Source organism: Actinoplanes utahensis, from assembly GCF_016862455.1.
GTDB lineage: Bacteria > Actinomycetota > Actinomycetes > Mycobacteriales > Micromonosporaceae > Actinoplanes > Actinoplanes utahensis.
This window is the reverse complement of record NZ_BOMZ01000054.1, coordinates 1-44,957: the sequence shown is the minus strand read 5'-3', so window position 1 is coordinate 44,957 and position 44,957 is coordinate 1. Positions and strand designations below refer to the sequence as shown.

Here is a 44,957-nt window from a genome sequence, read left to right as displayed (position 1 = left end):
AGCAGAAACGGGAGCCGCGGGAGCAGAAACGGGACCGGAAACGGGCGCGCCGGCAGGCCGCCGGGACGTGCGCCGACCAGCGAGCCGCGTAGCGGAACCGGTGTGTGGATTCCGGGCGTGACGGTGGTCCCGAAATCCACACACCGCTCGTTTTCCGGGGAAACGCACCGCCGACGGCGGCTCGGCGGCGAGGCTGGTTCGACGCGGGCGTGCGGGCAGGAGTAAGTTCGATTGCCCCCTTCGCGCGAGCGTCCTGCGCGTTTGGTGGTGCGCCAGATGAGGAGAACAACGGACTTGAGCGACACCACCGTCCTGCAGCAGGAGATCGCGGTCGAGCAGGAGCACGTCGACCGGGTCTACACACGTCTCGCCGAGCTGCGCCGGGACGCGTCCCGGGCCGAGAAGGAGGGCTATCAGCTGGCCGGTGTCGGCACCTTCGGCGCCCTGGTGGAGCGGGATGCCATGGTCTTCCACGCGGCCCGCCGCCGGCACGCCCTCGACACGGAGTACGAGGGCCTCGTCTTCGGCCGGCTGGACCTGAGGACCGGGGCCACCCACTACGTCGGCCGGATGGGCATCCGCGACGACGCCTCGAAGCCGCTGGTGGTGGACTGGCGGGCGCCGGCCGCGGCCGCGTTCTACCGGGCCACCCCGGCGGATCCGCTGGGCGTGGTCCGGCGCCGGATGATCCAGTCGAGCCGGGAGAAGGTCACCGGCATCGAGGACGACCTGCTCGACCCCGAGGCGGCGCCCGAGGGCATGCGGGTGGTCGGCGACGGCGCGCTGCTGGCCAGCCTGTCCAAGGCGACCGGCCGGGGCATGCGCGACATCGTGGCGACCATCCAGCGGGAGCAGGACGACGCGATCCGCTCCCCCGCCGGCGGCGTGACGATCGTCACCGGCGGGCCCGGCACCGGCAAGACGGCGGTGGCGCTGCACCGGGCGGCCTACCTGCTCTATTCGGATCGCAGCCGGTTCGCCGGCGGCGGGGTCCTGGTGATCGGCCCGTCCGGCGTCTTCGTGGAGTACATCGCGACAGTCCTGCCGTCGCTCGGCGAGGAGACGGCGACGCTGCGTTCGCTCGGCTCGCTGGTGCCGGGGTGGGACGCGACCCGGGTCGACTCCGGCGAGGTCGCCGCGATCAAGGGCTCGCTGCGGATGCGCCGGGTCCTGGAGCGGGCGTCGCACGACGCGGTGCCGGGCGCGCCGACCGAGCTGCGCCTGCTCTACCGGGGCGCGCTGCTGCGGCTGGACGCGCCGGCCCTGGACGCGATCCGGCGCAAGGTGCTGCAGCGCGGCGCCCGGCGCAACGAGGTGCGCGGGCAGGGCTTCGACCGGGTCTTCGACGCGCTCTGGGCGCAGGCCCGCGAGGCGAAGGTGACCGGGCTGCCGGAGAAGCGGGAGTTCGAGTCGGAGCTGGCCGACCGCACCGACTTCCGGGAGTTCCTGAAGGCGTGGTGGCCGCGGTTCACCCCGATGCGGGTGCTGCGCTGGCTGGCCGATCCGCGACGGCTCCGGGCGTACGCGAACGGTCTGCTCTCCCGCGACGAGATCGCCACGCTGCAGGACTCGTTCGCCGCGCTGGACACCGAGGGACCGACGATCGCCGACGTGGCCCTCCTGGACGAGCTGGACGAGCTGCTGGGCCGTCCCCGCCGGCCGCAGAAGAAGTCGAAGAACCCGTTCCACGTCCGGGACGGGGTCCAGGAGGTCAGCACGTTCGCCGACCGGCAGGCGGCGGCCCGCGTCCAGCACGGGCAGCGCGAGGAGGACTACCGGGACTTCGCGCACGTGGTGGTCGACGAGTCGCAGGACGTGTCGCCGATGCAGTGGCGGATGATCGGCCGGCGGGGGCAGTACGCGTCCTGGACGATCGTCGGCGACCCGGCGCAGACCGCCTGGTCCGGTGACCTCGACGAGCTGGACCGGGCCCGGGACCGGGCGCTGGGCAGTCGCAAGCGCAACGCGTACGCGCTGACCACGAACTACCGGAACTCGGCGGAGATCTTCGAGGTGGCGGCGCGGGTGATCCGTACGATCATGCCCGATCTGCCGTTGCCCTCGGCGGTGCGCAGCACCGGTGTCGTGCCCGCCGATGTGGTGGCCGCCGCCCCGGCCCTGCCGGAGACCGTCCGCGAGCTGACCGAGAAGCAGCTCGCCGAGGTGGACGGCACGATCGGCGTGATCATGCCGGTGCCCCGGCGGGACGAGGTGGCGGGCTGGGTGGCCGGGCTGCCGGAGCGGGTCCAGGTGGTCACCGCGCTGGAGGCCAAGGGCATGGAGTACGACGCCGTGGTCCTGGTCGAGCCGTCGCAGATCGCGATCGACCCGGCCGGGGTCCGCACCCTGTACGTGGCCCTGTCCCGCGCGACGCAGCGACTGACCACGGTGGGCACGGTCCCCGGCTGGCTGCCCTAGACGCTCCCGGGCGCGGGAAGCGCCCGGGAGCGACGGGTCAGGGGATCGGCACGGCGACCGCGTCGTACGTGGTCGCCGGCGTCGGCGGCGTGGTGAAGCGGGCATTGGGCAGGTAGAACCGCTTGTGGTACTCGGCGATCGTGGTCGGCACGTCGAACGCCGGGTTCCCGGTCCGGGAGATCACCTCGCCGGTGGTGCCGCGCCGGTTCAGCTCGATCTTCGTGATCACGTTGAGCCGGTTCTGCACCACGTAGAGGTCCCGGCCGCGCCGCCACAGGCCGTCGCCGTTGACCACGGTCTCGTCGCCGATGTCGATCCGGGACGTGACGCCGGACGGCGAGACCCGGAACAGGTAGCCGGTGTTGGACTGGACGATGATCAGGCCGCGACCGTCCGGCGTGGTGGTGATGCCGTTGGCGTTGTTGCCGGTCTGGAGTGCGATGTCGCCGGTCAGCGGCACCGCCACGGCCGCCGCCGGCAGCCTGCCGTGCCGGCCGAGCGGCAGTTTGAACAGGGTCAGGCTGCGGGAGTCGGTGAACCACGCCGCGTCCCGGGTGACGATCACGTCGTTGATGAACGGGCCGTCCGCCGGCGGCCGCAGCGGGTAGGACTTCAGCACGGCGCCGGTGCGCAGGTCGATGATCCGGGCGTCGCCGCCGGCGCCACCGGCCACGAACAGCCGGCCGTCGTCGACCTTGAGGCCGAGGGAGGCGGTGCCGGGTCCCTCGCTGAAGGTGGCGCCCGCGCCGGTGCGCAGGTCCACACGGTAGATGTCGCCGTCGGCCCGGGAGCCGAAGTAGGCGTACGGCTTCGCGCCGATGGCGATGCCCTCCGGCTGGAAGCCGCTCGGCAGGGTGATTGTGCGGGGCAGAGCCGTGGACGGGCCCGCGACGGCGGGCGCGGCGGTTACGGTCACCGCCAGGGCGGTGAGGCAGAAAGCGTTCGCAAGGGTACGCCGAAGCACGAAACTTCCTTTCCGATGCGTAACGAGACATCAGGATTCTCGGGGCGCGAGACGGCACACACAACCGATTGCACATATAGCAATGTGCGCATACATTGGCGGCGGCCTGCTGGACGACGGAAGGTGGACGACATGGGAGCCGGCCATGATCACGGGACTCGCGCCCTGCTCGGCAGCGGCACGGAGCATCGGCGGCGCCTCTGGTGGGCCGCCGGGCTGCTGACCGCCTTCATGCTGGTCGAGGCGGTCGCGGCGGTGGTCACCGGATCGCTCGCGCTGCTCTCCGACGCCGGCCACATGTTCACCGACGTGCTGGCGATCGGGATGACCCTGGCCGCGATCACCGCCGCCCACAAGGCCGGCACCGACTCCGGCCGCACCTACGGGCTCTACCGCCTGGAGGTGCTCGCCGCCCTCGCCAACGCCGCCCTGCTGACGTGCGTCGCCGGGTTCGTGCTGGTGCAGGCGGTGCGCCGGTTCACCGATCCGCCACACGTCCCGGCCGGGTGGATGCTGCTGGTCGCCGTCGGCGGCCTGGCGGCGAACCTGGTGGCCTTCGCGCTGCTGCGTTCCGGGGCGAAGGAGAACATCGGGGTGCGCGGTGCGTACCTGGAGGTCCTCGGGGATCTGCTCGGGTCGGCGGGGGTGATCGTGGCGGCCCTGGTGATCTGGGGCACCGGGTGGGCGTACGCGGACCCGATCGTCGCCGTCCTGGTCGCCCTGATGATCCTGCCGCGCACCTTCGCCCTGGGACGGTCCGCGATCCGGATCCTGGTCCAGGCCGCGCCGGAGCACCTCGACGTCGCCGCGGTCCGCGACCGGCTGGCCACCGTGCCGGGTGTCTGCGACGTGCACGACCTGCACGTCTGGACCCTCACCGAGGGGATGGACGTGGCCTCCGCGCACCTGCGGCTGGACCCGGCGGCCGAGCTCGGCGCGGTGCTGACCGTGGCCCGGGAGCGGCTGCACGAGGACTTCCACATCGACCACGCCACCCTGCAGGTGGAGCCGGCCGGCGCCAGCCGGGCCTGCACCGGGATCAGCTGGTGACGGTCGCCCTCGGCCGGCTGTCAGTGCTGTCTCGGCCCTGCTGAGACGGCACTGACGACCAGCTGTCATCTGTACTTTTTGCGAACCGCCACGCCGGATGCGCAAAAAGGTAAAGATGCGAGACATGAGTGACGGGCGGGTCATGGTCTTCGCACCGGCCCCACAGCTGACGGTGACCATCGAGCAACACCACGACGAGCCGGAACTGCATGTTCATCCGGGTGGCCAGGGCATCTGGCAGACCCGGATGATCACGGTGCTGGGCGCGAAGGTGACGCTCTGCACGTCCGCCGGGGGCGAGGTGGGGCGGGTGCTGAGCCCGCTGCTCGACGAGTTGCCCGGCGTGACGCTGCGCCTGGTGTACCGCGAGCACGGCAGCGGCTGGTACGTGCACGATCGCCGGGGCGGCAGCCGGCAGGAGATCGCCGAGCGGCCGGGCAGCCCGCTCTCCCGGCACGAGCTCGACGAGCTCTACAACCTGACGCTCGCCGAGGGGCTGCGCGCCGGCATCGCGATCCTGAGCGGCCCGGCCCACCCCTCGGTGATCAAGCCCGAGGTGTACGGCCGGCTCGCCGCCGACCTGCGCGCCAACGGCTGCCAGGTGATCGCCGACCTGTGCAGCAACCACCTGTCCGCGGTCCTGGAGGCCGGCATCACGGTCCTGAAGATCAGCCACGAGGAGCTGATCGCCGACGGGATGGCCGCGGACGGCAGTGACCTGGCACTCACCCGGGCGCTGGTCAAACTGCACGAGGCCGGGGCCGAGTCGGTCCTGGTGTCGCGGGCCGACCTGGGCGCCCTGGCCCTGTTCAACGAGGAGATCTACTCGGTGGCGCTGCCCCGGCTCACGCCGGCCGAGCATCGCGGCGCCGGCGACTCGATGACCGCCGGGGTCGCCGCCACCCTGGCCAACGGTGGGCCGATGGACGAGGCGGTACGCACCGGCGCCGCCGCCGGAGCACTGAACGTCACCCGCCACGGACTGGGCACCGGGCACGTCGACGCGGTCCGGGTCCTCACCGAACGGGTGCGGTTGACCCCGATCGAGAAGGCATCATGACCTCTGCAACGGGCAATCATCCCCGAATGCGCATCCTCATCACCAATGACGACGGCATCGAATCCCCCGGCATCCGCTGGCTGGCCCGGACCGTGGCGCACGCCGGGTACGACGTGGTGGTGGCCGCTCCGCTGAGCGAGTCGAGCGGCGCCAGCGCGTCGATGACCGCGGTCGTCCAGGACGGCAAGATCGTCTCGGAGCCGCGGGAGCTCGCCGGCTGCCGCGGCATCCCGACCTTCGGCGTGGCCGCCTCCCCCGCCTACATCGTCCTGCTCGCGCTGCGCGACGCGTTCGGCCCGGGGCCGGACGTGGTGCTCTCCGGCATCAACCGGGGTGCCAACGCGGGCGCCGCCGTGGTGCACTCCGGCACCGTCGGGGCCTGCCTGACCGCGGCGCACGCCGGCCTGCACGGCCTGGCGGTCTCGCTCGACGTGCTCACCCCGGCCGCGGCCAGCGCGGCCAGCGGGGGCGCCGCCATCGCGGCCCTCGACAAGATCGACGACGAGCAGCATCACTGGATCAGCGGGGCCGAGCTCGCGGTCCGGCTGCTGCCCTCGTTGATGCACACCCCGCCCGGGACGGTCCTCAACTTGAACGTGCCGGACCTGCACGTGGACGGCATCCGGGGGCTGCGCCAGGCGTCCCTGGCCCGGTTCGGCCAGGTGCAGATGAGCATCGCCGAGGCCGGTGACGGATATGTCCGGACCGCCGTGCAGGCGGCCGAGGAGACCCTGGAGCCGGAGACCGACCTGGCCGCGCTCGCCGAGAACTTCGCCGTGGTCACACCGATCCGCGCACCGCACGAGGACACGGCGGTCCGGATCAACGTGGAAGCGGTGCGGGTGCAGACCCCCTCGTTCTAAAAGACGAGGGGATGACGGTCAGGCGGTGACGGACTCCTCGAACGGCTGTGGGTTGCCGAAGAGGCCGAGCAGACCGGTGACCCAGAGCTGACGGTGGGCGAACCGGCTGGGCCGGGTGACGACCAGTTTGACACCGCTCACCCCGGCCAACTGGAAGGCCGCCACCAGGGCGCTGATGCCGACCGAGTCGATGAAGGTCACGTGTCGCATGTTGAGCTCGATCCGGACGGGGCAGCCGGCCGACAGCTGCGCCGCCACGGCCTCACGGATCTCGTACGCGTTCTCGACATCGATCTCGCCGCGCGGTGAGACCTCCACCGCTCCGTCGGCCAGCGTCGACGTCGTTATCGACAGCGTCACGCCTCTTCCCTCCACCCACCCGGCAGGTCCGGGCGCTGTTGCTTCTCACGAGAGCGGCCAGCCTGCCGGACTCGGACTGAGCGGCAGCGACTACCCTGGAAAGGTTCGGTGAAACTGGCCGAAAGGTTAGGCCCCGAACCTGTTAGGCACCTGAGTGGCTCGTGTGAGCCGGGTCAACACTACTGCGTGGGGTCAAATCGTTTTGGAACCGTGATGACGTCCACACCGGACGTTTTGTGATCGCCCGCTCCGGGCACTGTGCCCGGAACGACCGCTGGAGGTGCAGACGATGTTCGCGAACAGGAACCGGGCCGCCGAGGAGGCATGGGAGCAGCTCTCTCACGCCTGGGCCACGGCCGGCGACAGCGCCGGGAAGGCCGCCGGAAAGGCCGGGCGCACGAGCCGGAAGCTGGCCGGCACCGCCGGAGATCGGGTGACCTCCGTCACGCACGAGGCCCGCTCGCGCGCCAACGCGGCCGCCGACGCGCTGGCCGGACGGCGTCCGCGCCGCCCCTGGGGATTGATCCTCGTCGTCGGCCTGGCCGGTGTCGCCGCGGGCTGGGCAGCGGCGAGCAGCGCTCGCGCGGCGCTCGAACGGCAGGCGGAGAACGAGGAGATCGAACTGGCCGAGACGGCGGTCGTGGTCACCCCCACGTACGACGGTCACTGACCCACCGGGGTCGGCCCGGCACCGATTGCTGGCTCCCGCTGCGCCCGGACGATCTGTACAGTTGAGCGGCATTCGCAGAAGATTCAGCCTCGACAGATAAGGTCCGCTGGTGCTCAGTGCGGGGAACGTCCTGGACAACCGCTACCGGTTGGACGAGCGCGTCGCCACCGGCGGGATGGGTGACGTCTGGCGCGGCACCGACGTCGTGCTCGGCCGCACCGTCGCCGTGAAGGTCCTGCGGACCGCGATGCTGGAGGACCCCGAGTTCGCCGCGCGGTTCTACGGTGAGGCCCGGATGATGGCCGCCTTCCGGCACCCGGGCGTCGTCGAGGTCTACGACTACGCCAGCGACGGCGACTACGAGGGCCCGGAGAAGGTCGCCTATCTGGTGATGGCCTTCGTGGAGGGCGACCCGCTCTCCAGCCGGGTCAAGGAGGGCCCGCTCGGCGTCCCGGAGACGATGGCGATCGTCGCGCAGGCCGCCGACGCGCTGCACGCCGCCCACGAGAACGGGATCGTCCACCGCGACGTCAAGCCCGGCAACCTGATCGTCAAGCCGACCGGCGCGGTGATCCTGGTCGACTTCGGGGTGGCCCGGTCCACCGCGATGACGAGCGTCACCGGCCTCAACGCGATCGTCGGCACCGCCCTCTACATGGCCCCCGAGCAGGTCGCCAAGGGCAACCTGACGCCGGCCACCGACATCTACGCGCTCGGCGCGGTGGCCTACCACTGCATCGCCGGCCGCCCGCCCTTCGACGGGGACAACGCACTCCAGGTGGCGCTGCGTCACCTGGAGGACGAGCCGGACCCGCTGCCCGCCCACGTGCCCTACGAGGTGCGCGAGCTGATCGCCCGGGCGATGGCGAAACAGCCGTCCGACCGGTTCCAGAGCGCCGAGGAGTTCGCCCAGGCCGCGTTCGCGGTGGCCGGCCCGATCGACTGGAAACGGCTGACCGGCACGTCCCTGGTCGCCCCGGTCAGCCCGGCCCGCCCCACCACCGGGCAGTACCCGACGACCCAGTACCCGAGTGGGCAGTACCCGCTGAGCCAGAGCGCGACCGCGCCGATCAGCCCGGCGGTCCCCCGCCCGATGCCGATGCCGGCGCCGATGCCGGCCCCGCGCGGTGCGGTCGCGTCGAAGCCGGGCCAGTCGCCGGGCCAGCGCGTCCTGATGTTCGCGATCCTGGGGCTCTTCCTGCTGGCCGGCGGTCTCGGTGTGGCCTTCGCCCTGCAGAAAGAGGACGAACCGGCCGAGGCCAACCCGGGCAAGATCACGCCGACCCAGTCGGTCGCCCCAGCCCCGGCCGAGACGCCCAGCGTGGGCTCCTCCCCGAGCGAGGAGGAGACCACCGCCGAGACGACCGCCCCCGTCCGGACGACGAAGCCGTCGGCGAGACCGTCGGCCACGTCGAAGTCGCCGTCGGCGACCCCGTCGTCGGCCACCCCGTCCACGTCGAGCGCCTCGCCGACGCCGTCGGAGACGGACGACGAGCCGGAGCCGCCGAAGGAGCCGACGCCCACGACGACCCCGCCGACCACCCCCACGACCGATCCGGGTCAGGGTGGCACCGGGGCCGGCACCTGAAATACAACTAATCCTCAACTCGGCCGCGGCGCGGCCGATGGTCCCGGCGGCACGGAGCGAGCAGCCGGGAAGAGGGTCGCACCACGATGACAGTCCAGACTCCGCAGGAGCCGGGGCACTACCCGACGGCGCCGCCATGGGCGAGCACGGTGGACACCGGCCCACCGCCGGTTCCGCAGACCGCCGCCCCGCTGTTCGGCGGGACGGTGCCGGCGTACGGCTCCCCCGACTACAAGCACGGCCAGCTGCTCGTCCGGTTCCCGGGCGAGGTGCACGCGGCCGGCCGGCCGGAGGCGCCGTCCTGGCGCCCGGTGGTGGTCTGGACGTTCTTCCTCAGCGCGCTCGGGGTGATCTCCGCGTTGCGGCGGGCCGCGCTCGCCAGGCATTACGGCAGGCGGCGGGAGCCGTACTGGACCGCTTTCGGGGCGACCCTGCTGGCCGGGGCGGCGTTCTGGTCGATCCTGACCTTCAACGTCGTGATCCCGCTGTACCAGGATCGCCAGGAGGACAAGATCACCGCGGCGTTGCAGGACACTCTGCTCGGCGACGCCCGGATCACGAAGTCGCTCGGCGCGGTGACGAGCGTCTCCTGTCAGGCCGAGGACGACCGGAACGCCGACGGGCTGCGCACCTACCTGTGCACCTTCCAGCGGGCCACCGGCACGAGCAGTGGCAAGTACGTGGAGGCCGACGGCGAGGGCAACTGGCAGGAGCGGAACTGAGAACGGGCCGGTTCCACCGAACCGGCCCGTCACCTGTCAGAAGACCGGCACGCCCGCGCGGACGAGCCGCCAGTTCGGCACCGCGAAGTCGGCCGGATCGATCCGGCCCTTGGCCTGCGCCCAGTCGATCAGGAGCTGGCGGATCTCCTGCTGGGCGTTGTAGACCTGGGTCTTCACGATGCCGGGGAAGCTGCCACCGCCGGACCGCCGGTAGTTGTTCACCGCCACCACGAAGCGGGCGTCGGCGGCCACGTCGGCCCCGTCGATCTGCAGGCGGGTGATCCGGCTGCCGACCGGCTTGCTGATGTCGATGTCGTAGTCGACGCCGGAGAACACGTCGTAGTTGTAGTCCGGCACCGCCGGGTCGCTGATCGTCTCCGGGTCGACCGGGGCGCCGGCGGCGTGCGTGACGAAATACCGCGCCGAGTGCTCCAGGTACGCCTTCACCTCGGCGCCGGTCAGCACGACCGCTTCCAGGGTGTTGTCGTAGATGTAGAGCCCCGCGACGTCCTTGATCTTCACGTCGCCTCGCGGGAACACCGCGGTCCGGCTGAACGGCGCCGCGATCGACAGGACGGGCAGGGCGGCGTACTCCGAGCCGGCCAGCGCCGCCGTGACGGTGTCGGTCTGCACCTTGTTGATGTAGTCCAGGATCGGGGTGTCCCGGTAGCGGCTGGCTGCGGCGGACAGCTCCACGGTCGAGGCGGCGACGACCTGATTGACGTACGCCACGGTCTTCTCGTGCTGCTTGCGCACCACCGCGAGGACCTTGGGGTCGGCCTCGACCGTGTTGGTGTTCAGCGAGGCCGCCGCCTTGCCGGTGATCTTCCACCGGCCCTTGACGCGGGTGATGTCGAAGTCCATCCTCGTGAGCCGCTGGCCCCACTTCGACGGCTCGGAGAGCAGCACCTGCTCGCCGGTGGCCTGGTTGGTGACGAACCGCTGCGGCACCTCGCGGTGGGCATGGCCGAACAGGATCGCGTCGATGCCGGGCACCTGCTCGGCGATCAGGGCGGTCGGGTTCTCGTTCGGCAGCTCCGGGCCGTAACTGGAGGTGCCGCTGTCACCGCCGTGCGCGGAGATCAGCACGATGTCGGCGCCGCGGGCCCGCATGATCGGCACCCACTTCGCGGCGGCGGCGATCATGTCGGTGAACTCGATCCGCCCTTCGACGTTCGCCTTGTCCCAGATCGCCGAGCCCGGGTTGGTGAGGCCCAGGATGCCGACGCGCAGCGCGGGCGCGTGGCGGCCCACCGACACCTTCTTGATCACGTACGGGGTGAACGCCGGCTTCCCCGTCTTGACGCTGATCGCGTTCGCGGCGAGGGCCGGGAAGCCGAGCTGGCGGATCCACAGGTTCAGCAGCGGGAGCCCGTAGTTGAACTCGTGGTTGCCGAGGGTGACGGCGTCGTAGTGGAGCACGTTCATCGCGCGGGCCATCGGGTGCTTCTCACCGGTCGAGGTGATCGGCTCCTGCTTGGCGTAGTACGTCGCGAGCGGGGTGCCCTGGATCGTGTCGCCGGCGTCCAGCACCAGCACCGGCCCGGTCGCCTCGGCGCGCAGCCTGTTCACCAGCGCGGCCAGCTTGGCCACGCCGATGTCGTTGTGGGCGCTGTCGTCGTACTCGGCGTCCTTGTAGTAGTCCCAGTTGTAGACGTTGCCGTGGGTGTCGGACGTGCCCAGCACGGTGAGCCGGTAGGTCTTCTCCGGGGCGCGACCGCCGGCCTGCGCCGTCTCGGAGACGACGAACGGCGCGGCGGCGCCGGCCGCGGAGGCGGCGAGGACGCTGCGCCGCGATACGCCGGTGGGAAGGGTCATTGCGGACCTCTCAGCATCAGATCAGGAAGCGCTGCAACCAGCACCCTAACGGCCGATAAGGGAACGGTCGATCGATGGCGTGTTGCGCGATGATCAAATCTGTTCGGGCGCCTCGATACCCAGCAGAAACAATCCGGTGTGGAGGGTCCGCCCGGTGAGCGCGGTCAGCCGCAGCCGGCTCGCCCGCACCTCGTCGCCCGGTGCCCGGTGCACCGGGCACCGCTCGTAGAACGCGGAGAACGCCGACGCCAGGCCGTACAGATGACCGGCCAGCCGGTGCGGTTCGGCGGCCCCGGCGGCGGCCCGGACGGCGGGCTCGAAGCCGAGCAGCGCGAGGGCGAGGGCCCGCTCGGCCGGTTCGGTGAGGAGCACCGGGCCGGGCCCACCGGTGGCCTTCCGGGCGATCGAGCAGGTCCGGGCGTACGTCATCTGCAGGTAGGGTCCGGTGTTGCCGGTGGTCGCGAGCATCCGGTCGGCGTCGAAGACGTAATCGCCCCGCCGATCGCCGGAGAGATCCGCGTACTTGACCGCGCCGATGCCGATCTCCGGCGCCGACGCCCGGGCGACCGCCTCGTCCAGCAGCCCGGCCAGTTTGACCGAGTCGCCGGCCCGGGACCTCAGCATCTTCCCGTCGGCGCCCAGGATCGACCCGAACCCGATGTGCTCGGCGCTCACCCGCTCCGGCAGCCAGCCGGCTGCCCGGGCGACCGCGAAGACCTGCGCGAAATGGGTCCGCTGCGGTGCGCCGACGACATAGAGCAGCCGGTCCGCGCCGAGGTTCCCGGCCCGGTGCCGGAGGGCGGCGAGATCGGTCGCGGCATAACCGAAACCCCCATCCGCCTTCCGTACGATCAACGGCAGCGCGCCACCGTCCCGCCCGGTGAACCCCTCCGGGAACGCGCAGAGCGCCCCGTCGCTCTCGGCCAGCAGCCCCTTCTCCGCGAGCTCGGTCACGATGCCGTCGAGCTCGTCCCGGTACCGGCTCTCCCCCGCGAAGTCCCGCGCCCCCAGGGTGATCCCGAGCCTGGCGTAGACGTCGAGGAAGTACCGCTCGGACAGCGCGACGAGTTTCCGCCACATCGCCCGGGACATCGGGTCGCCGGACTGCAGCGCCACCACCCGCAGCCGGGCCCGGGTCCGGAAGTCGTCGTCGCCGTCGAACTTGGCCCGCGCGGCCTGATAGAAGGCGGTCAGGTCGGCGAGTGAATGATCGCCCTCGCCGCCCTCCTCGATCAGGTGCTCCACCAGCATCCCGAACGGGGTGCCCCAGTCGCCGAGGTGATTCACCCGGACCACGTCGTGCCCGAGCCACTCCAGCATCCGGGCCAGCGCGTCCCCGATGATCGTCGACCGCAGGTGGCCGACATGCATCTCCTTGGCGACGTTCGGCCCGGAGTAGTCGATGACGATCCGCGCCGGATCGGCGACCGGGTCGACCCCGAGCCGGCCGTCACCGGCGAGCCGGTCCAGGGTTCCGGTGATCAGGCCGTCGGAGACGGTGAGGTTGAGGAATCCCGGACCGGAGACGGCGATCTCCGCGATCCCGGACAGGTCCGCCGTCGCGGCCACGCCGGCGGCGATCTCCCGTGGCGGCCGGCCCAGCTCCCGGGCCAGGGCGAGCGGCGCACCGGACTGGAAGTCGGCGTGCGGGGAGGCCCGGACGGCCGGGTCGGCGGGCCGGCCGGCGACCGCTTCCAGGGCGGGCGCGAGCCGGTCGTGCAGCAGATTCTCAAGATTCATGATCGACCCCATCGATGCGTGACGATGACGGGTCGGCCGGTTCGGCTCAGCCGGCTCCGGCGGGTGTCGACCCGCCGGAGGAGAGCACAAGCTTCAGCGGCGGCCTGACGGACGCCGGCGTCGCACGCTGAAGCAAGACATGCGGGCGACTATAGCGGTTGTCCGGCTGATTCTCACGGCTGTCTCAGGACAGCCGAGACAGCCGTGACAACCAGCCGGGGTTCACGCCTGGCACGATCGAGCGCGTGACGGGGTGGGATGAGGGTGGGGACGGGGTGCTGCGGCTGCCGTCCGGGCGGCTGGTGCGCGGCCGGGGGCTGCGCCGCGAGATGCCGACCGGGCACCCGCCGCGGTTCGGGGTCTACCTGCAGGGGGTGGCGCCGCCGGAGTTCGGGTGGGAGAGCCGGTGGGTGCGGTGGCGGGATTTCTGGTTGCCGGCCGATGCGTCGTACGCCGCGGAGGTCTTGACGGAGGCCTGGAGACGCGCGGACGGTGAGCGGGTCGAGATCGCCTGCACCGGCGGGGTGGGCCGGACCGGGACCGCGCTGGCCTGCCTCGCCGTCCTCGACGGGGTTCCGGCGGGTGAGGCGGTGGCCTACGTCCGGCGGCACTATCACCGGCACGCGGTGGAGACGCCCTGGCAGCGCCGTTTCGTGGAGCGTTTCCCGGCATGACGTTCGTGGAGCGTTTCCCGGCATGACGGAAGAGGCCCGGCACACGCCGGGCCTCTCGTCACGGATCAGGCCGCCGGGGGACGCCAGACGGTGAAGTCCTCGATGGCGAAATGGCTGGCCACCGTGCGGAAGGCGAACCAGCCGCTGGTGTACGGGGCGGCGTCGGTGTAGTCGAAGACCAGCTCACCGTCGCTGTAGTACTGGATCCGCTGGCCGTCGGCGACGATCCGTACCTTGATCGGGACGTTGGCCTCGATCAGCGGCGCGGTGTAGTCGTAGATCAGCGGGCGGTTGCCGGCCTCACCGACGTATCTGCGGAACCGGGTGGTGGTGTTCAGGTTCGCGCCCTGGCCGACGTAGTAGGTCTTGAGCAGGTCGTACTGGGCGAATCCCCCGTTGCGGGTGGTGGCGAAGATGTCGTCGGGCGAGCGCACGTCCCGCGCGTTCCAGAACGTGTTCAGGTCGGTGACCTTGTCGTTGGCCCCGCCCTTGGACACCGGGGTGGCGGTGAACTCGATCTCGTACGGGCCTTCGAGCTCCTGCTTGAGCCAGACCGTCGCGCCGTTGGGCACGTCGATGTCGAGGACGCCGCCGGCCGCGTTCACGGTGCCGCCGCTCTGCAGCTCGGACTGCCATTTGCCGGAGTTCTTCGTGAAGTTGTCGAAAGCGATGACCTTCCAGGACTTCACTCCGGCGGTGGCGGTGGTCTGGATCCGCGGCTTGGCCGGCGGCTTGCTGCCGTAGCCGAAGAAGAAGTCGGGCAGCGTGGACTGCAGGTAGCCGCGGACCGTCCAGCCCAGACGGTAGGCCGCGTTGTGCGCCAGGGTGTAGAGCTTGACGTTCGTCTCGATGTTCGTGGTGAACAGCTTGAGCGTGGTGTGGTCGGCGGTCTCGGCGAAGTACTCCTCACGCCAGTCACCGAGGATGTCGCCGTAGAACGGGACCGCGTTGCGCCACGAGGAGACGACGCCGGACGGCTCGAAGATCTTGGAGGTGGTCTGCTTCTTGGGGTTCCACTTCTCGACGTACGTGTTGTCGAGCAGCTCGGAGCCCCGGTCCCCGTCCCACCAGATCCGGAAGTTGACGCTCGGCGTGGTCGTGCTGATCCGGGTGCCGTCGACGTTCCACACGCCGGCGCCGGGCAGGCCGGCGTCGGCGGTGGCCGCCCAGAACTCGTAGCCGTCGTGGGCCGGGTCGATGTCGGCGGTGGTGCCGCGCGGCACGTCCCACAGGGTGGCGTCCCGCGGGACGTCCGGATGCGAGCCGGTGATCAGCCGCTCACCGGTCGCCGCGTCGTAGTAGTACCAGGGGAAGTCGGTGAAGACCCCGCCCTCGGTCTGCTGGATGGCGTAACCCTCCAGGCCGGGACGTGACGGGTCGAGGTCTCCGATGTGGAACCGGTCGCCGTGGGTGGAGCCCGCGACCACGTAGCGGAACGTGCCGTCGCTGTTGACGACGTAGTTGCCGTCCGCGATGTCGTCCCTGCCGTCGCCGTCGACGTCGACGATCCGCAGCTGGTGGAAGCTGGTGCCCTGGCCGGTCAGCGCGCGGGCGAACGTCCAGCGCCGGGTCAGGTCGCGGCCGTCGAAGTCCCAGGCGGCGAAGAGGACCCGGAAGTCACCGCGCTTGGCGCCGATCCGGACCACCTGCTTGGTGATCAGGCTCGGGTGGACGCCGTCCAGGTAGGCGACGCCGTACTGCCCGCCGGACGGGCCGTCGGCGGCGAGATCGGAAGCCACCGGAACACGCTCCCGTTCGACGCCGGAGAGGCCGTCGATCAGCGAGACGAACTGGTCGAGCGGGTTGCCGGTCGTGATCACCGCGCCGTCGGCGAAGGTCGTCCCGTTGGCGGTCTTCACGAGGACCTCGGCCTTGCCGTCGCTGTCCAGGTCGTACACGGTGACGTTGTCGTCGTTGCGGTAGCCGGCCACCTCGCCGTAGCCGCTGATCGCGGCGAGCGGCGGGTCGTTGGCGGCGTTACCCCCGAGGCGGACGTACGAGTTGACGCCCAGGTCCACCCGCCACAGGCTCTTGCCGGCGAGGGTGTACGCCTCCAGGTAGTTCGGCTTGTCGAGGGCGTACGACAGCCGGGACACGACGATCTCGTAGCGGCCGTCGCCGTCCAGGTCGCCCGGCCAGGCGTGGTGGACGTAGTAGTTCTCGGCCGGCAGCAGCGGGATGTCACCGGGCGTGAACGCCGGCCCGCTCGGGGCCTGCTCCCTGTTCTTGACGACGGCCCGGACGGTGTAGACGCCGGTGCCACCGGTGGTGTCGGTGAAGTTCGTCGACTCGTCGATCGGCTTGCGGTTGAGCTTCTTCGCGCCCTTGTAGACGTTGAAGGAGACGTTGTTGCCGTACTCGGTGCCGAGCAGGCGCCAGCTCAGGAAGGTGCCGCCCTTCTCACCGGGCACCGCGACCAGGCCGCGGTCCAGCGACTCGACGATGCGGCTCTGGACAAGGGGGGCGGCTTGCGCCGGTGAAGCGAGGAGGCCGGCGGCCAGCGTGATGCCGGCCGCTGCGGCGAGGACCGCTCTCATCGTCGTCAGTTCTCCATGATCCGGTACGCCCGAAGTGGCGCGTGCCGGAACGTAGGGGACGACTGTGTATCGACGTTTGCGAGCTTTTGAACCCGATCGACTCGGTAGGGATTGTTCGCTCAGGTGAGAGCTTTGCCGCGCTGCAAAATTGAGACGGGCGCCACCGCGGTATCGAGGGCCGCGATCACCGCACCCCTCCGGGAATGTCAGGACTATGCCATGGGTGGCATCCCCTCGCGGGCAGCGGCAGAAGTTTGACATCTTCACGCCCTGACGATCTGCCTATTTACAGGGCATCTAGCCGACGGTCGATCCGTCGGCTACAGAGTTGGAACAATGAAGAAATGTCAGAGTAATGACGCGGGGTCAATCTGCTTTCACCTGCAGCAAGTCGGCTGCACAGCACCGGCGGCACGGGGCGGGGAGCTCCGGACGCCGGCGATTCCTCCTGGACATCCACCTCTGCACGATCCGCCGTGCCGCGACCCCCGGCGTCACGCTCCCTTGACCAGGAACGGAGTTCCCACATATGTCCACCACCAGCAAGCGGATGCGCACGCTCGTGGCTACGGGCGCCATCGGGACGACCATGGCCCTCATGCTCGCCGGCTGCGGCGCCCGAGCCGGCGACGAGACCGCCGCCGGCGGAGCCTCTCCGGCGGCCAGCTGCGTCGACACCTCCGGAAGCACCGTCAAGCTCGGCTTCCTCAACTCCCTCACCGGTGGCATGGCGATCTCCGAGAAGACCGTCTCCAACGTGCTTCACATGGCTGCCGACGAGATCAACGCCGGCGGCGGCATCCTCGGGAAGAAGATCGAGTACGTCCAGGAGGACGGCGCCACCGACTGGCCCACCTTCGCGGAGAAGACCGAGAAGCTGCTCACCCAGGACTGCGTCGCCGCGATCTTCGGCGGCTGGACCTCGTCCTCCCGCAAGGCCGTCAAGCCGGTCGTCGAGAAGCACAACGGCCTCTTCTTCTACCCGGTGCAGTACGAGGGCCTCGAGTCGTCGCCGAACATCTACTACACCGGTGCGACCACCAACCAGCAGATCATCCCGGCGATGGACTTCCTCGCCGCCCAAGGGGTGAAGCGGCTGTTCCTCGCCGGCAGCGACTACGTCTTCCCGCGCACCGCGAACGCGATCATCAAGCTGTACGCGGCCAAGCTCGGCATCGAGATCGTCGGCGAGGAGTACGTGCCCCTCGACAAGGACGACTGGACCAGCCAGGTGGCGAAGATCGTGGCGGCCAAGCCCGACTTCATCTTCAACACCATCAACGGCTCGTCGAACGTCGGCTTCATCAAGGCGTACTACGACGCCGGCCTCACCGCCGCGACCACGCCGATCATCTCGGTGTCGATCGCCGAGGAGGAGGCGCCGGCGATGGGCCACGAGGTCACCGGCCAGTACGCGTCCTGGAACTACTTCCAGTCGCTCAAGACCCCCACCAACCCGAAGTTCATCGAGAACTGGAAGAAGTACCCGAACAGCAGCGGCGTCACCTCCGACCCGATGGAGGCCGCCTACATCTCGATGTATCTGTACAAGGCCCTGGTCGAGGCGGCCGGCTCGTTCGACGTCGCCAAGGTGAACGCCGCGGCGAAGACCAACACGATCACGTTCGACGCGCCGGAGGGCAAGGTCACGCTCGACGGCGACAACCACCACATCTCCAAGCCGGGCCACATCGGCAAGATCAACGCCACCAACCAGTTCGACATCGTCTGGGCCTCCGACAAGGTCATCGAGCCCGACCCGTACCTCGAGGGCTACGACTGGTTCCCGGCGGACATCCGCAAGCAGCTCACGGACGCGGCGGGCTGATCACCCGCGGGGTCGCGTGTCACCGACGGCATGCGGCCCCTCCCCCTCCATAGAGACGCTAGAGAGAGCGAATGCACGTGGACGCACTGATAGCACCGCTGCTGAACGGCAGCGCACAGGGTGCGCTGCTCCTGCTCGCCGCGCTGGGCCTCTCGCTCACCTTCGGCCAGATGGGCGTGATCAACATGGCCCACGGCGAGTTCCTCATGATCGGCGCCTTCGCCGCCTACCTCGTTCAGCAGGTCATCGTCGCCAGCGGTCTGTCGATCCCGGTCGCGCTGCCGGTCGCGTTCGGAGTCGCCGGCCTGTTCGGCCTCCTGCTGGAGGTCACGATCATCCAACGGATGTACCGCCGGCCCCTCGACACCCTGCTCGTCACGGTCGGTGTCGGCCTGATCCTGCAACAGGCCGCACTCCAGATCTTCCCGTCCCAGGGCGTCCCGGTGGAGAAGCCCGCCTGGCTCGACGGGCAGCTGAACATCCTCGGTTACGAGTGGCCGCTTCGGCAGTTGTTCACCATCCTGCTCGCGGCCGTCTGCGTCGCCGCGCTGTCGGCATGGCTCAAGCACACCTCGTTCGGCCGGCGCATCCGCGCGACCGTGCAGAACCGGGACCTCGCCGAGACCTCGGGGATCTCCACCCGCACCGTCGACCGCCTCACCTTCTTCACCGGGTCGGGTCTGGCCGGGGTGGCCGGCGTGGCGGCCTCGCTCATCGGCGGCACGAACTCCCAGATGGGCGCGCAGTACATCATCCCGGCCTTCCTCGTCGTCGCCGCCGGAGGCATCGGCCAGCTCAAGGGCACCATCATCGCCGCGTGGGCGGTGGGTGTCGCCCTCTCGTACTTCGCCTACTGGACGACCGGCAGCCTGGCGCAGGTGCTCGCCTTCATCCTCGTGATCGTCTTCCTCCAGCTGCGCCCACAGGGCCTGTTCACGGTGCGAACCAGGAGTCTGGCATGACCAAGCCGAAACCATGGCTCTCTCTCAGCGGCATCGGGGTGTTCGCGGTCCTGCTCCTCGCGGTCGCTCCCCTGGTGCTCACCGATCACTGGCTCAACAACCTCGGCAAGTACTGCTGCTGGGCCATCGCCGCCGTCGGCATCGGCCTGGCCTGGGGTCGGGGCGGGATGCTCGTGATGGGCCAGGGGGTGTTCTTCGCCCTCGGCGCCTACGCGATGGCCATGCACCTCACGCTGGAGACCGCCGGTGACCGGATCCCGGGGTTCATGGTGCTCTACGACCCACTCGCACCGCTCCCGATGTTCTGGGAGCCGTTCCGCAGCGCCGGGTTCACCCTGCTGGCGATCGTGCTGCTGCCGGTGCTCCTGGCCGGCCTCCTCGGCTACGCGCTGTTCAAGCGCCGGGTGAAGGGCGCGTACTTCGCGATCCTGACGCAGGCGCTCGCCGTCGCGCTGGCCACCCTGATCAGCTCGACGATCCGCGAGACCGGCGGCGACACCGGGCTCAGCGACTTCAAGTACTTCTTCGGCTTCGTGCTGAACGACCCGGCGAACAAGCTGATGGTGTACCTCATCGCCGCCGCGCTTCTCATCGTGTGCCTGCTCGCGGTGTGGCAGCTCTACCGCAGCCGCTTCGGTGAGCTCCTCGTCGCGACCCGGGACGCCGAGGAGCGGGTGCGCTTCCTCGGGTACGACCCGGCCAACGTCAAGCTCGTCGCCTTCGTCGTCTCCGCGCTGATGGCGAGCATCGGCGGAGCGATGTTCGTGCCCATCGTCGGCATCATCACTCCGGCCGAGATCGGCGCCGCCGCCTCGGTCCTCATGATCGCGGGCGTCGCCCTCGGCGGCCGGGCGTCGCTCTTCGGCCCCGCGCTCGGTGCGATGGCCGTCGGATGGGGGCAGTCGAGCCTCGGCTCGACCTGGCCCGAAGGCTGGACCTACATCCTCGGTCTGCTCTTCATCGTCGTCATCCTCTTCCTGCCGAACGGGCTGTCGTCGCTGCCCGCCAGGTTCGCCGCAGCACGCCGGAGACCTGCTGAACAGCCCGCCCCGGCGATCGCCGTCGCAGAACTCGAAGAGGTGCGGTCATGACCGATGATTCGCTCGTCGTCACGGACCTCCACGTCGAGTTCTCGGGCTTCGTCGCGGTCGGCGGCGTCTCCTTCGACGCGCACCCCGGCGAGGTCCGCTTCCTCATCGGCCCGAACGGCGCCGGCAAGACGACATGCATCGACGCCGTCACGGGGCTGGCCAAGGCCACCGGGTCGGCGCGGCTCGGCGAGAGGGAGCTGCTCGGACGGCCGGTGCACAAGATCGTCCGGCTCGGGATCGGCCGCACGTTCCAGACCGCGAGCGTCTTCGACGAGCTCACGGTGCTGCAGAACCTCGACATCGCCGCCGGGCGCCACCGCCCCTCGGTCTCGCTGCTGCGGGCCCGGCGTGGCGTCGAGGAGTCGATCGAGCAGGCGCTGGAGGAGACCGGGCTCGCCGGCGAGCTCGCCACTCCGGCCGGCATCCTGTCGCACGGCCAGAAGCAGTGGCTGGAGATCGCGATGCTGCTCGTGCAGGACGCGAAGGTGCTGTTGCTCGACGAGCCCGTCGCCGGCATGAGCCAGGACGAGCGCACCGCGACAGGCGAGCTTCTCCAGCGCATCGCGGCGAAGCGCATCGTGCTCGTGGTCGAGCACGACATGGACTTCATGCGCCGCTTCGCCACCCGCGTGACAGTGCTGCACCAGGGCAAGGTGCTCTCCCAGGGCACGGTGGCCGACGTTCAGGCCGACCCGAGGGTGCAGGAGGTCTATCTCGGCACGGCCGGCGCCGCCACCACGGCCGCCATGTCGGCCGTGCCGGAACCGGTGGCCGGGACGCGGCAGGGACAGGAGGACTGACATGCTCGAACTCACCGACATCGAGGCCGGCTACGGGCGCACGCGGGTGCTGCACGGTGTGACGGTGCCGTCCGGCAAGGTGGTGGCCGTGCTCGGCCACAACGGCGCCGGCAAGACGACCCTGCTGCGTCTGGCGATCGGCCTCATCAAGCCGTCGAAGGGCCGCGTGATGTTCGACGGCGAGGACGTCACGTCGCTCGCCCCCAACCAGCGCGTCGCCCGCGGCATGGCGTACGTGCCGCAGGGTCAGCAGTCGTTCGGCCAGCTCACGACGCTGGAGAATCTCCAGCTCGTCGCCGACGGGCGCCGGGGCGGCAAGGCCCTCATCGAGGCGCAGATGGCTCGCTTCCCCGCTCTGGAGCAGTTCGCCGCCCGGAAGGCGGGCCTGCTCTCCGGCGGGCAGCGCCAGCAGCTCGCGATCGCCCGCGCCCTCATCACCGAGCCGAGGCTGCTCATCCTCGACGAGCCCACCGAGGGCATCCAGCCCACGATCGTCGCCGAGATCGAGCAGACCATCATGCAGCTGGCCGGCGAGGGCATCGATGTGCTGCTCGTCGAGCAGCACATCGGCTTCGCCCTCGTCGCCGCCGAGCGTTACGTCGTGCTCGCCTCGGGCCGCGTCACACAGACCGGCGAGGGCGGCCAGGCAGCCACCTCCACCGTGCGAGCCGCCATGGCGATCTGAGCAGGCATGACTCACGTCCGCAACGCCGTCGTAACACCGCACCGCGAAATTTGCCCTGTGTCGACGGACAACGCGCGCGCGGCCGCAGAGGACAGCCTCGAGGACTACGCCTTCCGCTATGTGCCGCGCACCTTCCGGCGCTGGAGCGCGGCCTCCGTCGGCGCGACCGCCCTCGGGTCCATCGCGTTCCTCGCCGATTTCTCGATCGGCGCGAGCATCGGCATCGACCACGGCACCCCCAACGCCGTGCTCGGCATCGTGTTCGCGTCGGTCGTCATCGTCATCGTGGGCGTGCCGGTCGCCTACTACGCCGCCCGCTACAACCTGGACCTCGACCTCATCGCCCGCGGCTCGGGATTCGGCTACTACGGCTCCATCATCACGACCGTGATCTTCGCCGGCTTCACCTGCATCTTCTTCGCGCTGGAGGGCGCCATCATGGCGCAGGGACTCCAGGTCGCGACGGGGATGCCGCTCTGGCTCGGCTATCTCGTCTCGACCGTCGTCGTGATCCCGATCGTCATCTACGGCATGCGGGCGCTGGAGCGCCTGCAGTTCTGGACCACGCCCCTGTGGCTCACCCTCGCCCTGTTGCCACTGCTGTGGATCGTCGTCTCCGACCCCGAGGCGGTGCGCGCCTTCACCTCGTTCACCGGCGACTCCGACGGCTCGATCAGTTTCGGCGCCGTGGTCTCGAGTGCGGCCGTGTGCTTCGCCCTGACCCCGCAACTGGCGGAGCAGATCGACTACATCCGCGCCATGCCGCCGCGCACGCCGTCGAACGCCCGCTCGTGGTGGACGTCGTTCGCGTTCGCCGGCCCGGGCTGGGTCGTCTTCAGCGGCACCAAGCAGGTGATCGGCGTGTTCCTCGCCGTCTACCTCCTCGTGAAGGTCGAACCCGCGTTCGGGCACCAGGCGACCGAACCGGTCCAGCAGTTCGTCGTGATCTATCAGACCCTCCTCCCCGACTGGCTCGCGATCGTTCTCGCCCTGGTGCTCATCGTGGTCGCGCAGGTGAAGATCAACGTGACGAACGCGTACTCGGGCTCGCTCGCCTGGTCGAACGTCTTCACCCGGCTGGCGAAGCACTACCCGGGTCGCACGATCTTCGTCCTGTTCAACCTCGTGATCGCCTACGTGCTCATGATGCTGAACGTCTTCACCCTCATCTCCTTCGTGTTGAGCCTCTACGCGAACGTCGTCATGGCGTGGCTCGTGACGATCGCCACCGACATCGCGATCAACAAGTGGGTGCTGCGCGTCTCGCCGCGTTTCCCCGAGTTCCGGCGCGGCATGCTGCACGACTGGAACCCGGTCGGGCTCGTGTCGGTGGGGCTCGCCTCGGCGCTGTCCCTGCTCGCGTTCGCCGGGCTGTTCGGCGCCGCGGTCGAGCCGTTCTCGGTGCTCATCGCGATCGGCGTCGCGTTCGTGACCACGCCGGCCATGGCGCTGGCCACGCGGGGGCGTTACTACCTGCGCCGCCGATCCGACGGCATCGACTCCCCCCGGTTCGACGCCGACGGCAACCCCTCGGGCGAGCGGCTCCGCTGTCATGTCACCGGCTACACCTTCGAGCGGCCGGATATGCTGGCGTCGGCCGAGAGGGGACCGCACGGCGAGCTCCAGTACGTCTCGTCGCTGGCGCTCACGCTCGACGATTCCGATCGCTACGTGCTCCCGCCGGACGGCGCCGGGCCCCCGCACCGGGTGGCCGCCCGAAAGAGGGAGACGTGATGGAGGAGCCGGTCGACACCGCGACCGCGATTCTCGCGAGCGCCGCGGTGCTGCTGCGCGAGTGCACGTTCGACGACATCTCCTATCGTGCCCTCGCCGACGAGGTCGGCATCTCGGAGCGGACGATCTACCGCCAGTACCCCACCCGCGCCCACCTGCTCGCCGCCCTCTCGAACTGGATCGAGCAGACATGCTTCCCGCTGCCGCCGTTCGTGACCGTGCCCGATTTCTGCGCCGCGGTGCACGAGCGCTTCCGCGCCTTCGACACCTTGCCCGCGTACGCGTACGTCGGCGCGCGGGCGTCCGCGATCACGCCGACGCTCGACACCGAGCCGGCCTACGTCACGCGTGCGATCGAGGCGATGCTCGACGTGGCGGCGCCGACGCTCAACCGGCGGGATCGGCGGCGGGTCGCGGCATCCCTGCGCTACTTCTCGTCAGCGATGTTCTGGGCCCGGCTGCGGACCGGCTTCGACATGGACGCCGGGGAGATCTGCGACGCGTTCGACCACGCGGTGGCCGCCGTGCTCGCGAGGCTGCCCGAGGCGACGTGGGCCCCGCGGTGACCGGCCCGGCGCTGAGCGGCACGCAAACGGCGATCCTCGCCGCGTACGCGGAACTGATCGAGGAGCTCGGCAGCGACGACGTCTCGTACCGAGTCATCGCCCGCCGGGCCGGCATCGCCGAGCGCACGGTGTTCCGCAACTACCCCACGCGCGTCGACCTGCTGCTGGCGACCGCCGCCTGGATCGAGGCGACGCTGTTCGCGCGCGAGGAGTCGCACTCGATCTTCGATCTGCCCCTCGCGATCCGCGACGCGATGCAGCGGTACGACGAGCGGCCGGAGCTCGCGCACGTCGTCGCCGAGACGGCGATGCGCGGCGTGAGCGGCGCCGCGCCGTCGCCCGGCCGGGCGCGACTCGAGCAGCTGCTGGACGCCGAGGTGCCCGCCCTCGACGCGGCCCGGCGCCAGGCGGTCATCGCGGCGTTGTCGCACCTCGACTCCGCCGGGACCTGGGTGACGTTCCGCCGCGAGTTCGGGATGGACCGGCGTGACATCGCCGACGCCGCCGCGTGGGCGGCGGAGGCGGTGCTCGACGGCATCCGCGGCCGCGTCGTTCCGGAGCGGGGCGCCTGAGCGAGGGGGCCGCTGGCCGGCCCCCTCACCACTCACGCCTGTGTGGACGGCGCCTGGCCGAGCAGCTTGTCGACCTTCGTGTTGATCTCGGCCACCATCTCCTCGGTGCGGGTGTGCTCGCCGGGAACGTGGGCCACGATCGAACCGGCCTCGGCGACGTACGGCTTGGCGCCGGGCGCGAAGTTGATGTTCCACTTCGTCTTCCACACCCGCTCGGCCGCGCTTGTCGCCGCCCGGTCGATCTGGGCCGCCAGCCACTTCTTGTCGGCGTCGGTGAGTGCCACGGGAATGTCCTCCAGATGCCAGGAAGCGGTCGAGGCTTCGAGCTTCGTGTCGTACGAGGCGGAGAAGTGAGCGTGCTGGGTGTGTGCGTTGTCGCCGCTGTAGGCGCGCTGCCGCCACCCCTGGGACGCCTCCCAGATCCGCCGGTTGTAGATCACGTACCGCAACCGTCTCTCGGCGCCGCCGCGGCAGCGGCCCACGACGTGCTGCACCACCATCTCCATGGTCAAATTCGGTTCGCGCAGGTCGACGTCGAGATCGATCGCGTGCACCTCGTGTTTCGAGTCCGCGTCCCGAATCGGCACCTTGCCGACCTCGTCGTCGTTGTGGTCGGAGACCCGGCCCCGGTGCGCCGTGTCGCCGATGGTTCCGTCACTCGACTTGTCCCGGCCGGGCGCGATGCTGTTCAGCTCCTGGCGCAGCCGGCCCAGGCACGGCACGAGGATCCAGGTCGCCATCGGGCTCCTCTCACTGGGGGAAGGTGCCGCTTCTGCCGCCTGTATATCTCCCGCACCGCCCCGGCGAAATCACCCGATCCCGTGTAAAAGGGTGCCAGATTCGCTCATGGTGACCGCGGTCACCAGGTGAAGCGGCCCGGATAGACCACTTCGGCCAGTTCCTTCTGACCCTCGGCGTTCGGGTGGAAGTAGTCGAACTGGCTCACCATGCCCAGGTCGAAGTCGACCCGGTGCGCGGCCCCGCCGTCCCACCGGCACTTCGTCCCGTACGCCTTGCAGGCCTTCTGCAGTTGGCTGTTGTACGCGTCGACCCGGTCCCGCACCTTCTCCCGCCGCTGCTGGTCGGCGGGCGCCGTGGAGGTCGGCGCGGCCAGCATGGACGGGCAGATGCCGGTCCGGCCCCACATCTCGACGGCCTTCGAGGACTTCCGGCCCACCTGCCAGAGCCGGTACAGATCGGGGATGCTGACCATCAGCACCCGCGCCTTCGGCAGGCCCTTCTTCAGCCGGGCCAGGCCCTCGTCGATCTCCTCGCGGAAGGTCGCCACCGGCGTCATCCCGCTGACGTCCCGGGCACAGGCGTCGTTCGCGCCGATCAGGATCGTCACGTACTCCGGCTTGCGGTCGACGGCCCGCCGCGCCTGTGTGGCGAGCGCGTCGGCCTCGGCGCCGGGATCGGCGAGGTTCTCACCCTTCCCCTTGATCTTCTTGTTCTTGCCCAGGATCCGCTCGTAGTGGCTCTCGATCGCGGAGTTGTTCCCGGTCGACCAGGAGTTGCGGGCGCAGGCGACGTAGGCGAGACAACTGCCCAGCCCGGCGGTGATCGAGTCGCCGAGCGCGACCATCGAGGCCGGATAGCCGGTTGCCGGTTTGCCGGAGGTCTTGGTGGGCGAGGGTTTGGCGTTACCCGCGCCGTCGCAGGCCAGCGCGAAGACGGCGAGCGCGGCCAGGACGGCGACATGCCAGCGGCGAATCATGATCCCCCGATCACTTCGAGTGTCACGGACATTCCTCTCCGTCATTGTTTGCACAGAGCCCGCCGAGTGCCGACACAGTTCCGCCCAAGACTGCCCCCCTAATCTGCTTTGCGGAACCCCACCGGCTCGAGGAGAGAACGCATCACGATCTACGCCTTCACCCGACCGGCCGGGGCCTCCAGCGGCTCGGATGCCGAGATCCCCGCCGGCGGAACGGTGTCCGCGGCGCCCGCCGCCGACCGCTGAACGGGCGGCGCGAAGGTCAACGCACGTCGGCGAGCGGGCGCAGGTGCGCCGGGTCCGCCAGGATCCGGTCCACCACGCCGGCGAAGGCGGCCGCCCGGGTCGCGACGGTCGCCTGCCGGGCCACCACCTCGTCGACGTTGCCGGCGTCCACCGCCAGGCCGGGAACGTACAGCCAGCCCTGCGGGAGCACCTTGCCGCTGCGGGCGTGCTCGGCCTGCAGCCGGCCGGCGACCGCGCCTTTCAGGTAGCTCTCCGGCGACACCAGGACCAGGTCCCCGGCCCGTACCGCCGCGAGAGACTTCTCGTCGATGTCGAAGGCGCCGGCGAGCCACTGGCCGGCGCGTTCCCGGCGGATCCGGGCGAGGTTCCATCCGTCGGCGTCCCCGGTGCCGATGAACGCCAGCGCCGACGAGTTCGCCTTGACCAGGGTGCCCCAGGCGTCCAGGTTCGCCTCGACCTCCGGTTTGGTGTCGAACGGGCCGAACACCGTGACATCGGGCAGTCTCTCCCGGATCTCGTCACGGATGCCGCGGACCCGCTGATCCATCACCGGGACGCCGGGCGCGGAGGTGCCCAGGACGATCTTGCCGGTGGCCTTCGGCGGCAGCTTCTCGATGATCTTCCGGGCCAGCATCCGGCCCAGCTCGTAGTTGTCGTTGCCGATGAACAGGCCGACCCCGGCGGACGGCAGGAGCGGGCTGTCCACCGCGATGATCGGCACCCCCGCGCCGACGGCGGCGGCGACCGGGCCGGTGAACAGGTCCGGGGAGAGCGTGAACACCGAGACGCCGTCGCCGGCGATCTTCACCATCTCCTCGAAGAGGGCCAGCTGCCGCGGCCCGTCGACGATGTTCGGCCCGTCGACCTGGGCGGCCACCCCGTCCACCGCGTCGACCCCCGCGATGAACCCGAGCGACATCTCCTGGGAGAAGTTCAGCTGCTTGTTGGCGACCACGAAACCGACCTTGAGCGGCCCGCCGGCGTCGTCCTGCCGGTCGGTGCAGGACACCGGCAGCAGCAGAACCAGCGACAGCAGAAAGATCCGATATTTCATGGTCTTTCCATGGTGCCGGGATCTTCGTCAACCCGGCGGCTGTTCGGCCGATCAGAACCGCCAGGACGTACGGGGAGGAGATCGGGTGCTCGCGAAGGTGGTCCGTAGCAAGGCGGTGGCGCGTACCGCGGTGATCGGACTGGCGCTCGGTGTCTTCGCCCTGGCCGTGCTGGCCGCGGTCAGCATCACCACGAACGCCCGCAGCAGCAGCCACATCCGGCACGCCAGCGAGATCAGCAACTACTGGTCCCAGTTCGACCTGCACATCAGCGTCGAGGCCGAGGCGCTCAACGACTTCATGGTGGCCGAGAAGTTCGGCAAGGACCTCCTGGACAGCGCCATGAACTCGGCCGCGCCGGACCTGGAGTGGCAGCGGCACAACGGCGACCCGGACGACGTACGCAACGCCGACCTCGCCGGGGACGCCTACACCGCGTACACCCAGACCCTGTTCGAGCTGCGGCGTTCCCGCACGGACCAGGAACGCACCCACGACCTGGCCGACCAGGCCGCCCTCGGCTCGTCGCTGCTGCGCAAGACGGCCAACGCCAACGTCACCCGGCACCGGCTGGCGATGGAGGCGTACCTGGCCGCGGACGCCGAGTTCAACCGCAAGCTCAGCCTGGCCGCCGGGGTGATCTGCGGCGCCGACTTCCTGCTGCTGGTGCTCTGCGCGTCGATCCTGCTCACCCACCAGCGCCGGATCGAGGGCCAGGCGGTGGAGAGCCGGTACCGGGCGCTGCACGACGAGCTGACCGGACTGGCCAACCGGGCGCTGCTCGCCGACGAGATCGACCACGCCCTCGGGATCGCCGGCCCGGAGAACGAGTCGGTCGGCCTGCTGCTGCTCGACCTCAACAAGTTCAAGGAGGTCAACGACACTCTCGGGCACCACGCCGGCGACCTGCTGCTCAAGGAGGTCTCGGCCCGGCTGGTCCGTGCGGTCCGCGCCAGCGACACGGTGGCCCGGCTGGGCGGTGACGAGTTCGCCGTGCTGATGCCGAAAGTCGATTCGGCCGGGCACTGCTCGGAGATCGCCCGTCGCCTGTTGGACGCCCTGGAGGTGCCGGTCGAGCTGGACGGCGTCACCGTCGACATCAGCGGCAGCATCGGCGCGGCCCTCCACCCGCTGCACAGCGCCAGCGGGGCCGAACTGCTCCAGCACGCCGACATCGCGATGTACGAGGCCAAACGCAACCGTATCGGCGTCGCCGTGTACGACCCGCGGGCGGACCGGCACAGCTCCCAGTCGCTCGGCTTGATCGGCGAGCTGCGCCGGGCCCTCGACGAGGACGAGCTGGTGCTGCACTACCAGCCCAAGGTGGCGGCCGGCACCGGCCGGGTGGCCGGGACGGAGGCGCTGATCCGCTGGCAGCACCCGGTCCGCGGCCTGCTCCAGCCGGGCGATTTCATCCCGCAGGCCGAGGAGAGTGAGATCATCGTGCCGCTCACCGACCGGGTGCTGACGATGGCGCTGGAACAGCACCGGCGCTGGCGGGACGCGGGCACGATCCTGCCGGTCGCGGTGAACGTCCCCACGGTCTGCCTGCTCGACCCCGGCTTCCCGGACCGGGTCGCGGCCGCTCTCGCCGCCTGTGACGTGCCGGCCGGGGTCCTCACCCTGGAGATCACCGAGACGTCGATCATCAACGACCCGGTCCGTGCCTCGGCGGTCCTGACCCGGCTGCGGGAGATGGGCGTACGGCTGTCGGTGGACGACTTCGGCACCGGGTACTCGTCGATGTCGTACCTGCAGAGCATGCCGCTGCACGAGTTGAAGATCGACCGCAGCTTCGTCCGGACGGTGACCGATTCGCACGGGGGCACGGCGATCGTCCGGGCGGTGATCGAGCTGGCCCGCGCCCTCGACCTGGAGGTGGTGGCCGAGGGGGTCGAGGACGAGGCGGCGCTGACCGTGCTCGGGGAGATGGGCTGCACGTACGCGCAGGGTTACCACATCAGCCGACCGGTCCGGCCGGACGATCTGATCGCGTGGATGGAGCGTTCGGCGCGGGTGGCCGCGTACCGATGAGAATGATCGTGAATATCGGTTGAACCGGATTCCCGGTGGCGGGGTTCCTCCAGGTGGGCGTGTCCGTGCAGGACGACACATTCACCGAGAGGCAAATAGCATGTACAGCGAGCAATGGCCGCCGTATTCGCCGCAGCCTTCTCCGTCGCAGCCTTCGCCGTCACAGCAGCACGGACGTGCGGATTACGCGCCGGGATACGCGCAGCCCGGATATCCGCAGCCGGAATACCCGCGACCCGGATATCCGCAGCCCGAATACCCGCGGCCCGAATACCCGCGGCCGGAACAGAACCGGACCGAATTCCTTTATCAGCAGCCGGGATATCCGCCGGACCCGTACGGCTACGGACACCCCCGGCAGGACGATGCGGCGGCGATCACGATCACCGCCCGGTATTTCCCGCTCGCCTTCCTGCTGGCCCTGGTGAAGCCGGTGGTGACGGTCGACGGCCGCCCGGTGGCGATGCGCTGGCGGGAACCGGCGGTGGTGCCGGTCGCGCCCGGCCAGCACCACCTGCACGCGCACACCCCCTACCTACTTCCGCGCCGGATGGGCAAGGCCGACCTGGTCGTCACCGCGCACCCCGGCCAGAGCGTGGACGTGGAGTACAAGGCGCCGCTCGTGGTCTTCGCCGGGGGCGCTCTCGGTGCGCCACCGCAGAGGTATCCCGGCACGGCCGCGTTCGTCGCGCTGATGGCGGTCACCATGGTGCTGGGCCTGTTCGGCATCGTCTCCACGGCGCTGGGCACGGGCGGGATCACGGGGTTGCGGCCGGCCGCTGGGCAGACCGCGTCGCCGTCCCCGGTCGTGTCCGACATCCCGGCGCTGCCCCCGCTGTCCACCGACGGCCCCGGCCTGCCGACCGACGTCCCGGACGCGCGGATCCCCGGCCAGGGCGCCCCGGGCCGGACAGCCGGCCAGACCCCGCCGGCGGAGTCGGCCGGCCGGCCGCGGCTGCGGGACGACGCCCCGGCCCGGCGGATCTCCGGTCCCGGTTTCGCGGCGAGTGACCGTACCCGGACCATGGGTTTCGCGGGCTGGCCGTTCGCGTTCCGGGTGCCGTCCGGCTGGGACTGCGACCGGCAGAGCGAGAAACGCCCGGACGCGCGGGTGTACGTGTGCGCCGCCGACGGCGGCACCGACCGCAGCGAAGCCGCCCTCGTGGTGCTGCGCCCCTGCCCCTCGGCGTGCGGGACCGCCCAGATGGACGCGCTGAACGCCGAGTTCTTCCGCCCCACCGACAAGCCGCGGCGCAACGGCGGCGACGCCACCTTCGTCGTCGAGGAGGCGAAGGGCAGATCCGGCGGGTACGAGCTGGCGGTCACCCACTTCTTCAGCTCGACGACCAGCGCCGGCACCGAGAACTGGCAGGTCGGCGTGGCCGGTTTCGCGCCGCCGAACGCCCGGAAGAACTCCCAGCGGATCGTCAACGACGTGGTGAGCCAGACCACCTGATAAATCGTCTACAACCGATTCCCGTGGCACCCCGTTGGAAGGATGAGACAACGAACAGGGGAAGCGGGGGCCATGCCGGACGGATCCGACAGTGACTACCTGGCCTACGTGCACGGGCGCGCCGCGGAGTTGCGGCGTACCGCCTATCTGCTCTGCGGCGATCCGCATCAGGCCGACGACTTCGTGCAGGAGACCCTGACGAAGCTGTACGTGCGCTGGCCACGAATCGCGAAGATGGACAACGTGGACGGTTACGTGCACACCATGCTGGTCCGGGTGTTCCTCGACGACCGGCGGCGGGGGTGGTGGAAGGTCCGGCTCCTGACCGGCCATCCGGAGCCGCCACCCGTCGAGGGCAATCCGGAGGACGGGCCGGTGATCCGCGCCGCGCTGGCGAAGCTGCCGCCACGGCAGCAGGCGGTGCTGGTCCTGCGGTACCTCTGCGACCGGTCGGTCCGGGAGGTCGCCGATCTGCTCCGATGCACCGAGGGCACGGTGAAGAGCCAGACCGCACACGGCCTCACCCGGCTGCGCACCCTGCTCGGCGTTCCGTTTCCCACGGCCGCTGTCTCTCCGGGGCGACGATGAGGGATGGGGACGAGATGAACGATGAGCAGGCCGACCGGCTGCTGCGCCCGTTGCGGCACGAACCGGAAGCGCCGGCCGGATACGACGTGTCGCGGGCGATGGCGGAGGGTCGCCGGCGACGGTCGCTGCGCCGCTGGTCCTCGGGCGCGGCCCTGATCGCGGTGACCTCCGTCACCGCCGGCGGGGGCACCTTCGCGGTCGCCGCCCTGCGCGACGAGAAGCCGATCCCGGCCCCGACCACGACCACCTCGGTGGCCCCCAGCGTGGTGGCGGCCGCCCCGGATTTCCCGAGAGACTGCACGGTCGTCCGGCTGCCCACCGACGGGGTGAAGAAGGCGCTGGTCACCTCGGGTGATCCGGAGGGCCGCTATCTGGCCGGGCGGCTCTACGGCACGTCGGTGACCACGATCATCTGGAAGGACGGAAAGATCCTCGCCCGGCCGGAGATGGACGGCGGCGACGCGAGCTTCGACGACATCAACCGGGCCGGGATCGCGGTCGGGTCGGCCTACGTGGGCGACGAACGGCAGCAGGCGTACGCGTACGCCGACGGAAAGGTGACCGCCCTCGACGGGGAGCACACCGCGGCCTCGGCGATCAACGACGCCGGGGTGATCGCCGGAGCCATCGGCCCGACCCTGTCCGAGGCGCCGGCCCGCTGGGATTCGGTCACCGCGGCGGTGGAGCGGCTGCCGCTGCCCCAGGGCATCACGGTCGGCCGGGCCCGGGCCATCGGCGAGGACGGCACGATCGCCGGCACGGTCGCCAAGGACAGCAGCAAGACGGAGAGCGGCTACCTCTGGGCTCCGGACGGCACCGGCAAGGCGATGCCGCTGCCGACCGCCAAGGGGAAGAAGGCGGACTACTTCTGGCCGACGTCGATCAGCGGCGGCTGGGTTCTCGGCCGGGCCGTCTTCGACACCGAGCAGACACGGGACTTCGCCGCGCTGCGCTACCACCTCGCCACCGGCAGGTACGAGGAGCTGAAGACCTACATGGGTTACGACATGCTCCTGGCGGAGAACGGCTGGATCGCCGGAACCATGGAGCAGCCGATGATCCTGGCCGGTTCCCGGAAGGTGGCGCTCCCCCGCTACGGCAGACTCCGGGACTACCACGTCAGCAGCTTCAGCGCGGACGGACGGGTGGTCGGCGGCTACACCAGCGACTCCGGCAGTGACGGCGTCGGCAACGAGCCGCTGCTCTGGACCTGCCGCTGAAACAGCGCAGGCGGGCCGGGGCCCGCCTGCGCTGTGCCATTCAGGAGATCGCGACGTCGTCGAACCAGACCGTGCCGCTGTTGTCGCCGGACTTGAGGTGCAACTGCACGCTGGTGGCGCCGGCCGGGGCGGTCGCCTCGACGACCAGCTTGGTCCAGGTGGTGTCACCGGCCGGCAGACGGTTCGAGAGGTTCTGGCTGATCCACTTGCCGTTGACGTCGAACCAGCTCAGCGCGATCTCGGTGGTGCCGGTGGCGTCGACGCCGCGGGCGAACGCCTCGGCCCGCCAGCGGTAACCGGCCTGCACCGGGGTGATCGGCGAGGTGACCAGCGACGGCAGGCCGGCCGCGGTACGGGTGGTGCCGGAGAACCGGACCGACCGGCTGCCCAGGCGGGGCATCTCGGTGGTGACGACCGGGATACCGGCCGCGGTGTTGGCCTGCCGCCACGGCGACTCGTTCTCGGCCGCCTCGAAGCCCAGGTTGAGGATGCTGTTCGGCAGGGTGCCGGTGGTCCAGGCGTAACGGACCACGGTGGCGGCGAGCTTGGCGGTGCCGTCCGCGCGGAACAGGCCGAACTTGTACTGCGCGGGCATCGTGGACACCGACGAGTTCGCCGGGATCGCGCCGGCCGCGAAGTCGTTGAGCGTCCACGGCGACACCGAGCCGACCCCGGCGACGGTCGCGGCACGGAACACCCGGGCCAGGTACGCGCCCTGCTCGCCCTCGCTGACGACGGCGCTGCTGACACCGGTCTCCCCGATCACGATCGGGGACGGGGCGACGGCGGCCTGCGCCTTGCGGATCTCGGCGAGCGCCCGCTCCGAGGAGCCGTAGAAGTGGAAGTCGTAGTAGTCGAGCGGGGTCTCGGCCAGCGACGACTTGATCTTCGTCATGCCGGCCGCGCCGGTGCCGCCGTCGACCGACAGGGTCAGCGGCATGGTCGGGGCGAACGCGCGGATCGCCGGGATGAGCTGCTGGACCCAGGTCACGGCGGCGGTGTCGCCGGGCTGGAACTCGTTCTTCAGCTCGACGGCGATCACCCGGGGGTCGTCCACGTACGGCGCGAGCACCGTCTTGGCCCAGTTGATGCTGTTGGTGACCTCGTTGTAGCCGGACCACCAGTCGAACAGGGTCACCTTGACGGTGAGGCCGTGCGCGTCGGCGATGCTGACGAACTTGCGCAGCTTCTCGGTGAACTCCGGCTTCGGCGCGGGCCAGCCGAAGGCCTGCGGGAAGACGATCACCCGGACGTTGTCGGCGCCGAGCTCCGCGGCCTTGGCCAGGTCCGCGTCGACCCGCGCCGCGTCGAACCCGGTCCACATCGCCGACCAGCCGGCGTCCGACGGGTAGTAGTTGATCGACTTGGCGGTCGTCACCGCGGCCATCCGGTCCGTCATGGACGCAGTCTGCACCTCGGCCGAGGCCGGGGCGGCGAAGACGCCGAGGCTCATCAGAACGGTCGAGGCGACGATCGCGGCACGAACACGGAAGCTGCTCATCAGAACGGGGTGCCTCTCGCAGAAGGTTGCTTTTCGGGGGTGACCTCTCATTCGGCGGCCGCGTCGTCTCCTGCAGAATCCCGCTGATCGCATTGAGGTTGCAAAAGGGGTGCCCCCATCGGGGGCACCCCTCGCCACTCACCTCACTCGGTGGCGCCGTCACCTTTCGCCGGCCGGTCGGCGCCGCCCAGCGCGACCCGCGGCAACAGTTGCGCGGCGAGCAGGGTGGCCAGCGCGGAGTCGCCGCCGCCGTCCCCGTCGGTGCGCACCACGACCGGCTGCGGCGCCCGGCCGGCCAGCTCGGCGCCGACCTCCAGCCGTCGCAGCGCCAGCTCGTACTGCAACACCGCCCGGTTGTCCCGGTACGCCTGGGCCAGCCGGCGCTGCGCCTTCGCCTCGTTCTCCGCGGAGATCAGTCCGCTGCGGCCGCGCGTCTCGATCTCGAAGCGGACCCGCTGGGCGTTGGTCTCCTGCTCTTCGAGGAGCTGCGCGACCTGCTCCCGAGCCTGGTTGAGCGCCGCCTTCACCTCGACGATCCGGGCGTCACGCACCTTCTTGGCCCGTTCGATGTCCATCTGCAGGCTGTCGATGCGGCGCTTGCGGGTGAGGCCCCACTCCTGCTCGTAGGCGGCGCTCTCCTTGGAGACCCGCTCCCGGGTGGCCAGATGCTGCTGGTACTGGGCGGGCAACTGGACGTCCGGGATGTTGCAGCCGGTGATCCGCACCCCGTACCGGGACAACTGCCGGTTGAGCAGTTCCTGCATGTCGGCCACATCGGAGCCGCGCAGGTCGTACGCCCGCTCGGTCTGCACCATCCTGGCCCGCTGGCGGATCGCGTCCTGCACGGCGCTGGAGAGCACCAGGTCGAAGTTGCCGGCGCCGATGGTGCGCACGAACAGCACGGCGTCGGTGATCCGCAGTTTCATGAAGAACTCGATCGAGCGCAGCGGCACGTTCTCCCGGGTCGGGCAGGCCATGACCGGCGCCGAGTACGGGATCTCGGTGGCCACGTCGACCACGAACGAGACCCGCGACCACGGGTGCCACAGGTAGTGCCGGCCCGGGTCCAGGGTGCGGACGACCGCGCCGTACCGGGTCAGGACGCCGTTGGTGCCCTGCTCGATCTCCACGATGGACGACCGCCACCACCAGAGCACCCCGACGAGCAGGAACAGGACCCCGGCGAGGTACGTCAGGACGGCGAGCGTCTCGTCGCCACGCACCGTGAACATCACGCCGGACAGGATCGCGAGCAGCCCCAACCAGAGCGGCAGGAGCCAGAACAGCCGCCGCCGGTGCTTGGGGATGACGACCGGGATCAGCGTGCCGGCCTCACCGCCGCCGCGCAGCAGCCGGGCGATCTCGCCCCACGGCGCCACCGCCTCGGTGATCACCGAGCTTCGTGCCTTGGCCATCGTCACTCCCCCGCCTCGTCGTCGCCGTCGGCCGCGGCGGCCGGAATGGCCGGCTGGTCGGCGGCCCGCAGCGCGTTGATCTCCACCTCGCGGTCGGCGATGCGTTTGGCCACCTCGCTCAGGCGGGTGCGCATGGCCGCCATGTCGGCCGCGCTGAACAGCTCGTTGCCCCGCTCCCCGACCAGCTCACGCGCCAGTTGCAGCAGGTCGACGCCGGCCGCGCCGTTCGGGTCGGCGGACCCGCCGATGCGGACCAGCCGCGGCAGGTGGTCGGCGACCTCCTCCAGCCGGTCGAGCACCTCCCGCTGATAGCGGTACTCCAGGATCTCCGGGGCCTCGGCGACGGTCACCGCGCGGATGTCCAGAGCCTGCGCCTCCAGCAGCGCGGCGTTGGCCTTCGCCTCGGACTCGGCCGACACGTACCGCTGCCGGGCCATGGCCTGCGCCCGGTTGGTCTCCCGCTCCACCGCCGTGTCCATCTGCGCCTGGTACTGGGCGATGTCGGCCTGGATCGCCGACAGCGTCTCCCGCAGGGTGGCGAGCTCCTTGCTCAGGTCGCCCTCGTCCTGCTCCTTGCGCAGCTGCAACGCGTACTCGTGGGTGTACGCCTCCTTGGCGACCCGCACCATCTCCGGCGCGGCCAGGTCCATCCGGTACTTGCGGTCGGACGGCTCGGCGTGGGTGATGTTGGCGTTGGTCAGCTCGACCGCCGGGCGGAACTGCTGGTTCAGCTGGTCCAGCAGGCGGCCGGTCTCCTCGCCGACCATGTTGTAGATGTCGGCGGCCGCCTGCTCGTAGATCAGGCTGCGGATCGTCTCGCTCACCGCGTTGCCGAGTTTCTCCTCGAAGCCGCGCACCGCACCGAGGGTGTAGACGAACTCCACCGGGTCGCTGATCCGGAACTGGATGAACAGGTCGATCGACGCCTTCACCCCGCCCTTGGTGGGCGCCTCCCGGACCGGGGCGTTGAACGGGTACTCCCGGGTGGTGTTGACGATGTAGGAGACCCGCTTCCACGGGTTCAGCAGGATCACCCGGCCGGGGCCGACGACCTGCTCCAGCTTGCCGAACCGGGTGATCAGCGCGGCGCAGCCGTCCGGCACCATCACCATGCCCTGCCGCCACCAGACGAAGGCGACCGCGATCAGCGACAGCACCCAGTAGTGCACGCCGAAGAACGGGTTGGTCAGCACGTCGCCGCCGGCCGCCGCGACCACGGCCGTGCCGACCGCGCCGATCACCAGCAGCAGCGAAACCGGCAGCATGGTCATCAGCGACCGGCCGCGCGGGATCACCATCGGGCAGATGACGTGCACCTGCTCGCCGCCGTCACGGCGCAGCTCGCTGTGGTTGAGCGCCTCGCCCGCATCGTCCAGCGGCACGGTGCGCTGCTCCATGACGGTGTCGACGCTGCCGCCGATGTCGCGGGCGGCCGGGAAGTCGACCGGGTCGACCCCGAGCGCCTCCTCACCCAGACGGCGCGCCTCGTCCCTCGCCACGGCCCGCGGATCGGCGCCCTCGGCGATCGCGGTGGCGGCTCTCCGTAAACCTTGCTGAACACGTGCCACGACGGTTCACCCTCCCCGATGCTCAGGACCCGAGATGCTATCGACACGCATCAAGCGGGAGGGGCCCGGCCAGGCCGGAATACGCAGGTCGTGGAGGAGTCCGGCGGGGACGGCCCGAAACCGCCCCCGCCGATCGGTCAGTGCCGGTGCAGCAGCTCGTGCGCCCGCCTGATCTCGGCCAGCGACTTCGGCGCCACCGGGACCTCGCTGGTGAACGCCGACACGCCCGCCACCACAGGCTTCGACGGGGTGTAGAGCCACGCCTGGAAGAGGTCGTCCAGGTTCTCCCCGGAGATCTTCTCGGCCAGGGCGATGAACTCGTCGGTGGTCACGTCGCCGTAGCGGTTCACGGTCGGCCAGGTCCGTACGATCGCGAAGAAGTCCTCGTCGCCCACCGCGAGCCGCAACTGGTGCAGGGTCATCGCGCCGCGGTCGTAGACCGCGTCCCCGAACAGCTCGGCCACGCCCGGGTCGGCCGGAGCGGTCGTCCAGATCGCCGCGTCGTCCGGGTAGGTGGCGTACAAGTAGTCGAAGATCTCCTGCGCCGTGCCCTCCTCGTTCTTCTCCGACCACAGCCACTCGGCGTAGCTGGCGAAGCCCTCGTTGAGCCAGATGTGCTTCCACTCGGCCACCGACACCGAGTCGCCGAACCACTGATGCGCCTGCTCGTGCACCACCACCGAGGTGTTCGAGCCGCGCCGGAAGAACGCCGACGAATAGGTCGGGCGGGTCTGGTTCTCCAGGGCGAACCCGAGTGTGCCGGGCGGGGTCACCACGCCGCCGAGAGCCTCGAACGGGTACGGCCCGAAGAGCGTCGACCCCCATTCGACGACCTCGGCGGTACGTTCCACGCTGGACTGCGCGGCGTCCCGGAAGTCCTGCGGCAGCAACTGCGAGTAGGCGTTGTAGACCGGCAGCCCGTCCGCGGAGGTGTCGGTGGTGACGTCGTACTGCCCGACGGCCAGGAACGTCAGGTACGTGGCCTGCGGTTTCACCGACCGCCAGCTCCACCGGGTGTACCCGAGGGTCTCCCGGACCGGCGGGCGCGGCTGGACACCGTTGCTGATCGCCTCCAGCCCGTCCGGCACCGACACCGACACGTCGAAGGTGGCCTTGTCCGACGGATGATCGTTGCTCGGGTACCACCACCAGGCGATCTCCGGCTCGCCGATGGCCAGCGCGCCGTCCGGGGTCCGGATCCACGCGGTGTAACCGGCACCCACCTTCGTCGACGGGACACCCGCGTACTGCACGACGATGGTCAGCGCGCCACCGGCGGGCACCGGGCGGGCCGGGGTGACGACCAGCTCGTGCTCCCCCTCGCGGGTGAAGGTGGCGGGACGGTTGTTGACCCGCACCGACGACACGTCGAGCAGGAAGTCCAGGTTGAGCCGGCTGAGATCCTGCTTCGCGGTGGCCAGGATCGTCGTCGTGCCGGTGAGCCGATCGGTCGCCGGGGTGTAGCGCAGGCGGATGTCGTAGTGGGAGACGTCGTATCCGCTGTTGCCGTAATCCGGGTAGTACTCGTCGCCGACCCCGGGACCACCCGGAGCCGGTGCGGCCTGGGCCGCGACACCGGTCCCCGCGATGGTCAGGGCGGTGGCGGCGAGTGCCGCCACGAGTAGTCGTCGCACGGTCCACTTCCTTTCGTCGGCGGAATCGCTCGCCAACATATCGAAGAACCTCGAACGACTTGTGTCCGGTGAATGACGGACCCCCTTGCTCCCCATGAGATCGTGTCCGGTATGGGAAGCGCGCCTCCAGGGATCGTGTCCGGTATGGGCAGTCCGCTCCGCACCCACGCCATCATCGTCGGCATCGATGAATACGAGATCGGGGCGTCGGCCCGCCTGATCGGGCCGGTCGACGACGCGGTCCGCTTCGCCCGCTGGTTCCTGTCCCACGGGGTGCCGGCGGCGCAGGTGCACCTCGCGGTCACCCCCGGGCTTGCGGCGGTCGACGACCTGACCAAGACCGGAGCCGATGTACGCGGCCCGAGCCGCGCCGAGATCCACCGGCTGCTCACCCGGGACCTGCCCGACTGGGACGGCGACCTGCTGTGGGTGGTGTGGGGCGGGCACGGCGCGATCGACGAGCTGCGGCGGCGGCGCCTCTACTACGCCGACTCCACCCGCGCCGACCCGGCCACCCTCGACCTCGAGTCGGCGATGGCGATGGCGGCGAGCAGCTACGTCCCCGGCTTCGCCAGGCAGATCTGGATCGTCGACGCGTGCCAGACCCACGGCCTCGCGGTCCGGTCCCACTGGACCCCCGGGACCGAGACGTTCCCGGTCGGCGCCCCCGAACGCAACCGTGAGCAGGACGCGCTGTTCGCCGCCAGCCTCGGGGAGCCCGCGATCAACCTGACCGCCGCCCGGACCGGCCTGTTCAGCTCCGAAGTGCTGCGCGACCTGGAAGCGACCGAACCCGGTACGTGGCCGCCGGACATGGAGGCGCTCACCACCCGGCTCCGGGAACGGTTCACCCGGTTGCGGGACTCGTACGAACAGACGCCGACCTACCTCTGGTACCGCAGCCGCGCCGGTGACGAGGGCCAGCTGCTGCAGTCCGGGACGGCGCACGCCGCGCCCGCCCGGCCGTCCGGGCAGATCGACCTGCGGCTGCTCGGCGCCGCGGCCGAGGCGCTGGTGCGGATCGACGAGTTCGTGCGCACCGACGTGCGTGAGGAGATGCTGTCGGTGCTGCGCCGCGACATCTACGCGGCGATCAACCGGCAGGGCAACGCCCGGCTGGAGGCGGTGAGCGTGCTGCGGACCTGCGCCCGGTACGCCGGCGGCATCCCCGAACTGGTCGAGGCGGTCCGCTTCTTCTGCGCCGATCCGGACCGCGCCACCGAGTTCGCCGCCGCCGCCCAGCGGCTCGCCCCTTCCCCCTGATCGCCGGCCGCCTGCCTGCTGGCTTCCTTACCGCGCGCCTTCCCGCTGCCGGTCCGCCGGCCGCCTCTCTCGCGCGTCTTCCGGTTGCCGGCCGCCCTCTCGCGCGCCTCCCGGCTGCCGGCCGCCCTTCTCGCGCGCCTTCCGGCTGCCGGCCGCCCCTCTCGCGCGCCTTCCGGCTGCCGGCCGCCCCGCTCCGTCGCCGCTCGTATTCAGCGGCCGCGGAAAATGCGCAGGAAGAACAGGAACACGTTGAGGACGTCGAGGAAGATCGACGCGGCCAGCAGCGGCGCCGACTCGATGTCGGAGGACCGCCGCAGCCGCTGGAAGTCGAACATGATCAGACCCGCGAAGATCACCAGGCCGAGCACGGAGTAGATCAGGCTGCCGTACGGGATGTTCACGAAGATCAGCACGATGCCGAAGACCAGGTGATCCATCGCCGATCCCCTGGTGATCGAGACACTGTGGCCACCAAGCTGAACCGCCGCACCGATCCGGACACCCTCGGCCAGGGGTGATAACGCCTCCCGTGCCGCGGGTCCGGGACCCGCGGCACGGGACGTCCGGTCAGCTCGCCGGAAGCAGCCGCTCGTCGACGACCGTGGTGACACCGGCCGCGGTGGTGAACCAGGTGGCGTTCTGCGAGTCGGCCGACCCGGTGGCCCACTGCTCCTGCCCGCTCGCCGTCACGAACCGGACCTTGAGATCATCCAGCGGGACCTTGGTGAACGTGTACCGGCCGTCGGCGTCCGTGCTGGTGAACTCGTACACCCTGCCCCGGCTGGTGTAGCTGACGTGCGCGTCGGCCACCGGCGCCCCCGCGGCGTCGGTGAGCCGGCCGGTCAGTGTCGGCGCGACGATCAGCCGCGCGTCCACTCGGGTCGCGCGTCCCGGGGCGACCTGGTAGTGGCCGGCCTGCGCGGCGTCGGTGGTGCCGGAGGGCGCGTACTGACTGGTGTTCCCGTCGGCGAACCGCAGAACGTACGGGGTGTTCGGGCGGACCTTCAGCGCATACCCGCCGTCCGCCGCCGTGAATTCCTCGTACCACAACCGGCTGACGCTGTCGAAGGCGGAGACCGGGACACCCGCGGCCGGCTTCCCGGCGGCGTCGGTGACCTTGCCGCTGATCGTGCCGGCGGCGAAGACCAGGCTGTTCACGATCGTCCTGCGTCCCTCCCGGACCTGATACTGGACGCCCTGCTCGATCGTGAAACGGCGGCCGGGCGCGTATTCGCCCCAGCCTCCGGCGTCGATGCCGACCCGGTACTGGCCGGGGACCAGGCCGGGCAGGGTGAACGCCCCGCTCGCATCGGTTTCCGTGATCAGATAGGTGCCGTTGTCCCGATCGAGCGGCTCAGCCGAGATCCGGGCGTTGGCAAGCACGTGACCGCTGGTGTTGACGACGCGGCCGGAGATGATGCCGCCGTCCGCGACGGCGGCCACGGCGGGCGATGCCGCCCCCGGCGCCACGATCCCGAGAACCGCGAGACCGGCCACGGCCGCGGCGAACTTCCTACGCTGCATGTGCGAGCGTCCTTTCAGGAGACTGATGCCGCCGATGCTAGAAGCGATGATCAAATGATGTCGCCCCACCATTCCTCGTCACCGTTCTCGCCTGCTCCGCGCGGAGCGATGCCGCCGCGGGAATCAGGGTCTGTGCACTTTGTCGACCTTGACGGTGAGCAGGACGCGCTGCTGCGGGCCACCGCCGAAGCCCGGGTACGGCCGGCCGATGTACTTCTGGGACAACTCGTCGATGTTCTCCCGGGCGCCTTCGGTCGTGGCGTCCACGACGCTGCCGCGCAGAGCCCAGGACCGTGACGGCGCGGCCGGGTCGGCGATCCCGATGGCGATGCGCGGGTCGCGCGCGATGTTGCGGGCCTTCTGATGGGTGTCGACCGTGTTGATGAGCACGTGTTCGCCGTCGGTGGAGGCCCAGGTCTGCGAGATCTGCGGCGATCCGTCGGGCATGAGCGTGGTCACGAAGCAGATCGCCTTGGCGTTGAGGACCTCGAGCAGGTCGTCGGGCAGAGCCATGAGGGGCGTACCTTCAATTCTTCTGGTCGTTGTAAAGGTGATCGATGACCACGTCGTCCGGCGAGTCACCGGAGAGATCGGCATGGCGCAGCCCCGCGAGGGCGATCCGGAGAGCGCGCCGCCACAGCTGGGGGGCGGAGGCACGAGAGGCGTCCATCACTCCACCCACCATCACGTGCGCGGCGGCGAAGTCGGCGGGGGTCGCTCCGGCCGGCAGTTGACCCGCGCGGACCGCGCGGGCGATCAGGCCGGCCACGAGCGGGGTCATCCGCTCGTGCGCACGCTGGACCAGGGCGGTGGCCTGATTGCGGCTGCGCAACAGCTCTCCGAGGCCCCGGCTCTTCGCCTCGATCTCGAGTTGCCGCTCGAGGAACCAGGTGAGCCCGGCCCAGGCGTCGTCGTACCGCGCGGCCTGCTCAGCCAAGTCGATCACCGTATCGATGTGCTCGCTGAACAGGGCGTCCAGTAGATCCTGCCGTTGCGGGAAGCGCCGGTAGATGGTGCCCATCCCGGTCCCGGCGGCCCGGGCGATGTCTTCGTAGGAGACGTCCAGACCGGCGGAAGCCATCAGGTCGTACGCCGTGCGCAGCAGCAGCTGACGGTTGCGTTCGGCATCACGGCGCAGAGGAGGGTCGATTTCGGCCACGTACAGACTCTAGGTAAGTGGAGGAAATTTTCCAAGTTGAATTTTTCTTCCACTTAAGGCCTACTATGACGACCCCGACCACCGGACGCCTGGGAGCACCCGATGACAGCCCGCCACACCGACCTCGTGGAGCCGTACCCCATCGCGGTTCCCGAGGATGAACTGCAAGACCTGCTGAACCGCCTCGCCGCCACCCGGTGGCCGGACCGCGAAACCGTCCCGGACGCCGGCCAAGGCCCCCAGTCGGAGCGCATCCGCGCGCTCTGCGACCACTGGGCCACCGGCTACGACTGGCGACGCACCGAGCGAGCCATCAACAGCTTCGGCTCATCCCGCACCGTGCTCGACGGGATCGACGTCCATTTCCTGCACGTGCGTTCGGCTGAACCCGGGGCGGCACCGCTGCTGCTGTGTCACGGCTGGCCCGGCTCGATCCTGGAGTTCCGGCACTTGGTCGGCCCGCTGACCGATCCGGTCGCCCACGGCGGCAACGCCGAGGACGCCTTCCACCTCGTGATCCCCTCCATGCCGGGCTTCGGCTTCTCCGGCAAACCCACGACGACAGGCTGGAACATCTCTCAGGTCGCCGACGCATGGATCACCCTGATGCGACGTCTGGGTTACGACGACTGGTTCGCCCAGGGCGGCGACTGGGGCGCGGCCGTCGTCGAACAGATCACCCGCACGGCGCCGGAGAGGTGCCGGGGAGTGCACTTCAACCTCCCGCTGGTGTTCCCCACCCCGCAGGAGATGAGCGAGGCGACCGAAGTGGAGCAGCAGATGATGGCGCGCGCTCAGCGCTACCAGACCGAACTGGACGGGTACGCCCGAGTGCAGGCGACCCGCCCCCAGACGGTCGGTTACTCCCTCGCGGACTCCCCGGCCGGACTCGCCGCCTGGATCTACACCCTCTTCCAGGACGTGACCGACAACGACGGCGACCCGGAGACGGTCATCGACCGCGACGAGATCCTCGACGACATCATGCTCTACTGGCTGCCCAATGCCGCCGCGTCCGCCGCCCGGCTGTACTGGGAGGAGAGGCAGAGCAGCGCCGAGCACACCGGATCACGGCCACCGAACCCCGTCCCCGCCGGGTTCAGCATCTTCCCCGGCGAGGCCGTCCAGGCATCGCGGCGCTGGATCGAGCGACGCTACGAGACCGTGCTGCACTATGCCCGCCTCGACCGCGGCGGACATTTCGCCGCCCTCGAGCAGCCCGACATCCTCACCGACCAGATCCGGACGACCTTCCGGCCGCTCCGAGCGTCCTGACCAGCCCGCAGGGCCCCGGGTGAAGATGGAGTCAACATACTGCTATTCCACAATCCGAAAGCCCACTGCGGTTTGGCTAAGCCCAGTACCCGGCGGCCGCGCGTGCGACGCTGCAGCGAAACGGCAAGGACGGGGTGCCCTAACGTCCGGGCTATGAGTTACCACTACGAGGTCGTCATCAGTTGCTTTCTCACAGGTCGCACGCCTGAGCCGGTTCTGGACACGCTCCGGTGGCTGTGTGACCTTAAAGTCACGACCTCGGAAGACTCCCCCGAGCTCTCGCCCGGGTTTGATCCGTCCGGTCTCCACGACGTCCCGGACGATGACGAGGACTTCCCGTACCAGACGTTGCGGCCCGATCCCGACAGTTACCTAGCCGGTGGTGAGATAGCTCGGCTACGGTCCCAGATCCGCGGCTTCAACGAGTCGGGTGACGTCGTCGAGTGGGGCTTCTACGCGCGCACCCTCGTACTCGATGACGACATGGGCGAGATCTATCGAATCCTCGAGCTCATCGCGCCGTACGTCTCCGACGACGGCTACGGCGGTCATGAGCGGGAGCACTACGACTCCGACCAGGTGTCCCTCTACCTCTTCAGCGGC

The 44,957-nt window shown here is 70.2% G+C and carries 39 protein-coding genes; 23 read left to right on the top strand and 16 right to left on the bottom strand.

All coding sequences use genetic code 11. The features are described 5' to 3' along the window. The first annotated feature begins 294 nt into the window (after positions 1–294). Positions 295–2,418, top strand: coding sequence for a HelD family protein (locus tag Aut01nite_RS20780; protein WP_043525367.1), 2,124 nt, complete (start codon positions 295–297; stop codon positions 2,416–2,418). A gap of 37 nt (positions 2,419–2,455) precedes the next feature. Here the strand turns inward: Aut01nite_RS20780 and Aut01nite_RS20775 are convergent, their stop codons facing one another. Further along, entirely contained in the window at positions 2,456–3,382 is a 927-nt protein-coding gene (locus Aut01nite_RS20775) for an SMP-30/gluconolactonase/LRE family protein (protein WP_052163757.1), read from the bottom strand. A gap of 132 nt (positions 3,383–3,514) precedes the next feature. Here Aut01nite_RS20775 and Aut01nite_RS20770 point away from each other — a divergent pair, with 132 nt between their 5' ends. The 3 genes from Aut01nite_RS20770 to surE all read left to right on the top strand — a co-directional run bounded on the left by Aut01nite_RS20770 (position 3,515) and on the right by surE (position 6,355). Then, positions 3,515–4,432, top strand: a complete 918-nt coding sequence (locus Aut01nite_RS20770; protein WP_043525500.1) for a cation diffusion facilitator family transporter — start codon at positions 3,515–3,517, stop codon at positions 4,430–4,432. Between the two features lie 115 nt (positions 4,433–4,547). Beyond that, a complete protein-coding gene (locus tag Aut01nite_RS20765) occupies positions 4,548–5,492 on the top strand; it encodes a PfkB family carbohydrate kinase (RefSeq protein ID WP_236642710.1) in 945 nt (314 codons plus the stop codon). Between the two features lie 26 nt (positions 5,493–5,518). Continuing rightward, positions 5,519–6,355, top strand: a complete 837-nt coding sequence (surE, locus tag Aut01nite_RS20760; RefSeq protein ID WP_063958777.1) for a 5'/3'-nucleotidase SurE — start codon at positions 5,519–5,521, stop codon at positions 6,353–6,355. A gap of 18 nt (positions 6,356–6,373) precedes the next feature. On the opposite strand, the gene Aut01nite_RS20755 is transcribed toward surE, so the two are convergent. Then, positions 6,374–6,715, bottom strand: coding sequence for an STAS domain-containing protein (locus Aut01nite_RS20755; RefSeq protein WP_043525364.1), 342 nt, complete (start codon positions 6,713–6,715; stop codon positions 6,374–6,376). 289 nt (positions 6,716–7,004) lie between these two features. Between Aut01nite_RS20755 and Aut01nite_RS20750 the strand changes: the two genes are divergently transcribed. From Aut01nite_RS20750 to Aut01nite_RS20740, 3 genes are all read left to right on the top strand, one after another. Continuing rightward, complete coding sequence (locus Aut01nite_RS20750; RefSeq protein ID WP_043525497.1) at positions 7,005–7,385, top strand: hypothetical protein; 381 nt, start codon at positions 7,005–7,007, stop codon at positions 7,383–7,385. Positions 7,386–7,494: 109 nt separating this feature from the next. Continuing rightward, positions 7,495–8,973 carry a serine/threonine-protein kinase gene (locus Aut01nite_RS20745; protein WP_043525363.1) on the top strand — a complete coding sequence of 493 codons (1,479 nt, stop codon included), beginning with the start codon at positions 7,495–7,497 and terminating at the stop codon, positions 8,971–8,973. Between the two features lie 86 nt (positions 8,974–9,059). Beyond that, positions 9,060–9,695: a hypothetical protein gene (locus Aut01nite_RS20740; protein ID WP_043525362.1), complete on the top strand. Its 636-nt coding sequence runs from the start codon at positions 9,060–9,062 to the stop codon at positions 9,693–9,695. A 36-nt stretch (positions 9,696–9,731) separates the two neighbouring features. Here Aut01nite_RS20740 and Aut01nite_RS20735 read toward each other — a convergent pair whose 3' ends face one another. Continuing rightward, a complete protein-coding gene (locus tag Aut01nite_RS20735; protein ID WP_204037604.1) occupies positions 9,732–11,513 on the bottom strand; it encodes a bifunctional metallophosphatase/5'-nucleotidase in 1,782 nt (593 codons plus the stop codon). A gap of 93 nt (positions 11,514–11,606) precedes the next feature. Continuing rightward, on the bottom strand, positions 11,607–13,253 hold the full coding sequence (gene argS / locus Aut01nite_RS20730) for an arginine--tRNA ligase (RefSeq protein ID WP_043530136.1): 1,647 nt from the start codon (positions 13,251–13,253) through the stop codon (positions 11,607–11,609). A 236-nt stretch (positions 13,254–13,489) separates the two neighbouring features. Here argS and Aut01nite_RS20725 point away from each other — a divergent pair, with 236 nt between their 5' ends. Further along, a complete protein-coding gene (locus Aut01nite_RS20725; RefSeq protein WP_173476728.1) occupies positions 13,490–13,927 on the top strand; it encodes a protein-tyrosine phosphatase family protein in 438 nt (145 codons plus the stop codon). Positions 13,928–13,992: 65 nt separating this feature from the next. Here Aut01nite_RS20725 and Aut01nite_RS20720 read toward each other — a convergent pair whose 3' ends face one another. Continuing rightward, positions 13,993–16,464: a rhamnogalacturonan lyase family protein gene (locus Aut01nite_RS20720; RefSeq protein WP_063958842.1), complete on the bottom strand. Its 2,472-nt coding sequence runs from the start codon at positions 16,462–16,464 to the stop codon at positions 13,993–13,995. A 529-nt stretch (positions 16,465–16,993) separates the two neighbouring features. On the opposite strand from Aut01nite_RS20720, the gene urtA reads away from it, so the two are divergent. The 8 genes from urtA to Aut01nite_RS20680 all read left to right on the top strand — a co-directional run bounded on the left by urtA (position 16,994) and on the right by Aut01nite_RS20680 (position 24,702). Continuing rightward, entirely contained in the window at positions 16,994–18,292 is a 1,299-nt protein-coding gene (gene urtA, locus Aut01nite_RS20715) for an urea ABC transporter substrate-binding protein (protein WP_043530112.1), read from the top strand. Positions 18,293–18,363: 71 nt separating this feature from the next. Further along, a complete protein-coding gene (gene urtB, locus Aut01nite_RS20710; RefSeq protein ID WP_236643034.1) occupies positions 18,364–19,254 on the top strand; it encodes an urea ABC transporter permease subunit UrtB in 891 nt (296 codons plus the stop codon). After that, the gene (gene urtC, locus Aut01nite_RS20705) at positions 19,251–20,345 is read left to right on the top strand and encodes an urea ABC transporter permease subunit UrtC (RefSeq protein WP_043530110.1); all 1,095 of its coding nucleotides are present in this window, start codon (positions 19,251–19,253) and stop codon (positions 20,343–20,345) included. Before urtB ends, urtC begins: the two co-directional genes overlap by 4 nt. Then, positions 20,342–21,145, top strand: coding sequence for an urea ABC transporter ATP-binding protein UrtD (gene urtD, locus Aut01nite_RS20700; protein WP_043530108.1), 804 nt, complete (start codon positions 20,342–20,344; stop codon positions 21,143–21,145). The genes urtC and urtD overlap by 4 nt, the downstream gene beginning before the upstream one ends. 1 nt (position 21,146) lies before the next feature. Then, positions 21,147–21,830 (top strand): ATP-binding cassette domain-containing protein, encoded by a 684-nt coding sequence (locus Aut01nite_RS20695; protein ID WP_043530106.1) that lies wholly within the window; start codon positions 21,147–21,149, stop codon positions 21,828–21,830. A gap of 6 nt (positions 21,831–21,836) precedes the next feature. Continuing rightward, positions 21,837–23,564, top strand: coding sequence for a purine-cytosine permease family protein (locus Aut01nite_RS20690; protein ID WP_052164310.1), 1,728 nt, complete (start codon positions 21,837–21,839; stop codon positions 23,562–23,564). Further along, positions 23,564–24,130 carry a TetR/AcrR family transcriptional regulator gene (locus tag Aut01nite_RS20685; protein WP_043530103.1) on the top strand — a complete coding sequence of 189 codons (567 nt, stop codon included), beginning with the start codon at positions 23,564–23,566 and terminating at the stop codon, positions 24,128–24,130. The genes Aut01nite_RS20690 and Aut01nite_RS20685 overlap by 1 nt, the downstream gene beginning before the upstream one ends. Next, positions 24,115–24,702: a TetR/AcrR family transcriptional regulator gene (locus Aut01nite_RS20680; RefSeq protein WP_043530101.1), complete on the top strand. Its 588-nt coding sequence runs from the start codon at positions 24,115–24,117 to the stop codon at positions 24,700–24,702. The genes Aut01nite_RS20685 and Aut01nite_RS20680 overlap by 16 nt, the downstream gene beginning before the upstream one ends. Before the next feature lie 32 nt (positions 24,703–24,734). On the opposite strand, the gene Aut01nite_RS20675 is transcribed toward Aut01nite_RS20680, so the two are convergent. The 3 genes from Aut01nite_RS20675 to Aut01nite_RS20665 all read right to left on the bottom strand — a co-directional run bounded on the left by Aut01nite_RS20675 (position 24,735) and on the right by Aut01nite_RS20665 (position 27,719). Beyond that, positions 24,735–25,442 (bottom strand): hypothetical protein, encoded by a 708-nt coding sequence (locus tag Aut01nite_RS20675; RefSeq protein ID WP_052164309.1) that lies wholly within the window; start codon positions 25,440–25,442, stop codon positions 24,735–24,737. Between the two features lie 119 nt (positions 25,443–25,561). Further along, a complete protein-coding gene (locus Aut01nite_RS20670; RefSeq protein WP_043530099.1) occupies positions 25,562–26,419 on the bottom strand; it encodes an SGNH/GDSL hydrolase family protein in 858 nt (285 codons plus the stop codon). A 262-nt stretch (positions 26,420–26,681) separates the two neighbouring features. Continuing rightward, the gene (locus tag Aut01nite_RS20665; RefSeq protein ID WP_043530097.1) at positions 26,682–27,719 is read right to left on the bottom strand and encodes a sugar ABC transporter substrate-binding protein; all 1,038 of its coding nucleotides are present in this window, start codon (positions 27,717–27,719) and stop codon (positions 26,682–26,684) included. Between the two features lie 85 nt (positions 27,720–27,804). Here Aut01nite_RS20665 and Aut01nite_RS20660 point away from each other — a divergent pair, with 85 nt between their 5' ends. The 4 genes from Aut01nite_RS20660 (at position 27,805) to Aut01nite_RS20645 (ending at position 33,015) form a co-directional block, all read left to right on the top strand. After that, positions 27,805–29,751, top strand: a complete 1,947-nt coding sequence (locus Aut01nite_RS20660; RefSeq protein ID WP_052164308.1) for a putative bifunctional diguanylate cyclase/phosphodiesterase — start codon at positions 27,805–27,807, stop codon at positions 29,749–29,751. 100 nt (positions 29,752–29,851) lie between these two features. Further along, the gene (locus Aut01nite_RS20655) at positions 29,852–31,207 is read left to right on the top strand and encodes a hypothetical protein (RefSeq protein ID WP_063958841.1); all 1,356 of its coding nucleotides are present in this window, start codon (positions 29,852–29,854) and stop codon (positions 31,205–31,207) included. A 72-nt stretch (positions 31,208–31,279) separates the two neighbouring features. Continuing rightward, a complete protein-coding gene (locus tag Aut01nite_RS20650) occupies positions 31,280–31,795 on the top strand; it encodes a SigE family RNA polymerase sigma factor (RefSeq protein ID WP_043530096.1) in 516 nt (171 codons plus the stop codon). Between the two features lie 14 nt (positions 31,796–31,809). Continuing rightward, positions 31,810–33,015, top strand: coding sequence for a hypothetical protein (locus Aut01nite_RS20645; RefSeq protein WP_043530094.1), 1,206 nt, complete (start codon positions 31,810–31,812; stop codon positions 33,013–33,015). 40 nt (positions 33,016–33,055) lie between these two features. Here the strand turns inward: Aut01nite_RS20645 and Aut01nite_RS20640 are convergent, their stop codons facing one another. The 4 genes from Aut01nite_RS20640 to Aut01nite_RS20625 form a co-directional block, all read right to left on the bottom strand. Further along, positions 33,056–34,516 (bottom strand): glycoside hydrolase 5 family protein, encoded by a 1,461-nt coding sequence (locus Aut01nite_RS20640; protein ID WP_043530092.1) that lies wholly within the window; start codon positions 34,514–34,516, stop codon positions 33,056–33,058. A gap of 143 nt (positions 34,517–34,659) precedes the next feature. After that, positions 34,660–35,931 carry an SPFH domain-containing protein gene (locus Aut01nite_RS20635; protein ID WP_043530090.1) on the bottom strand — a complete coding sequence of 424 codons (1,272 nt, stop codon included), beginning with the start codon at positions 35,929–35,931 and terminating at the stop codon, positions 34,660–34,662. A gap of 2 nt (positions 35,932–35,933) precedes the next feature. After that, positions 35,934–37,499 carry an SPFH domain-containing protein gene (locus Aut01nite_RS20630; RefSeq protein WP_043530088.1) on the bottom strand — a complete coding sequence of 522 codons (1,566 nt, stop codon included), beginning with the start codon at positions 37,497–37,499 and terminating at the stop codon, positions 35,934–35,936. 137 nt (positions 37,500–37,636) lie between these two features. Continuing rightward, positions 37,637–39,133 carry a M1 family metallopeptidase gene (locus Aut01nite_RS20625; protein WP_043530121.1) on the bottom strand — a complete coding sequence of 499 codons (1,497 nt, stop codon included), beginning with the start codon at positions 39,131–39,133 and terminating at the stop codon, positions 37,637–37,639. A gap of 144 nt (positions 39,134–39,277) precedes the next feature. Here Aut01nite_RS20625 and Aut01nite_RS20620 point away from each other — a divergent pair, with 144 nt between their 5' ends. After that, the gene (locus tag Aut01nite_RS20620; protein ID WP_052164307.1) at positions 39,278–40,396 is read left to right on the top strand and encodes an effector-associated domain 2-containing protein; all 1,119 of its coding nucleotides are present in this window, start codon (positions 39,278–39,280) and stop codon (positions 40,394–40,396) included. A 209-nt stretch (positions 40,397–40,605) separates the two neighbouring features. Here Aut01nite_RS20620 and Aut01nite_RS20615 read toward each other — a convergent pair whose 3' ends face one another. The 4 genes from Aut01nite_RS20615 to Aut01nite_RS20600 form a co-directional block, all read right to left on the bottom strand. Beyond that, complete coding sequence (locus Aut01nite_RS20615) at positions 40,606–40,833, bottom strand: Bax inhibitor-1 family protein (protein WP_043530086.1); 228 nt, start codon at positions 40,831–40,833, stop codon at positions 40,606–40,608. 130 nt (positions 40,834–40,963) lie between these two features. Then, positions 40,964–41,920 carry a carboxypeptidase-like regulatory domain-containing protein gene (locus Aut01nite_RS20610; RefSeq protein ID WP_043530084.1) on the bottom strand — a complete coding sequence of 319 codons (957 nt, stop codon included), beginning with the start codon at positions 41,918–41,920 and terminating at the stop codon, positions 40,964–40,966. Between the two features lie 123 nt (positions 41,921–42,043). Continuing rightward, a complete protein-coding gene (locus Aut01nite_RS20605; RefSeq protein ID WP_043530082.1) occupies positions 42,044–42,433 on the bottom strand; it encodes a TIGR03618 family F420-dependent PPOX class oxidoreductase in 390 nt (129 codons plus the stop codon). A 13-nt stretch (positions 42,434–42,446) separates the two neighbouring features. After that, positions 42,447–43,079, bottom strand: a complete 633-nt coding sequence (locus Aut01nite_RS20600) for a TetR/AcrR family transcriptional regulator (protein ID WP_236643032.1) — start codon at positions 43,077–43,079, stop codon at positions 42,447–42,449. Between the two features lie 102 nt (positions 43,080–43,181). Here Aut01nite_RS20600 and Aut01nite_RS20595 point away from each other — a divergent pair, with 102 nt between their 5' ends. Continuing rightward, positions 43,182–44,354, top strand: coding sequence for an epoxide hydrolase family protein (locus tag Aut01nite_RS20595; protein WP_043530079.1), 1,173 nt, complete (start codon positions 43,182–43,184; stop codon positions 44,352–44,354). A 153-nt stretch (positions 44,355–44,507) separates the two neighbouring features. After that, positions 44,508–44,957 (top strand): hypothetical protein (locus Aut01nite_RS20590; RefSeq protein WP_204037602.1); only part of this gene is annotated, 450 nt, incomplete at its 3' end.

What these genes read in the sequence shown, in the direction of transcription:
- Aut01nite_RS20615 (WP_043530086.1), bottom strand. Translation starts at nt 40,833, where the DNA reads ATGGATCACCTGGTCTTCGGCATCGTGCTGATCTTCGTGAACATCCCG.
- Aut01nite_RS20655 (WP_063958841.1), top strand. Translation starts at nt 29,852, where the DNA reads ATGTACAGCGAGCAATGGCCGCCGTATTCGCCGCAGCCTTCTCCGTCG.
- Aut01nite_RS20620 (WP_052164307.1), top strand. Translation starts at nt 39,278, where the DNA reads ATGGGCAGTCCGCTCCGCACCCACGCCATCATCGTCGGCATCGATGAA.
- Aut01nite_RS20645 (WP_043530094.1), top strand. Translation starts at nt 31,810, where the DNA reads ATGAACGATGAGCAGGCCGACCGGCTGCTGCGCCCGTTGCGGCACGAA.
- urtC (WP_043530110.1), top strand. Translation starts at nt 19,251, where the DNA reads ATGACCAAGCCGAAACCATGGCTCTCTCTCAGCGGCATCGGGGTGTTC.
- Aut01nite_RS20595 (WP_043530079.1), top strand. Translation starts at nt 43,182, where the DNA reads ATGACAGCCCGCCACACCGACCTCGTGGAGCCGTACCCCATCGCGGTT.
- Aut01nite_RS20675 (WP_052164309.1), bottom strand. Translation starts at nt 25,442, where the DNA reads ATGGCGACCTGGATCCTCGTGCCGTGCCTGGGCCGGCTGCGCCAGGAG.
- Aut01nite_RS20665 (WP_043530097.1), bottom strand. Translation starts at nt 27,719, where the DNA reads ATGAAATATCGGATCTTTCTGCTGTCGCTGGTTCTGCTGCTGCCGGTG.
- Aut01nite_RS20750 (WP_043525497.1), top strand. Translation starts at nt 7,005, where the DNA reads ATGTTCGCGAACAGGAACCGGGCCGCCGAGGAGGCATGGGAGCAGCTC.
- Aut01nite_RS20765 (WP_236642710.1), top strand. Translation starts at nt 4,548, where the DNA reads ATGCGAGACATGAGTGACGGGCGGGTCATGGTCTTCGCACCGGCCCCA.
- urtD (WP_043530108.1), top strand. Translation starts at nt 20,342, where the DNA reads ATGACCGATGATTCGCTCGTCGTCACGGACCTCCACGTCGAGTTCTCG.
- Aut01nite_RS20740 (WP_043525362.1), top strand. Translation starts at nt 9,060, where the DNA reads ATGACAGTCCAGACTCCGCAGGAGCCGGGGCACTACCCGACGGCGCCG.
- Aut01nite_RS20695 (WP_043530106.1), top strand. Translation starts at nt 21,147, where the DNA reads ATGCTCGAACTCACCGACATCGAGGCCGGCTACGGGCGCACGCGGGTG.
- urtB (WP_236643034.1), top strand. Translation starts at nt 18,364, where the DNA reads ATGCACGTGGACGCACTGATAGCACCGCTGCTGAACGGCAGCGCACAG.
- Aut01nite_RS20610 (WP_043530084.1), bottom strand. Translation starts at nt 41,920, where the DNA reads ATGCAGCGTAGGAAGTTCGCCGCGGCCGTGGCCGGTCTCGCGGTTCTC.
- Aut01nite_RS20635 (WP_043530090.1), bottom strand. Translation starts at nt 35,931, where the DNA reads ATGGCCAAGGCACGAAGCTCGGTGATCACCGAGGCGGTGGCGCCGTGG.
- Aut01nite_RS20770 (WP_043525500.1), top strand. Translation starts at nt 3,515, where the DNA reads ATGGGAGCCGGCCATGATCACGGGACTCGCGCCCTGCTCGGCAGCGGC.
- urtA (WP_043530112.1), top strand. Translation starts at nt 16,994, where the DNA reads ATGTCCACCACCAGCAAGCGGATGCGCACGCTCGTGGCTACGGGCGCC.
- Aut01nite_RS20640 (WP_043530092.1), bottom strand. Translation starts at nt 34,516, where the DNA reads ATGAGCAGCTTCCGTGTTCGTGCCGCGATCGTCGCCTCGACCGTTCTG.
- Aut01nite_RS20735 (WP_204037604.1), bottom strand. Translation starts at nt 11,513, where the DNA reads ATGACCCTTCCCACCGGCGTATCGCGGCGCAGCGTCCTCGCCGCCTCC.
- surE (WP_063958777.1), top strand. Translation starts at nt 5,519, where the DNA reads ATGCGCATCCTCATCACCAATGACGACGGCATCGAATCCCCCGGCATC.
- Aut01nite_RS20650 (WP_043530096.1), top strand. Translation starts at nt 31,280, where the DNA reads ATGCCGGACGGATCCGACAGTGACTACCTGGCCTACGTGCACGGGCGC.
- Aut01nite_RS20690 (WP_052164310.1), top strand. Translation starts at nt 21,837, where the DNA reads ATGACTCACGTCCGCAACGCCGTCGTAACACCGCACCGCGAAATTTGC.
- argS (WP_043530136.1), bottom strand. Translation starts at nt 13,253, where the DNA reads ATGAATCTTGAGAATCTGCTGCACGACCGGCTCGCGCCCGCCCTGGAA.
- Aut01nite_RS20605 (WP_043530082.1), bottom strand. Translation starts at nt 42,433, where the DNA reads ATGGCTCTGCCCGACGACCTGCTCGAGGTCCTCAACGCCAAGGCGATC.
- Aut01nite_RS20685 (WP_043530103.1), top strand. Translation starts at nt 23,564, where the DNA reads ATGGAGGAGCCGGTCGACACCGCGACCGCGATTCTCGCGAGCGCCGCG.
- Aut01nite_RS20720 (WP_063958842.1), bottom strand. Translation starts at nt 16,464, where the DNA reads ATGAGAGCGGTCCTCGCCGCAGCGGCCGGCATCACGCTGGCCGCCGGC.
- Aut01nite_RS20670 (WP_043530099.1), bottom strand. Translation starts at nt 26,419, where the DNA reads ATGATTCGCCGCTGGCATGTCGCCGTCCTGGCCGCGCTCGCCGTCTTC.